The organism is Pseudovibrio ascidiaceicola (genome assembly GCF_900114245.1).
Classification (GTDB): Bacteria; Pseudomonadota; Alphaproteobacteria; order Rhizobiales; family Stappiaceae; genus Pseudovibrio; species Pseudovibrio ascidiaceicola.
This window is the reverse complement of record NZ_FOSK01000001.1, coordinates 337,366-395,036: the sequence shown is the minus strand read 5'-3', so window position 1 is coordinate 395,036 and position 57,671 is coordinate 337,366. Positions and strand designations below refer to the sequence as shown.

Here is a 57,671-nt window from a genome sequence, read left to right as displayed (position 1 = left end):
CTCTGCTGCCACCCGTAAAGCGGTAATTTTGCGATTTGCGCAGGCTGCAGCGAACAGACTGCACGATCTGACTGACCCGAACCAGAGAAACCTACGCATTCCACGAAGAGGTGCTTTAAACCTCACATACTGACAACTGACCTTGAGGCCTTATTGCGCTGCTATCAAGCCTCAAGGTTGGCAGAGAGCAAAGACTATTTACTCATCTGCTTGGACAGTTCACAGGCCTACCTACCTACCAACACTCAAATTGTGAGTTGAAGGCATCGGGTCTACGGAAGAAGCTAACCCATTGTAAAAGCTTATTTTTTAGAGCATAAAACAGTTCTTGCTCAAACGTTGAACGATGTTTTGACACAGCGCGGCGCTAGTAAGCCAAGTAAACTTTGATGAAGTTCAGGTAAATTTTACTGCCAGATAAGCATGATGTGGTTTTTTATTTTCTTTTATTCTCAATAAATCTCAATTTCATAAAATACCTTTACTCCAATTAAAGCTAAGAATAGTATTATGTTGCCATACTTCTACCTTTGCAACTTTCGACAGAGCAACACCCGAGAGGTTGCTTAATTGCATGATTACATTCAACTTACTGTCGCCCAGTCAGCATTGGGTGTTAACAACCAGTCCAATCCTATAATGTAAGCCAAGTCTTACAGGAAGCCTGATGAAAAAGTAAACCAGCAACTTAAGAGTGCGTAGTCTGAGCCAATTGGAGCATATTGAACTTCAAAATGCCGATAGCCTCAGATAACTTCCCGACTGCAGAAAACTCAATAAACGAAGGCCGTCGTACTGGTGCTGCCCTAACTACACCCCGTCCGAAACCGATTAAGAACTTAACCAGATTAGAGTTTATAATTCGTGCTAAACTGCTTCATTTTGCGTGACCATTCAGAGCAGAGTAAAGTCATCAAGCAGGAACTGCATTATTGTATCGTTCCCGCGGACCCTCAAACCCGTCAATGCACGCCATGAGAAGAACCGCATAGCCTTGCGCCTAAAGCCTAGTTTCGCAGAAACAAGAAAGATCAAATAGCCAACATGCTTCAAGGTCAAGCACCTGTACGGCGCAATTGTGGGCCATTTTTTCGTTCCTTAAAAGGCGAAAGCCCAGCAGGATAGGTGAAGCCAAACCACAAATCTTACTAAGACATATTTAGCAATTTTCTTAATTAGCTTGAATTAGAAAAACAGTATAGCAAGTCGCTAGAAAATATAGTAATTAGGCGCTTCAGTTAACCAAGCATTTTAATTATTTTTTGTGTTAACGTTGTTATCAGTGCGTCTTTAAGCCGAGTTTGAAGTTATTGAAAGATAGAGAAAAAGCCAAACAGTTAAGAAATATTGGATACAACTATTTTGGACCAATATTGGTAGACTTTTGTCGATGGTTACATTCCGAGCGAAAAATAATAGAATATAACAACATTTTATTATTTGTTGCACGCGACGGACATCTACTAAAGAGAATCTACAACACTCTGTATCCGGAGGAGAGTTGTGAATACTTTCTTGCATCTCGGATATCTCGGCATTTCTCTGAATTGACTTCAATAGAGAAAGTTGCTGCGGAATTACGCAGCAGTGCTTCTGATTATTCTTATCGTAATGCATTAAAGATTTGGTACGACTTAAAACTGCCATTATTCTTCAATTTACAGCATCCAAAAGAAAAAGAAGGGCATGCAAGACACCATTTGAGCTTTTATGATTTTGCAATACAACATTCCGATTTAATTTTTGAAAAAGCACTTATTCATCGCAAAAAATATTTAGAATATACCCAGAGGATCATCGGTAGCAAGCACCCGATTATCGTAGACATTGGATACAAGGCAAGTACACAAGCTTTTTTGAGCGATTTACTCGAGCATGATGTTTCTGGATTGTACATGGTTACGCATAAAGAAGCGATGCGCGTCTGCAAAGATTCTGGACTGATCCGTTCGTACGATGGTTTATTTGTAAGTGCGAAGGACCAAAAGAGTGTAGTTAACAATTACCGGTTTGTTTTTGAAGCAATTTTAACAGCACCATCAGGAGCTTTTGTCGCTTTTGACCAGCTAGGGCAACCTTTATTTGAAAGAGACGTTAGGAGCCAAATTACCAGACAGATAATTTCAAATATTCATAGCGGAATTCTCGACTTTGCAAACGATGCAACTTGCTCAAAGAGAAAAATCGAGCAAATCGAAAACAGCAAATGCAAAGTTAAGTGCTTACTATCATCGCCAACTAAAACCCAAGCACAACTTTTCGAAGGTCTCGAATTCTGTGATAGCTTCAAGACAACTGAGCAGCTTTACATTGTTAGCCCACAAAGCAAACGATTTGATTCATTTTCTTTGTGGGCTGAAGGTCAACTACGCGCTGATGATATTAACCTTTGGGATCCTTGGCGAGCATTTGGGTCAGTATGTGTACCAATTGCAAAGCCCTTTTTACCAAAAGGCCAGTATCTCAGGCTAAAAACAAACTGTCGAAAATTTATATTTGATAAATTATAACACCGTTTCCACGCAATGAGTTTTCTTATTTTGAATTGCGAGTAGCGCTTCTGCAATTTCAAGGTCTTGCTGTGTCTTTATAACATGGCCGGATGTTTGACCAACATCAAAGAAACCAACACGGCCAAAATATGTAGCAGTTCTACCTTCCTTGCGTGCATCTAAAAACGTTTTGCGTCGCCAAGCAGATACTGACCAAGTAATTCTCTGCACGGCTATTAGATCTTGACTATTTGATTTTTCTGCAAACGTAAAATTCACAGGTTGATCTTGAAATGCAATTTCGATCTGATCTCTTATGCAGGAGAGTAAGACATCGTATTTTTTAATTTTGTATTCCTGAGTAAAGCCCCTTAACTCTTCAAAAGTGAGCAACGGAGCGATAGAGTGCACCTGAAACAACGCCTCACATGGATGTTTAAGGAGGAACTCCTCAACGAAATCTTCCGAAGTGGCAACGTTATCTGCTAAAGTCGCTGGCCGCCTGTGAAATTTGGCGCCTTCCTTAATGGCAACTTCTGCAATTTCATCACTTTCAGAGTTCACCCAGACTTCATCAAAACACTGTGCAGCGAAGCACTTACGGATCGCATGCGCAATAAGAGGTCGACCATTCAGAAGGGCAAGGTTTTTCCTCTTTAATCTTTGCGACCCGAGTCGGGCAGGGATCATAGCGATCATCTTATCTTGCGACATGTTTTATTCTCCATTGAGTTCCTCTTCTGCCCAGGAGAGTCTCATTGAAATTTGCTGAGAAGCTTTCAAGGTACTCGGGTGCGCACAGATACTCCTGAGACAATTCGTCGAAAGTTTAGAATCGAGGACTAACCTTCGTGTAATGCCTGAGAAGCTTTGATAGGAGGCTCCAGCTTCCGCTGCAATCAGGCTGGCGGCAGCATCATCCCAAAACTTAGCTTCGAATGAAATCGCAGTTGAGAAAACTCCGGATGCGACATAGCAGATGTGCAAGGCTTGACTGCCTAAGTTCCTAAGTTTTCCAATCGAACGAAGAGCTTTGTAGGCTTCTTTAGATTCGATCAAGCAATCCATAGCACCGGTTGAAACAGCTACAAGTGAAGGGGGTTCGTTAGGAACACGCAAACGATGGCCATTGAGGAAAGCGCCTGCTTCTTTTTGGGCTGAAAAAACATGCGCACGATGTATGTCTGCGACAGCACTTGCTCTCAAAACATGCCCCTCAAACAATGCCGCAGAAATTCCGACAATTGGAATGCCTGAAAGTAGATTATGCGTTCCATCAATGGGATCAATGATCCAAAATGTCTCTTCGGCACCCTCAATTACTCGTTCTTCACTTAAGACCTTGATGTTTGGGGTTAGTTTCTGCAACTCCTGTGTAAGAAACTTATCAACTGTAAAGTCAACATTTGTTACATAGTCACGAAAGGATTTTTCTTGAATGCTAGCTATTGATTGCGAATTGGCGAGAGTAATGCTATTTTGCAAAATTCTTGACAATTGAGTAAGAAACGGCGGCACTATATTTTTCCTTTTACTTGAAACTCAAGTTCTAGAATCCCATCCCGCTGGATGGAAATGCGCGCGCCTTCCTCAATAGATACACAGGGAGTAATCCCACCTGTCGAAATCCACTGTCCAGGTCTGGGTTGGAAATCTTTTTCTAAAGCGCTGAGCAGAAAGCGTCTTGCGCATTCTTCAGCAGGCCAAACGAGTTGATCGCTGGTTCCTTCCGCAAGTTTTTGATCATCTTGAAATAGACAGAGAGAGGCTTCATGCCATGGCTGGATTTGGCTTGATCTTAATGAATAAGGCTTACCAAGGACTAAGAAACCAGCCGCACACCTATCTGCAATTAAAGTTTCGACACCAAACTCAGCAATATTCTCAATCGGAGACGAGGGCATTTCAACTGCAACACACCATTGATCAAACAAGTTTTCAATCGGCACTTCTTGAATAGGTGTCGGGTTCACTGTGCTTGAGATGCGAAATGCAATCTCAACTTCGGCTCTAGATTGAAGAAGTTTCCTTGTTGGCGCTAGAGTGGGAACATGCGCTATTTCAGTGAAATCGAGCGCCCCAAAATAAAGTTCGTCAACTTTGAAAATAGATTGTGTTGATCTAGTAGTCCCGCCCAACTTCCAACCACCAATCTCCAAGTGGTCTTGTATCCCTTGATGACGGATGAGACTATAAGCCTCATCCAAGGATTGAGGGACATTCAGTCCTGACATCTGTACAAATTTTTGGGGCATATTAGCCCTGCGCACATATCTCATTTCAGATGGCCTCAATTATTTGTATGCTTTCAAAGTCAAATTGGCGTTTATGCATCAACGAGTGCGCGGGTTGTATATTCTGCTTTGCCAATTACGGCATCAATTGTAGCAGTCAACCAAATACTGTGAATATTTTCGACGATATTATATGCCATAGATGGGACAAAAAATTTAATGTCACTCAACTGCCTTAGAGGGTTATCGATGGTTTGTGCCGAAAAGGAAATTACTGGCAAGCCTCGGGCCTTAGCATACTTAGCAGCGTTGACAACTGACGGCGACTTTCCACTGACGCTGATCAAGACAACAGCATCTCCGTCATCAGCATAATGTTCAAGCGCTTTTGCTATCCAGTGGTCATAACCAAAATCATTTGCAAAGCAAGTCATTAGATTTGCATCATGAAATGTCACTCCACGGACTTTGCCTTGCTTTGTAAAATCAACTGCACCATGTGCAGCAATCGATGCACTAGCACCATTGCCTGCAAACATTAGCTTATTGTTTGTGGCTTTAACTCGTGACGCTAAACTCGCAAATTTATCTATATTTTCGTAAGCATCTTGTGTAAAAGTAAGTTTCTTATATTCTTCGAAGTATTCATCAAGAAAGCTTTTTGTATTTATTTGCATCAGTTAGTTCCGTTCAGTTTGTTAAAGAGATTTTTTCCTTCATGGCGCTCGAGATCATAAATACGATCAATCAAACACATAACTCGCAACGCTTCGTGAGAGTCACGCCGTTCTGTAAAGCTCTCCTCATTGATAGCGGAAATAAAATTTTTCATTTCATGCTCCCATGAATGATCCACGTCATAGAGGTGCGTCTCTTCATCCTCCCAGTTGGCCGCTGGTGCTTTAGTACGATTTTGAGCAATGGTTAATTGTTCTGCGCCATATGTTCCTGAAGGCGTCTTTAAGCCATTGAGAACCATGTATCCTTTCTCTAAAAACACTTCAAAGGAAAAAAGGTGTCGCCACTGTGTCATGGTAGAGTGCAGTGAAGCACATATACCAGTTTCAGAGCTCCTGAATATAGCAAAGACATTGTCTTCGATATCAGGAATGTTCCAGTACAGACTTGAAACGAAAGCATGCATCTCATCAAAATCCCCACCAACTTGTAAAAACAAGTCCAGCATATGGATACCTTGATCGATAAGAATACCGCCACCCGCTAGCTTCGGATCTGCACGCCAATTCGTAAAATAGTCTTCATCAACTGACTTTCCATAGCGTCCGCGCATCCACAACACACGACCAAACTTCCCACTTTGTATTTCTTCGATCATCCGAAGTGAGCCACCATGGTGACGATGGTTAAAGCCATACATTAAGACTTTTCGCGATTTTTCTTCTGTCGTAATAATCTCTCGAACTTCATCGCCTGAGAAAGCGGGTGGCTTTTCACAAAAAACATGCTTCCCGGCACTTAGAGCAGCAATTGTAAGTTGCTTGTTTAAGTAGTTCGGAGTGCAAATAACTACCGCATCTAAATTAGTGTCATTGATGATTTCATCATAGGTATCGACAAGAAGATGCTTATACTCTTGATTTCCATTAATTTCATATATTTTTGCAGCCTCACCGGCCCCAGACGCAATCAGCGCCTTGTGCCGAATCATGCCCATCTTACCGTAACCGATAATACCGTATTTCATAGTGTTAATACTTCTTCTTTAACTTGCTTTCGACTTAACACGCTATCAAGATTGCGGAGAGTATTCTGATGAACGTTTTCAACTGCTGCGAGAGCATTGTTGGCGTTGTGACTTCCAAGGATTACGTTGTCAAAATTTCGCAAAATGCTATCAACCGGCAACGGCTCAGTATCAAACACATCTAAACCAGCACCAGCAATCTGACCACTTGCTATTGCTTTCTCAAGGGCCCTCTCATCCACTAATTGCCCCCTAGCAACATTAATCAGATAAGCGTTTGATTTCATTTCATTAAGAAATTTTGCATTGATAAGATGATGATTTTCGCTCGTGTAATTGCATGCGAGGCAAATAAAATCACACTCGTTTGCGATTTCTTCTAAGCTCTTCGGCAGTGCTACTGTGCTTGTGAGGGCAACTTCGTCATTTTTTTGCGGGTCAAAGAAATATACACTGGCCCCAAAACTACCAGACAAATCACCGATTCGTTGCCCAATTGCTCCAAAGCCAACGATACCAACTTTAGATTGACTAAGCTCTATTCCCAATGGCTTTGGCCAATGCCCGCGTCGGATATCTCGATCCACTTGTACAAGATGTCTAGATAAAGATAGCATGTAATGAAGAGCGACTTCAGCAACTGCATGAGAGAACGCTCCAGGACTATTAAACACTGGTATTTCAAGGTCTTCTGCAGCATTTCGATCTATGCTATCAACGCCCGTTCCCCATTTTGAGATAACTTTCAAGCGAGGCGATGCAGCTTCTAACACAGTCCGTGTGATTTGGTCATCACCAGCAAGCCAACCATCTACATCCCCAACCAATTTTAGGCAGTCATTCTCTGTAAGAAATTGCTTAACTTTTGGCCAAACCGGTTGATATCCTGAATCCCTTAGTTGTTTATCAAACCTCTCCCGCTCCTTGAGCATCATTATATTGCTCACCAGTACTCTCTTCATACATGCTCCTTAATTGGATTTGGGATTCTAAATAACATGCGTCTTTTACCGTCCTTTAGCAGGTGTTTGTTAGTATAGTGAATAATCTGAACTCGATCACACAAGAGTATTTGCTTTAGGTTTTATAGCTTCTAGCTTCACAAAAATGAGATTAGCTGGAGTCTTGGAGATTAAGATGTATCCAACTCTCTGCAACAACTCCCGAATACGAATGCTGTTAGGGATCTCGCCTTCTGGACTAAGCTCGTCACTCGGCTCGATACAGATTATGGCAGGGCTATAAGTTGTAAAGTCTATTTGTCTTAAGATCCTCAAATCGAAGCCTTCCAGGTCGATAGAAATAAAGTCTGGTGGCTGGTGTGGAAAATGCTTCGCTAATACATCACCTATGTGCTCCGTTGGCACGACCACTTCGCGCAAAGGCTGTGGATCCAACCCACGAAGGGAATGGAACTTTGTAGAAAACTCAAAATCTAAACTAGACAATTCATGTTTTTTATGAAGATAAAGCTTCTGTTCCGTTGTGTAAGTATCTGATAGTGCACACTGAAGAACAACATCCTCTGATCGTACTCTACTAAGTTCGTCACACAGCTCAAGGTTTGGCTCCACAAGTACACCACGATGCCCATCTTTATAAAGGAGCCAAGTATTACTCATATTGATTGGGTGGTTCGCACCTGCATCTAGATAAGTGATTTCTCCGTTTTCGTACCTGTCTGGGAACGCTGCTTGTAAGATGCTTTTTACAATTATGTCTTCCCCAAATTGCGCGAATACACGCACATCAGGCGCGAAGATTGTTGGCAGCTCTGAACGATGTCCTAATATATCATGTAGACTTGCAATGTTAGGCATTGCATTACCGTGAACACTAAGCAGGCTTCCTAACCCAAGACGAGCCCGATGGAGAATTGCATACAAGTCAGAGATAATTTTAGAATCGAGCATCTTTGTCTCTTTCACTCCTTCCAAGAATGGATTGGGATTTGTGGTCCAATCGCATTAAGAATGTTTCTTATGGTAACATTCGCTGGATGTTGAGCACGAGCAAAGAATTTGACAGTATCGTAGCGCATTCGCGTAACATCAGCCTCTTTCATGTGACGTTTAGCAAAGACCCCATACACTCTAACTAGAGATTTCTGACCAAAATTCAGATGGATCTCTTTTTTTACTCCTAGAGGTTGAGTTTTGTTTTTTTGCTGGTCTTTAACTACGATAGCTGGCTTGCTCTTTTGTAGAGCCCGTTCAACACTCGAATACCCTTCTCTCCAGTAACTTGCCTGCGCACTAGAGCCGATAAGGCACATATGATCTTCACCTGTTGCATGACTTCCGAAAGCAACATCTTTAAAGATTAAAGCATCTTCATTTGAAGGACGCATCGTAAATTCAGAAAATACATGGCAAGCACTGGCTGAAGACACTTCTAAATACTTCGTATCCTGCCCAAACATAGCACATACTTCACGGCAAAAATCTAAGGCGCCGGTATGTATGACCTCAATAGTCCTGGCGTCTTTCGGACTAAATTCACTAGGCAAAACAACAGGCTTAATTTCGCTCTTTTCTTCAAATCCAGCGGTAGTGCCAGAGTTTATCTCGGATAATAGCATTTCAATCATTGCAGTTGAAAAGCCAATTGACGAGATCCAACGGTTTCGTGCGGCGGCAAAGAAATTTCGATACTGTAGACCTAAGCTCTCCAACCCTAAAATTTCATGGAAAGAGGCAAAGTACATTCCAAAAACCTTCTTGCCCGTTGCTTTTGCGAGGACTTTTTGAGCACGGCCGCTATATCCAACATCAAATATCCCAACTTTTTCAGTTGGTTTAAACAAGCCACTGTAATACTGAGTACCCAGTTCACGTTGCTTATTAAAGCCAGCAAGAATAGAGTCCCCCAAGTCAATTATTGCTTTTATAAACTTGTCTCGATCATTAACTGGCTTGGTAACATCGATATCGTGTTGCTCAAAATGTGCTTTGAGCGCATCATCAACTTCTAAAAAGTATCGTCGACGAAGAATTTCAATTACTGTTTGTTCTTTATTGAAGTGTAATTTAGAGATGGCAGCGAACGCATCCGCACGAGTTTGAAACTGAAATGGGATACAAGCAGCCCGTGAGATCCGTATATAGTTTGTACGAGGGACTCCATCTTCGAATTTCTCTAATATTTTTAACGCTTTTAGGGGTAAATAACCATCACGAGCTACAAAGCCAATTACATCGAGTTGCTGACTCTTAGCTTCCCTTAAAATCCACTTTACTAGTGTAAAGATGAGTGGTCCACCTGCATAAAATCCTAAGATATATGGATTACCATTGGAAATGGAATTGTTGTTCCAGCCCGCCCTAGGCTCAGTAGCAAAATGCTTGTTCAGAATAAATCCGAGCATAATTCGCATTGATGGCTCTAAACGTTCAATCTTTCCAACCCAAATTCGATGATTGACCCGTTTACCAGAGAAGAATAAATCTACAGTCTTAGGTATATGATACGATCTAACTCCAAGCTGTGCAGGCTTTTTCACATCAGCATGGAGGTTGTCACCAATATGAAGCATCTGATTGGGTTTGATGTTTAGATCAGCGAGTACGTGACTAAATAGCGAACCACTACCTTTCGATAACCGTATCTCTGATGACACGTAATATCGCTCAATCCCCTCATAGCCATTCCTACGTAAAGCATTTATCAGCAATTCAGATGGTAAATAAACATCAGAAATAATAATTACACGCTTACCATACGCAACAGCCAAATCAAAAAGAGGCTTGATATTTTGTCTTGCCCTTAAGTATTTCAACTCTATGTCTAATTCAATTTTCTTTATTGCGATTATTTCTTCGACACCGACTCCTGCAACCTCTCTAAATACTGAGTAAATTTCGTCAATATTTACGTCTTCATAGTGTACAAAGTCCGTCTTCAGCCGATCTCTCGCTTGTTGCTCCGCCCAGGTCCGCATTTCACAGAATGGAAAGTTGATATCCCCTAAGTGTTCTTGCACTCTTTTTTCTACCAAATAGAAAAGATCAGTCGGCTTGAGTACTGGACGATCTAAAAGGGTATCAAAAACATCGAAGCTGACAGTATCAATGCTCGGATCTTTAATAAGTTTAATTACATTGTCCATGGAACAAAGCTGAGCCTCTATTTTGTTTTGAACTCTTCAAAAGTATTTTCTTGGATGGTGTTCACTATTATCGACGCTAGTTGTTGGAGTGAGCGAGCAGGCACCTCATCCGGCGAATAGACATCGTGCTGATAGAGGTAATATTTCAACAACCGAGCAACATGATCTGACCACATTTTCCTTTTGATTGTTAACTCGAAACCCGCAAAAGCACTTTGGAACTGCATTTCGACGTCTTCAATCACCGTAGCTTGGTATATTGCTCCTGAATGTCGAAGATGATTAAATCCTAGCATCACGACAGGTTTCTCTCTTATCAAGGCGACATAAGAGGTTTGCGATAATACTGTAGCAACCACATCTGCGACATCGATACATTCATTTATGTTGTAATCTGAAACGACCAAGCAATTTTCGCCTGTAGAAAGCTCAACTGCTCTATCGTAAAGTGGGTGCGGTTTATAAAGAACAAACCAGTTATTGTTTCTTGCAAGACTTAGAATATATCGCCCAGCCTCGTCAGCATTCTTGAAGATTGGTGAATGATGTACGCGAGTGTCCTGCGTATAAGGAAAAGTTCCCGAGGCAGCGTCATTGTGCCCCGCATAAAGAATCACTTTACGCCCTCTTGACTTCTCCGCAACTAACTTCGAGAGGTTTCTATAAGGCGGCAACTCTTTTCTGTTAATTCCGGTTGTCTTGAAATAGTTTAACGTGTCCTCTGCAAGAGTTAGATCAGCTTTGCAAATGGGCAGTTTGTTGAATGCATCTGATTTTTGAACTACAGCGCTTTCACCCATTTGCCCACAAAAGTCAAAACTTAACGTTCCGGGAAGAGCCCCGTACTCTAGATACCCAATTGGAATGCCATATTGCTTGCATACTGCGGCCACTATTTGAGAAAGTGGGTGGAAGCTGTTCCAGACCAATACCAAACTCGGTTTAGCGACCCTGATTGCCATCGCAGAAAAATAATATGCGGTGTCTAGAGCACATCGAATAATATTAGTGTCAGCTAAGCCGGTGCCATTAGAAACGGCCGTTTTTAGATTCTCAATTAAAACATCTATATTTGGTATATTTTTATTACTCTCACCATCTCGAGCAGCTGGTAGTTGAGTTCTTGGATTATACCAAATTTCTGGTGGTGATTTAATTAGATTGCCATACAGAAGGTCGAGGTGCGACCACTCTTTGCGATTAATTAATGTTGAAACAAAATGCAATTCATACGGCACCAAATGTTGGGCTAACTTGTCGATTGAGGAGTAAATATCTCTTACTCCGCAATAATCAAATACTAATACTGAGTTATTCTGTCCGCTAGGCTTGTCTAAAATTTTTTTTAAGTTTGAATCGTAAAAAAAATCTGAGAATTTGCTGATATTGTGCATGTTTTACGTTCGCATGAGTGGACCCTGTTAACGATGATGTATGAGCAATTTATATGCGACTGTTCAATAAAAATGTGAGATATCCCCCATTTTCTTTATTCATTACTTGCTTGATTTGTTCAGAGTTGTGTAACCGGGATGGCAGCTAAAGCCTTAAAAAGTTTCTATTTAACAATCCAAGGGGGAGCAGTTGCAAATTGCGATTTTTAGTAGCGGTCTCTGGCAAAACAAACATGAGATTGCGCAATTAACTGGCCTCAATCCTGTTTTCTGCAGAGCCCAGGGTCCCATCCCAGCAAACCTGACTGCTATCTGTGGCTGGGGCTACAAGGAATCAGCAATTACTGCAAGAAAAATTGCTGCTGATTTACAGCTACCATACTGGGCAATTGAAGATGGCTTCATACGAGCCATAATGCCTGGGATCGCAGAGCCTTCAATATCAATGCTCGTAGATCGGAGTAGAATTTTCTACGACTCGACACTTCCAAGCGATTTACACAAAAAAATTGCTTTATGTAGTGGCGAGTCAACCGACAAAAAAAATCAAGCTCAACACGTGATCGACTTGCTAACGACAAGCCATATTACAAAATATAACAATTTTGATCCTGATGTTATCCCTGAATGCCTCAATAAAAAAAGGTATAATAAGAAGATTTTAGTCATCGACCAGACGTTTGGTGATGCTGCTATTTCTGGAGCTGGTGCGTCTCTCAATACTTTCGTATCAATGGTAAATTATGCCCTCGAAAACGAAGCAAATGCAGAGATAATAATTAAGACGCATCCCGATGTCGCAGCAGGTTTGAAACGAGGGCTAATTGACATTTCACTTCAAGATGATCGTGTTACTTTATTGACACAAAAGATATCTCCATGGCGACTTTTTGAATACGTTTCAGAAGTTCATACTGTTTCGAGTCAGCTTGGACTAGAGGCTGTTTTATTTGGTCATAAAGTTCATTGCTGGGGCCAAGCCTTTTATTCTGGATGGGGATTAACAACTGATCATTTTAATGGCAACTCTACTCCGAGAGTAAAGCAAGATAGACATCAATTGGCAAAGGTAATTTACCTCGATTACTTAAAGTACTTCGATCATTGGAATCGTGAACTTATCGATTTTGATACTGCGATTGATCAAATCGTATATCTAAGAGAAAAATATCTGCTGCATCCTTACAAGGTTTATGGCTTCTTGCCGCGCCTTGCTCAAAAAGCACTTTATACCAATCTATTTCGCCCAAAAAAACGAATATAAATCAGATGTTTATAAAATATTTCTCTTAAGATCCTAGATATAACAAACGCGCACAGCCCTGTGTAGTATTCATAACAAGGATTTAATGAGTTAAGTGCTACCCCTATGTTGAATATTTTAGATTTACTAAAATTTATTGTAAATTTTCAATTAGATTAAGCAAGTATAGCAACCAAATCATCAATCAAAACAAATAAAATTAATTGATTGATTGAACGAAAGCCTAACATCATGGGCCCTATTAACTTAAACATGAAAGTCACAAAGACTGACTTTTTTAATATGGTTGACAAATACACTGCTCGGGATGTTGCGGCGCTTTATAATTATAGCAAACCTCCCAACTATCAAGAATGATAGTAGTATAGACCAAAGTACCGATATGATTAGTCAGTACCGTGTGCCGTCTACCTTTTCGAGTACACGGATCTTTCAGGCTCCATAGTCATGATGAGAAACGGTATACCATCAGCAAAGCAAAGGCGCTAACACAATCAATACTAGCAAAAGCTCTTCAAATTATAAACTGACTTCATGGACATACAGTCCATCAAGCACATAGATGTGCGTCGTTTTCTTTTATGGCCCCTGCCTTCCTTTTCAGGCAAAGTTTTATCGCATCCGCCCAAAAAAATAGCATGAATATCGCGATTATTGCGATCGATTGTTTTTCGCCACCAGCCCGGATGTTCCGCAAGAAATCTTTCCGGAAGAAACCGGCTTTATTCTAGCTGATGACTACATGGCAGAAATCATTCGCGAAGCACCGGAACACAAGCTCTCTGCAGTCACCCGTAAAGCCGTAATTTTGCGATTTGCGCAGGCTGCTGCGAACAGACTGCACGATCTGACTGACCCGAACCAGAGAAACCTGCGCAGGGGATAAACTGGGGAAGAACCTCAGCAAGCCTCTGCGTTTCAATGTTATTTTCTGAGAATGTCTTTGGGGGAGTTAAGCGTCCAACATACTCACCAGAATGTTCAGGTTTCCGTTTTGGGAAAGGCTGACTAACATCGAAACATAATTCAGCTCATCTGCATTAGGGTGAGTGGAAAATGCGTTAGACATTTTTGCTGTGTCATTTCCGGGAGAGTTGAGGGCTTTCGGGCGTGTGATGTGTTTCTGGGGAGGGGCGCAATGAAATTTGATTATGTGATTGTTGGAGGCGGCTCAGCAGGGTGTGTGCTTGCAGCCCGACTTACAGAAGACCCTTCAGTAACCGTTTGCCTGCTTGAGGCTGGTGGTGAAGGAAAGTCCGTTTTGGTGCGAGCACCCCTTGGTATTGCAGCGATGGTTTCGGCAAAGCCCTTTGCCATCAACAATTGGGCTTTTAACTCAGTTCCACAAACAGAGCTGAACGACAGAACCACATTCCATCCACGTGGCAAGGCTTTGGGTGGTTCCAGCGCAATCAATGCGCAACTTTATATCCGCGGCCAAAAACAGGATTATGATGGCTGGGTGGAGCAGGGTGCAGAAGGGTGGTCCTTTGATGATGTGCTGCCCTACTTCAAAAAAGCCGAATGCAATCAGCGCGGTGAAAGCGGGATGCATGGAGCTGATGGGCCTTTACACGTTTCAGAGCAGCGTTCGCCTCTTCCAATCTCGCACGCCTTTTTAGCAGCAGCTGAAGGCAGACAGATTAAGCGCAACAATGATTTTAACAGCGGTGATCAGGAGGGTGTTGGGCTTTATCAGGTCACGCAGTTCCATGAGGATAATAAAAAAGGCGAGCGCTGTTCTGCTGCTGCTGCCTACCTTCACCCTGTTATGGATCGCTCCAATCTGACTGTGATTACTCATGCACGCAGTACTCGGGTGTTGTTTGAAGGTAAGAAAGCCGTTGGTGTTGAATACAGCCGGAAGGGCAAACTTGCGACGGTGAAAGCAGGTCGTGAGGTTATTGTCTCAGCAGGCGCTTTCCAGTCTCCGCAACTGCTCATGCTTTCTGGCGTTGGACCTGCCGATGAGCTGGCGAAACACAACATTGCGGTGCTGCATGATCTGCCTGGTGTGGGCAAGAACCTGCAGGATCATCTGGATTACACCATCAGCTATCGCTCCAATAAGACGGATATGTTGGGGTTAGGGCTTAAGCCGGGCATTCAGCTGATCAAGGAAATTATGCGTTGGCGAAAGGACGGGTCTGGCATAATTGCTTCTCCCGCGGCTGAGGGCGGAGCTTTTTTGAAGACCAGCCCGGAGCTGGACAGGCCTGACGTGCAGCTGCATTTCGTCATCTCTATCATTGATGACCATGGTCGGAAGCTCTATGGCGGATACGGATTTGGCTGCCACGTTTGCGTTTTGCGGCCAAAATCAAGCGGGGAAGTCGGGCTCAACACAGCAGATCCGATGGATGCACCCCGAATTGACCCGAAATATCTGACAGATCCAGAAGACATGGATGTGTTGGTCAAGGGTATCCGCATGACACGGGATATTCTGGAAGGGCCAGAGCTCTCTGACTACCGGGAGGACATGCTCTACGAGTTTGGCCGTGATGAGCGCAGCATCAAGCAAGCAGTGCGGGAGAGGGCGGAGACGATCTATCACCCTGTCGGGACTTGCAAGATGGGCACAGATGAGATGTCGGTGGTCGGGCCAGACCTGAAAGTGCACGGGCTGGAAGGATTGCGTGTGATTGATGCTTCTGTGATGCCTTCGCTGATCTCAGGCAATACGAATGCGCCGACAATCATGATCGCCGAGAAAGCTTCAGACATGATCCTCGGAAAGCCGCTTTTGAGCGCTGAACACGAGAGCGAGCAGGTTTCGGCCTAAACAGCAAAAGGCCGGTACGATCATACCGGCCTTCTAACGAGACAGTTTGGCGAACGGGTTAAGCCAGCTCTGCGATCTTTTTAACGAGCTGGCGAGCGACTTCGTCCTTACCCATTTTCGGCCAATCTTCCACGCCGGTATGGGTCACAAGACGGACGGTGTTGTTGTCGCCGCCCATAACGTTATTCTCGGGGCTGACATCGTTTGCTACAATCAGATCTGCACCTTTACGCTCCAGCTTTCCGCGAGCGTTGTTGATCAAATCATTTGTTTCGGCAGCAAAACCAACCACCAGCTTTGGTCGTTTGCCCTGTAAATGTCCTACTGTTTTCAGAATATCCGGGTTTTCGACAAGGCTCAGCGCGGGTGGCAAACCTGTTCCGTCTTTCTTGATTTTCTGATTGCTGTCGTGAGCAACCCGCCAGTCTGCAACGGCTGCAGCCATGATCGCGATATCGGCTGGTAGCGCGCACTCAACGGCAGCCAACATAGCGCTTGCAGATTCAACGCGAATTGTCTCAACGCCTTTCGGGTCTGACAGCACTGTTGGGCCTGAGACAAGTGTCACTTGCGCGCCGGCATTCGCGGCGGCTTCTGCAATGGCGTAGCCTTGTTTGCCGGAGGAGCGGTTGGCGATGTAACGCACTGGATCAATTGGCTCATGGGTTGGACCAGCTGTGATAACAATGCGCTTGCCCTTCAGGGGCTGTTCTTTTGGAGAGAGGAGATCTTCAATCGCGCCAACAACTTCCAGCGGCTCGGACATGCGGCCATAGCCTGCTTCGCCTTTTTCCGCCATTTCACCAGCATTAGGGCCAACAAAATTAAGACCATCTGCTTTCAACTGAGCAACATTGCGCTGGGTTGCCGGGTGGCTCCACATTTTGGAATTCATAGCAGGGGCAACGAGCACTGGCTTGTCGTTGGCCAGTAACACACAGGAGGCCAGGTCGTCGGCCAATCCATGCGCCATCTTTGCCATGATGTTTGCTGTGGCTGGGGCGACGACAACAAGGTCCGCCTCACGCGACAAGCGAATGTGGCCGACATCGTGCTCGGCTTCTCTATCAAACAGCTCGGTGAAGACTGTGTCGCCCGTCAATGCACCAACAGCAAGCGGTGTGATGAACTGAGAACCACCGTTGGTCAGAACTGCCCGAACTTTCGCACCTCGCTCTTGCAGACGGCGGATCAGATCCAGCGATTTGTAGGCTGCAATACCGCCTGTGATGATAAGGAGAATGCGCTTATCTGAAAGCATTTTGAAACCACCTTTTGCGCAGGCTTGATCACCATCAGGCCCGCCAACTCATTTCCTGAGGTATTTCTATACGTTTTCACTCCGGATTTCATTAGTTTCCTAAAGGCCTTTCGTCCCATTGGGTAAATCGCGGTAACACTACAGCCCCATCAGATCCTGAACTTTCCGGGGTGGGGCCATATTTCCTCTTCAGGTTTGTCAAATTGCATCAGCTCGATGAGGTTTCGACCTTCCAGAATGAAGGCAACCCAGACGCCTTTGGCCGGACTTTCAGGAGATAAAATAACGTTCTTGCCTTCAAGAGCTTTGGCAAGATCATCAACCACATAGGCAACATGAGGAGTTGTCTTGATTATCTCGGGGAGAGGATTGTCATCATCAAAGTTCATCCACTCAATTGCATAGGGGCCTTCAAAATAGCCTGTTGCAGTGAGTTTGAGGGTTTTGTTGTGGTGCGTTGCCGGCAGCTTTTCGCTGGTGGGAATGCCGACATGATGAAAGCGTAGTTCCTGCATGGCTCTTTGCCTCTAATGGCGATTTTGCCAATGCAGATTAAGCTTTTCCGATCACCACGGTCCCAAGATAACAGGTGCAATTGAAGAGATCCTTCAGAGCCACACAAAAAAGCCCCGCTCTTGCGAGCGAGGCTTTCAACATCAGAAGTTCCAGAGCCTAGAATTGGCCGGAGAAGCTGCGAGGTGCTGGAGCAATTGGTTCGGCAGTCCTCTTGCCAGAAACAGCATAAACCGCAAGTCCACGGTCATTCAGGCCATCTTGCTGGAAGCGGAAGATACCATCAATGCCGAGGAAACCATCACGGTTGGTCAACACACGGTCAGAGAAACGATCAGGCCCAGCGGAGCGGACCAGCCCAGCGGCCAGAATGGTTGCATCATAAGCCAAGGAAGCATTGCGCGGCGGCTGGGAGCCGTAGGTTTCGCGGTAACGGGTCGCAAGACGCTCGAAGCTCTGGTTATCCGGACCCGGGAACCAGCTGCCAACCATGACAGGAGACTGAAGGATATCCGGCGTGTTCCACTGACCACTGCCGATCATCTTCACTTCACCAAGGCTTGCACCCATTTCGGTCATCACCTGCATCACAAACGGAGGAACACCACCACCTTCAGGAACAAACAGAGTGTCCACCTGCGAAATAGAGCGGCTCAGGCTAGCAACGCGGGCGCGGATGTCTTCAGCATTGCCCGGGATATAGCGCTCAATGGTGATGATACGGCCATTTGTCTGCCCAACAGCCTGACGGAATGCAGCTTCAGCAACCGCACCATAGGCATTGTTTGGCAACAACGCAGAATAGGAGCGGCGCTCTTGTTCTGCTGCATAAGACACGATGCGGTTTACGTCAGATACTGGCAAGTAGCTGAGCAGATATGTGCCCGGCTTTGCTGCATTGGTGTCAGAGGAGAATGCAACGATTGGAACACCAGACCGGCGTGCGACGGCAGAAGCACCCTGAACAGCCGGGGCAAAAACCGGACCAATGAGGAGTTCGGCGCCTTCACTGATCGCCTGCTGGGCAGCAATGCTTGCGCCCTCGGAGGTTCCACCAGTGTCTTTTACGAGTAGCTGGATGTCCGCACCCTGAAAATCCTCAAGCGCGAGCTTGGCGGAATTTTCGAAAAGAGTAGCAACAGAAGCGGCGGATTGACCTTCGCCAGAATATGGTAGCAGCAGGCCAACACGAACGGAGCCATTGCCGATGGCACGGCCCGAGACCAGTTGCGGCTGGCCATTTGGGTTTAAATCAGGCTGAAAAGGAGTGTTCACCGATGAGAAGTTAGGTGAATTAACACAGCCAGCCAACAGGACGGAGAGGCCAAGTGCAGCCCCTGTCACAAGTTTGCGGAAGCTCATTCCACGCAGTGTGGCTGATCCTAAGCTCATGGATGCCCCATCTATTCCGAAGGCCGTTCAATCAATCCCTCGTTTTGCAAGGGATGAAATCCGGCAATTTACATTTAGAACTCGTCGCGATTGCTCACGCGCCATGCTCTAATCGATTATTATGCGCACACTCTTATCCGAAAACCGGACCCCACTTCTCGGAGATATGCCTTAGTTTGGTTTATTTCTACAGATCCAACGCAGTTAATACAGCCTCAACCCAAGGAAATCCGCGATTTTTTTAAGGATTCTGTCAAAAACTCCCCGTTGTAATTAGTCATTTTGCGGTTTGTTGGTTAGATGTGCACTCACTACTGTGCAAAACTTGCTCCATTCTGGAGCTCTCACGAGGCGACCATGGATCATTCCGAAGCTGCATCCGAGCGGAAATACTATATTGGCGAGCATTCGCTAACGGCTAAACGGATTGAACCGGGATTGCACATCGTTTCGACCCCAATCGGCAATTTGCAAGACATCACAATCCGTGCGCTGGAAACTTTGGCTGCTTGCGATCTTATTGCCTGCGAGGATACTCGTGTGACGGGTGTCTTGTTGCAGCGTTATGGCATCCGCACGCAGATGATGACCTATCATGAGCACAATGCCCACAGGCAACTGCCTAAGATTTTGGAGGCATTGGGTGCTGGACGAGCCGTTGCATTGGTCTCCGATGCAGGAACGCCGCTCATTTCTGATCCCGGCTTTCGGCTTGTCGGTGATGTGGTGGAGCACGGGCACAAGGTTGTGCCAATTCCAGGTGCCTCAGCCATGTTGAGCGGTCTGGTTGGCGCCGGTTTACCCTCTGACACTATTTTATTTGCTGGTTTTCTGCCCAATAAGACCCACGGCAGAAAGAAACGTCTTGAAGAACTGAGAGATATTCCGGCGACACTGGTGTTTTATGAGAGCCCTCACAGAGTTGGGGCTTCTCTTGTCGATATGACTGAAATTCTTGGGAAGCGTAAAGCAGCTGTTGCACGCGAACTGACCAAGCGGTTTGAGACCTTCCAGCGTGGTACCCTTGCAGAACTGAGTGATTTCTATTCGGGGGATCGCCCTAAGGGAGAAATTGTTATTCTTGTCTCACCACCTGAAGAGCAGGAGCTGACCGAGGTTGATGCAGACGAACTGTTGCTAGAGGCATTGAAAGAAATGCCAGTGAGCGCAGCAGCGAAGAAAGTCTCCAAAGCAACCGGGGTGGATCGAAAGACGATTTATACCCGTGCTATGGAGCTGAAAAATGCAGGAACCGCAGAAGAGCCCGAGAGCGACTAAAAGTAACCTTCTTAAGAAGCAGGCTGCTTATCGAAAAGGACTACAGGCGGAGCTGAAAGCAGAGATGCTGCTTCGCCAAGCGGGCTGGCAGATTCTTGAAAGACGCTACAAAACCAAGCAGGGCGAGATCGATTTGATCGCCGAACAAGACCAGACGATCGTGTTTGTAGAAGTGAAAGCCAGGCGGGGTGTGGATGATGGCTTATATGCAATCACGCAACGCTCTCAACGAAGGATTGCAAATGCCGCCCGAGAATGGGTTTCCCATCACAACGATGTGGTTGGAAAAACCTTGCGATTTGATGCTGTTATTCTTCCCAAACATGGAGAAGCCCAGCACTTCCCTAATCTTTTTGAAGCTGAAATTTTTTAGGAAACAAATATTTTATCGCAAAAATGTAGACAAATTGCTTTCTGACCCACATATCTGCAGCTAACATCCATTTTTATTTACATGGATTTCTATCCCAGCGTTATTTCAGGAGTGCCTCATGTCCCAAGCAGCTTCTTCTGGTGCCAAGCGGCCGCTTAAAGTCGCCGTTCAGATGGACCATATCTCAACCATCAACATTGCGGGCGACAGTGCTTTTGCTCTGATGCTAGAAGCGCAGGATCGTGGTTATGAGCTGTATCATTACACACCAGAGCGTCTGGCCCTGTGGGGTGAAAAGGTTATGTGCCGCGTTGAGCCGGTAACCGTGCGCGACGAAGCTGGCAATCACTTCAGTTTTGGTGAGCCTCAGCGCGTTGACATGTCTGATATGGATGTCGTTCTGATGCGTCAGGATCCTCCGTTTGATCTGGCTTACATCGCAGCAACCCACATTCTCGAAAAGCTTTCTGAGACAACGCTGGTCCTGAACAATCCAGTCTCTGTGCGTAATGCGCCAGAGAAACTGTTTGTGACCCAGTTTGCCGACCTGATGCCGCCAACGCTGATTACTCATGATCGCGAAGAGATCGACGAGTTCCGCAATATCCATAGCGATATCGTAATGAAGCCGCTGTTTGGACATGGCGGAGCTGCTGTTTTCCGCGTGACCAAGGATGACCTGAACTACGGTTCTCTTTATGACTTCTTCTCCGTCACGTTCCGCGAGCCTTGGGTTATTCAGAAGTTCCTGCCAAATGTGAAACACGGCGATAAGCGCATTCTGTTGGTCGATGGCGAGTTTGCTGGTGCAGTAAACCGTGTCCCTGCAGAAGGTGACCTGCGCTCCAACATGGTACGCGGTGGGTCTCCAAAAGACAGTGACCTGACTGAACGCGAAAGAGAGATTTGCGCGCGCCTTGGGCCGACACTGAAGGAGCAAGGACTCATTCTCGTTGGTATCGATGTGATTGACGGAAACCTCACTGAAATCAACGTGACAGCTCCGACTGGCATTCGCGCAATCCAGAAGCTGGGCGGGCCAGATGTGGCCGGCATGGTCTGGGATGTGCTTGAGAAAAAACTGGAAGGCTAAAAAATATCAAAGGCCCTGTTGTTTGACAGGGCTTTTCTTTTTCCCAGTGACTTTCAATTATGAACTCAGAGATTTCAGATAGAGCTTCTTATGGGGGCTTTCGTATTTCTGAGTATTCAAGGCTTGTGTGTTTCCTGTTCGTTCCTGCTTAATTACTACAATGATGATTAATTGTGGTCGCAGGAGTGTCTGGTGTTCGCTCGCATCTCTACCGTTTCCTTTCAGGGTGTCGACGCTGCAAATGTTGACGTGCAGGTCCAGATTAGCCCCGGATCCGTCTATTTCACTCTTGTTGGCCTGCCCGATAAGGCAATTGCAGAGAGCAAGGAGCGGGTTCGGTCAGCACTCATTGCTTCCGGCCTCGCGCTACCAGCCAAACGTGTGACGGTTAATCTGGCGCCGGCTGACCTACCTAAGGAAGGATCACATTATGACCTTCCGATTGCGCTTGGCCTCTTAGTGGCGATGGGGGCACTGCCTGCGGAAGCTGTCGAAGGCTTCCTCGTTCTGGGTGAGCTCTCACTAGATGGCAGCATTTCTCACGTAAACGGAGCCCTTCCAGCTGCAATCGCTGCTGTTGCAAACGGGAAAGGTTTGATTTGTCCAGCAAGTTGCGGCTCTGAAGCGGCATGGGCGGATGAGAACCTTAAAATTATGGCTGCGGGATCACTGGTTCAGCTCTACCGCGCATTGAAAGGTGACATTACTCTTTCTGCCCCAAAACCGCGTAGCTCTCCACAAGCTGCTAGTTCACTGGACCTTGCCGATATTCGAGGGCAAGAAACAGCGAAGCGAGCACTGGAGATTGCAGCTGCTGGCTCTCATAACCTGATGATGATTGGCCCTCCAGGCTCTGGGAAGACCTTACTCGCGAGCAGGTTACCTGCTCTTTTGCCGCCACTATCAGCTCGCGAACTGCTGGAAGTTTCCATGATCGCTTCCATATCAGGTGAGCTGGAAGATGGCGCCTTGAGCAATCAACGTCCCTTCCGGGCACCGCATCACTCTGCCTCCATGGCCTCACTGGTTGGCGGTGGCATAAAAGCCAGACCCGGCGAAGTGTCCATGGCTCACAATGGCGTGCTTTTTTTGGATGAACTGCCAGAGTTCGATAGTTCTGTTCTGGACAGCTTGAGACAGCCTATTGAGAACGGTGTGGCGACGATTGTTCGTGCCAATTATCGTGTGAGCTACCCATCTATGGTGCAAGTGGTTGCCGCGATGAACCCTTGCCGTTGCGGTTATGCAGGAGAGCCAGGACACACTTGCAGGCGAGGCGATAAATGCGCGAGTTCTTATCAGTCGCGAGTTTCCGGGCCGTTTCTTGATCGGATGGATCTGCAACTTCATGTTCCCGCAGTTTCTGCAAGAGACCTGATCAGCCCGCACACTTCAGAGAGCTCGGAAGTGGTTGCTCAACGTGTGGCACGTGCTCGTACCATTCAGCAAGCCCGCTATGCCTCTCTTGGACTAGACATCACCGTCAATGCACACGCCAGTGCGCGGACCATTGAGCAGATTGTTGCGTTGGATCAGGGCAGTAAGGAATTGATTGAACAGGCATCCATACAGTTTGGTCTTTCTGCACGTGGCTACCATCGGGTTCTGAAACTATCGCGGACAATTGCAGATATGGATGGGTCAGAGTCCGTTCAGCGTATTCACCTGGCCGAGGCCCTGAGCTTCAAGCGCTCTTCCGCCTATTTGGCCGCCGCATAATCTGTTATATCCTACCAATTGAATTTTACTGATTTACCGAAATAGTTCGGGTGGAGCAAAAGCAGTGTTGAAACGGAGACTAAAAACTGAGGAGAGCACCCATGTTGTTACTCAGGCCCGCGTGTCTCTGATTAAGCAAAGCGAAATCACCGAGAAATCCTCCTTTGTTCTAAAGAGCCTCTCCATTTTCGTGGGCGTTATATGCTTGCTGATTGCGTTGCTGCTGACTGATTGGCGGTCTGCACAAAGCCTCTATGTTGTGTTGCTTGCCTTTGGGGCTGGCGCCGTGTTGTTTCGGCGATTTCCGGCAAGTGATGTTATTGCACAAAGCTGGAAAACAGCTCAGATCCGCAGTGAAGTTGAACAACTTGAAGATCCATCCGAATTAGCCAGTGATGCTGACTGGCAACTGCGCGAAGCAGATGATCGGCACCGTTCTATTCTGGATGCGCTGGGCGCCATCGTGATCCGTTGTGACAGCGAAGGCCTGGTGCTTTCCGTGAATGATGCAGGCAAACGCAATTTTCCGACTGGATTTGGCGTTGAAATCGGGCGGGCTATTCATCTGCCCTATGCTGAAGACTTCACACCCGACCTTGATGAAGGGGTGGCTGGAGCAACCGAAGACGTTGCTTTGCGCACAAAACACGGCACCCGCTGGTATTCACTCCTACGCCTGAGCATTCGCGATGGCAGCGGCGGTGCTCCGATCATTCAGTGGATCCTGACGGATGTCACTGACAGGCGACAAGCTGAGCAAAAGTTGCGCGAAGACCGCGACCATGCAGCAAATGCCAGTGAGGCAAAATCTCGTTTTCTTGCGATGGTCAGTCACGAAATTCGAACGCCCCTAAACGGTGTCTTGGGCATGGCAGATTTGTTGGATGACACGACAACCACTGCAGAGCAGCAAAACTACATTAATGCGATCAGGACTTCAGGCTCCACGCTTTTGATGCTTATTGATGAGGTTCTTGATTACTCCAAGATCGAAGCGGGTAAGCTGGAATTGGAAACTGGCAGTGTTGAGCTTGCTCCGCTAGTGGAGCGCATTGTGGAGTTGCTCTCTCCCAAAGCTCATGCAAAGGGATTGCAGATTGGTTCATTTATCAGTCCAGCCGTACCAGATACTATTCAGAGCGATCCGGCACGGTTGCAGCAAGTCCTATACAATCTGGTTGGGAACGCGATCAAATTTACAGAAGAGGGCGGTGTATCTTTAGTCCTGCAAGCCGTTACAGATACCACAGGCCATCATTTGCTGGAGTTCGCTGTCAAAGATACTGGCCCTGGCATGGATGAAATCACCGCAGCTCGCATCTTCCGGGAATTTGAACAGGGCGAGTATCGCCGCAATCGCAAGTTCGATGGAGCAGGCCTGGGTCTGGCAATTTCCAAACGACTGGCTGAGTTAATGGGAAGTTCACTCACCGTTCAGAGTCAGTTGGGTTGCGGCTCCACCTTCCTTCTTGAGATGCCTGTTGATGAGATTTCTGCTGACCCTGCCGAAAGTCATGAAGATCGTATCGCGATCGTAACCAGCAATCAGATTGAAGCCAGCCTTGTCCATAAAACGCTGAGCACCAGCGGGTTCATTCACACCAAGGTTCTGGAAGTAGACGAACTCGAAGAATTGCCTCTAACGCCACATTTTGACCGTTTGCTTGTTGGTGAAGAATATGTGGAACGCATTCGCAATTTCTATGGGCAGCAATCAGAGAGTGCGCCAGAGATCTTTGTCCTCATTAAACCTCAGGAGCGGGCGCGGATTGCAGATATCAAGACCGGGGAGTTTTCTGGTTACTTGACCCGTCCTGTTCGTCGCAGCTCACTGCTTCGGGTGCTTTCACCAGGCTCGCTGCTGACAGACGAGGTTGATAGAGATGTAACAGAAGAAGAGGTGGCGCCTACACAGCAAGGCCAAAACACAAATCTCAATGTGTTAGTGGCCGAAGATAACCCAATTAACTGGATGCTGGTTCAAGCACTACTGGACAAACTGGGCCACAGATCAGAGCTTGCGGAGGATGGGCATAAGGCTGTTTCGCTCTGTGCCAGCGGCTCGTTTGATATTGTGCTTATGGATCTGCACATGCCCGGTCTGGATGGGCTTGAAGCCATCTCCAAAATTAGAGGCAGGGAAGACAAATCTGCGTCGCAAGTGCCAATTTATGTTGTTTCAGCAGATGTTATGCCGGAGGCAAAAGAAGAGGCTCTTAAGGCCGGAGCAGACGGTTTTTTAAGCAAACCCCTAAAAAAGCAGGATCTCGAGGCTGTTTTAAAACGCTATGCTAAGAGATAGCTCGGTATATTTAGCCTGTTCAATATCACGAGGCGGTTGTTATACTCAGATTAACCGCGACCGCAGCATTGTTTAGCAAATGTGAGCGTCGTTACGCGGGTAAATGTTGGTGTTGTGTCACTCAACTGTCCTAAAATGGGCTTATATCACAGATTGACTACCCAAAATTGACATGGGTGACTCAATTGGTGCAAATTCAGAAAGGCGTTCTCATTATTGCAATGTTTCTTAAACACCTAAGCAATATGAGATAATAATAGTATGGCTGGATCTGGACATATTTCCCCGATGAAAGTCCTAAAAAAGTTCACACCGAGTAAGCTGTCAGGGCGACCTGCGCCGCGGTGGATCCCTCAGGCAATGCTTGGAAAAATGCCGGAGGCAGGACAAAGCCTTGGCAAAGTCGGCCCACTCGAGGTTCGTCTTTCCAACGGAGCCAAAGAACTCAAGCAATCTCAACGTTTACGCTACGAAGTGTTTTACGAAGAAATGTCTGCAATTGCGGATGCACAAACACAGTTGTCGCGTCTTGACCGTGACAGTTATGATGAGATTTGTGATCATCTGCTGGTCGTTGATCACAACAGCCAGGTTCGCAACAAACCGTTTTCCAAGCTCAAGCCACAGATTGTAGGCACATATCGTTTGCTTCGTCAGGAACTTGCACAGCTCAATGGCGGTTTCTACACGGCAGGTGAGTTTGATATTCAGGGAATTCTAGATCGTCATAGTGATCTAAATTTCATGGAGCTTGGCCGCTCTTGTGTTCTGAAACCTTATCGCACCAAGAAAACCGTTGAGCTTTTATGGCACGGCATCTGGTCTTATGTGCTGATGCACAATGTAGATGTGATGATTGGTTGTGCCTCTATCGAAGGTACTGATCCCGATCTTCTTTCTGAGCAACTTTCCTTCTTGCATCACTTTGCTAGTGCGCCGGAGGAATGGCACGTTTCAGCGCTGCCGGACCAGTACGTGGAGATGAACCGCATTGCGAAAGACCAGGTGGATCAACGCGCTGCGCTGCGCTCTCTGCCTCCATTGATCAAAGGATATCTCCGCCTTGGAGCCTTTATTGGTAACGGAGCGGTTGTTGATCACCAGTTCGGAACCACTGATGTATTGATCATCATGCCAGTGTCCAAGCTGAACTCACGCTATGTGAACTACTATGGTCAGGATGCCAGCCGGTATTCCAGCTGATCAAAGGGCTATCAGATCCTCAAAATGAAGAGGGCGGGTTACCGCCCTTTTTTATTTGCACAAGAGCACTAGTATCTCTGCATATTTGTTGCATTTCCCAGCCAAGTGCGCGCAATTCACCTCAATAGCTTAACGCAGAATTAAGCGTGTTTCCCTAAAATCGTTCGTGTTTTGTATCCAGGTTGCGACCTCCCTCCCAAGCGGTCAGCAGCCTGAGTTTGTTCAGGCATGCTCAATCTTTACTGGCAATATTTGCCCAAGATTTGAGTGATTGGTACTGGGGTGTTTTTGAGCTATGGCGACAGGCCAAAATGGAAATGGCAGAAAACGGAGGCCAGTGCGCCCCGGGCAACGCCCTTCCGGCAGGCCGCCGCAACATCCTGAGGGACACCGCCCAAAACGCCCAGTGCAACCTCAACGACCACGCTTACAGGGCGTCGCATTGCGCCCTGATGAAGTCGAAGATTATATTCGCCGTCCAAACAGAGCCAGCGCTCCAAGCAAGCAATCACCATCGGGGCAGCGCTCCTCACCTCAAAACCCAACAGCACAGGCCAGAAAGCCTGCTCCTCAGCGTCCCAGACCCGCGCAAGGAGCGCCAGTCAAGAAGCCTGCCAAAAAGCCTAGCCGCAAGGCACGTCAGCAAACGCTGGCAGCTCTTGATGCAGCGACCTCTTCTGGCAAGCCAAAGAGCCAAAGCAAGTTTCGTCGTTTTTTGTGGAAGTCCTTCCGCTTTTCCATGTACTGGAGTGTCGTTCTTGGCATTTGGGGTATCGTCCTTGTTGGTGGTATTCTCACCTATTACGCCGCGCATTTGCCACCGGCTTCAGAGTGGGCTGTCCCGCAGCGCCCACCTAACGTACGCATCGTTTCTGCAAACGGCACTTTGATTGCCAATCGTGGTGATACCGGCGGGGAGGCAGTCCGTTTGGAGCAGCTGCCCAGTTATTTGCCTGAAGCTGTGATGGCCATTGAGGACAGGCGTTTCAGATATCATTTCGGTATCGACCCAATTGGCCTCGCCCGTGCTGCTTTTGTCAACTACACCAGCGGGCGAACTGTGCAGGGTGGGTCGACCCTAACACAGCAGTTGGCGAAGAACCTGTTCCTGAAGCCTGAGCGCACCATGCAACGTAAGATGCAGGAAGTGGTAATGGCGCTGTGGCTGGAGTGGAATTACAGCAAGGACGAAATTCTGGAGATGTACCTCAACCGGGTATATCTCGGCGCAGGGGCGTATGGTGTTGATGCCGCATCGCGGGTTTATTTTGGCAAGTCTGCTCATCTCATCAACCTTGCTGAAGCGGCGACCATTGCCGGTCTGCTGAAGGCGCCTAGCAAATATGCACCTACACGCAATGCTGCACTTGCAGAAGGTCGTGCCCAGGTAGTGATTGCATCAATGCACAAGGCTGGCTTCATCACTGCTGATGACGCTAAGAATGCTCTGTTTAATCCAGCGCATGTGGTCACAAGCCACAACAGCAGCAGTGGCAATTATGTTGCTGATTATGTAATGGAGTTGCTACCCGGCTTCGTGGGTTCCATTGGTGAGGACATTATTGTCGATACCACCATCGATTGGGACATGCAGCAAGCAGCAGAAACGGCACTGACCACTCGGATTGCAGAGTCCTGCCAAGAATTTAATGTCACACAAGGCGCGGTTGTTACGCTCAATCGCAGTGGTGCCATTCGCGCACTTGTCGGCGGTGTTGATTATCGGAAAAGCCAGTTCAACCGCGCTGTTTATGCGCGTAGACAACCGGGATCAGCCTTCAAACCATTTGTTTATCTCGCGGCGTTGGAGCGGGGGATGACCCCAAATACTGTCCGCAGGGATGCGCGTGTCACCTACAGAGGCTGGACACCGAAGAACTATACCAAGCGCTATTATGGCGATGTGACACTGACGCAAGCGCTTGCATTCTCAATCAACACCGTTGCAGCAAAGCTGGCGCATGAGGTTGGCCCGGCCAATGTGGCGCGTACTGCACGTCGCCTAGGCATTACATCTGCACTCAAATCCAATCCGTCCATTGCTCTTGGAACCTCTGAGGTTACCCCACTTGAGATTGCCTCCGCGTATGTGCCTTTCTCGAATGGTGGATATGGTGTTGTTCCTCATGTGGTCCGGCAAATTCGAAATGAACATGGCAAAGTCCTTTATCGCCGCTCCGGTGACGGTACAGGACGCGTTGTTCGTGGAGATAAGCTTAGTGAAATCAACACTATGATGGCGCAAACAGTCTATGGTGGCACAGGCAAGCGTGCTTTGTTGGCGGGACGTCCGGCAGGTGGCAAAACCGGTACCACACAGGGCTATAAAGATGCGTGGTTCATTGGTTATACAAACTCACTCACCACTGCGGTCTGGCTTGGGAATGATAACAACAAGCCGATGAAGAAGGTGAGTGGGGGTACACTGCCAGCAGAAATCTGGGCTTGGGTGATGGAGACAGAGCATCAGGGCATCCCGATTGCCAGACTGCCAGGTGTGCCGATCAATCTTGCCGAAACATCACCATTGTGGAAGCCTGGAACGGCGCCTACGCGTCGTCAACCAACATTTGTGGCTGCCCCTCAGCAACCACAGCCACCAAGGCCTGCTGTGCAAGCAACAACAGCTCCGCGCCCACAAAACAACACCAGCACAAGTCCGTTGGATCTGCTTGGACGGTTGTTTGGCGGCGGTTAGCTATTCCTGTCCGTAAAGGTGAAGTTGAGAGCCGTGCTCTTTGAGCCAGCGTTGGGCTTGCTTTGTGTGGGGTGCCAACTGCTCGCAGACGCGCCAGAACTCAGGTGAGTGATCTAGTTTCACCAAGTGAGCAACTTCGTGGGCTGCTACGTACTCCAGAATGTCTGGTGGTGCCATCACAAGGCGCCAGGAGAACGATAGTTTCCCATCATGCGAACAGGAGCCCCAACGGCTCTTGGTGTCTCGCAGTGTGATGCTGTGATAGTTGCGTCCAAGCTTGTTCGTGAAGTGCTGTACGTGTGCTTCAAGATCTTCTTTAGCTAACTTGCGCAGGAAGTCTTTGGTTTTACGGTGAAAGCTTTGTGTTTCCCCGGGTAGTAACAGCAGCGGTTCATCCGTCTGGTCTTCAAGATCAAGCTTCGCGAGCCCACGTAACTTGCCGGAAGAGCGCAGGGTGTGCGGCACACCTTTGATTGGGATGCGCGCACCCTCTTCAAATTTGATAGTATCCGGGCGAGAACCCAGTCTTTGCTTCAACCAGTCGATTTGCCGGTTGGCGAAATCTTGAGCTGTCTTCAGATTGCCCCGGGCAGGAACAGTGATGACAGGTGTTGGGTCACCGGGTGGAATTCTAAGGATATAGCGCTTTGCTCTCGAATTGCGTTTCAGGCGGATTTGCAGTGGCCTATGTCCCAGATCCACCTCAATAAACTCCGGCAAAACCTTTGTCGCAAAGAACCCCATATCACCTCGAAAATTGCACTGGCCGCTCTCGTTATTGCAGAGAAAGGGGCGATTTGAAAGTCAACCAGTGCGAATTACTTTAGCGCGTGTGTCATCTTGCGAGTAAGGCTCAACGTACAAAAGGGTGCCCTGCGAAAGCAGAGCACCAGATGCTTGTTATGAACCTTTGAGAACCACTAGATTGCTTCTCCAGCAGATGGCTCGCCTGGACGGTTATGGCGGTTTCTCATGAAGCGGTCGAACTCTTCCTGATCTTTAGCCCGACGCAGGTCGTCCATGTAGCTATCAAATTCCTGACGCATGCTATCAAGCTTTCTGCGCTCTTCTTCCAAGCGGCTCAGCTCTTTTTCACGGTAATCGTCAAATGCAGCATTACCGCTGCGGGTCGCATTTTGCATGTTATCCATCGTATTTTTCAAGTTGCTACGATTCCACTGGCATTTAGCTTCACGCTTCCAGCCATTAAAGTTGTCGCCCCATAAGATGTAGGCAAGCATAGCAAGGCCAAGAGGCCAGAAAACTACGAATCCAAGAACCATAAGTGCAATACTTAGAGGATTCCAGGAGGGTTTTATTGCATTTACATTCATTAAAATCACCCCTTTCTCAAATCAACAAGCTTGAGATGGGATGATTTTATTTTAGTTTCAAGAGATAGAATGAAATTTTATTAGACGGTGGGTTATCTTCACTTACATTCAATTAGAATGCACTGTTTCATTGAGACGGCGTGCCTGCTCAACCCAATTATCCCTAACCATGCGTCCGCGAATATCCAAACGATCGTCCAGCGCAGCGGCCTGATCTTCTGTCAGATTTGCAATTTGCCAGTAGTGGAAGATGCCTGCGCCGTTCAAAGCCCGCTCTAGTTTAGGTCCAACACCGCTGATCAGCTGCAGGTCATCTGCAGCGCCTTTTGGCTCAGCAAGCAGGATTTCACGTAGTGGGTCGCCTGCAATTTTCTCAGAGGTATTTTCACGCAGGGTCTTTTTCGCTGCCCGCTTAGAAACCTGTTCCGCACGCACGTTTCTTGGATTGTCCTGAATGAACTTGACGATACGTGGGGCGATTTCAGAACGATACTTTGAGCCGTTGAACACGCCGTAATGGCCTACACCGGGTTGGATGTAGTGCAATCGACGACTGGAAGGGATGTTTTCAGCCAGTTTTTGAGCCGCTTGGGTTTGGCCAACACCAGAAATGTCGTCGTTTTCGCCTTCAACAGTAAACAGCGCCGTGCCAGTGATCTTTTTCGGATCAACCATCTTGCCACGATGCATCATTTCACCTTTTGGCAGCGAATGCTCGATGAACACGGTCTCCACGGTCTGGAGATAGAACTCAGAGGTCAAATCCATGACAGCGAGATATTCATCATAGAAGTCACGATGCTTTTCAGCGCTGTCCCCGTCACCCTCAATCAGATGTTGGAAGAAATCACGGTGCGCCACCATATGCCGGTCCAGATTCATGCTCATGAAGCCAGAGAGCTGGAGGAAACCCGGATAAACCTGTCGTGTGAAACCTTTGTGAGGGAAGGGAACTTCCATGACAACATTGCGCTTGAACCAGTCGATACCTTTTTCGACGGCCAGATCATTCACGGCAGTTGGCGCTTCGCGGGTGTCAATTGGTCCACCCATCAGCGTCATGGTCGCCGGAGCGCATTTGTCTCCGTTCTCCTCCATCAATGAAACAGCTGCGTAAACTGGGACGGATGGCTGACATACCGCCAGAACGTGCGTGTTTGGCCCCAGATAATGCAGCATCTGCATGATGTATTCGATATAGTCGTCCAGGTCGAAACGACCGTCAGCGACAGGCACCTGACGCGCATCTTCCCAGTCCGTAATGTAAACGTCCAGATTTGGCAGTAAGGCTTCAACAGTGCCGCGCAGAAGAGTTGCGTAGTGGCCAGACATAGGGGAGACGATCAGAATTTTGGGATCGTTTTTTCTACTCTGAGGTAAATCACGCTTGAAGTGCAGCAGGCCACAAAATGGCTTGGCCCAGATGATTTCTTCCGTGATGTCTACTTCTTTGCCATCCACGACAGTGGTATCAAGCTCAAACTCCGGCTTACCATAGCGGCGGGTGACACGCTCTAACATTTCACAGGATGCAGCAACCGTGCGACCAACCTGCGTGTGCGCCATGGGGTTGAGCGGGTTTTGAAAGCACAATCGTGTCATGTCCGCTGCAGCCCGGACAGGGGACATCGCTGCATGGTTCATTTCATACAAATGGTAGAACAGCACAGAATGTTTCCTCCCCAGACGTTCGCTTCAGCCAACTCTTGTTCATGTAATTTTTGATTTCCGCAACACGAATACACTTTAGCCCGAAGTGCTGCACCGCAAAAGTATAGACAGCCCTATACCTTTTCAGCAACATAGACTCATGGAGAAATACAAACCAACCTTAACTTGCATTGAAGATCAATAGGTTCTTCACCATCGCTGAGGTACATGTCAGTGTAATCAATTATGCTGCATCGCACAATATGTAAATTAATACCCCAATCGAATCGAGTAATTCGACTGCAATTATTTCACTAAGTTGAAATCGCTAATGAATTTTATTTGGGAATGCTAATCAGAAGCCAGCTCAGCAATTACGGCATCCAGTAGGGGAAAGCCAGCTTGCGTTGCACGCAGGCGGGTGTTGCTTACCCATTCTACCATGCCGTTTTCCTGCAGATTTAACAATCTCTGCGGGTTGAACTGACGGCCAGAGAGCTGTTCATAACGTGGTACGTCAATGCCTTCATGCAGTCGCATGCCCATCAACAGCAACTCGTCACCTTGCTCACCATGACCAAGTATGTCTTCAGAAATAGAGCCGTGGCCCTGACTTTCAACCAAACCCAGCCATGTTTCTGGATGTTTCTCAGTCGAGGTTGCCAGTTTGGTGCCATTTTCCAGCGTCAATCGTCCATGCGCACCGGGGCCGACGCCAACATAATCGCCATAGCGCCAGTAAATGAGGTTGTGCTGGCACTGAGCGTCAGGTGCAGCGTGATTTGAGACCTCATAGGCAGGCAAACCGCGTGTTGCGGTGACCTCCTGCGTCAGATCAAACATATCTGCAGCTAGATCAGGGTCCAGCATCTCGAGCTTTCCAGCCGCATAAAGGCGCTGGAACATGGTGCCGCTTTCGATGGTGAGCTGGTACATCGAGAGGTGATCAGCGGCCAGATCAATAGCGCGATTGAGCTCTTGCTCCCATGCCTTCAAGGTCTGGGTTGGTCGGGCGTAGATGAGGTCGAACGAGATCCGCGGGAAAGTTTTGCGCGCAATTTCAACAGCTTGAATCGCTTCCGAAACAGAATGCTGGCGGCCAAGGATCTTCAGTTCCTTGTCATCCAGTGCCTGAATGCCGACAGACAGGCGATTTACACCAGCAGATCTATAGCCTGCAAAGCGGGTCGCTTCCACGCTGGTTGGGTTGGCTTCCATGGAGATTTCGGCGGTGGACGGCAGATGCCAGAGACGGGCGATCTCATTGAGAATGGTCTCAACGGTTTTAGGCTCCATCAGGGATGGGGTGCCACCGCCAAAGAAGATGGAATCGACCGTGCGGCCCGGCACCATCTGCGCATAGCGTGTCAGCTCTGTTGCCAAAGCTTTGGCGTAATGTTCCTGCGAAACCGGCTGGTGGCGCACGTGGGAGTTAAAGTCACAATATGGGCATTTTGCCAGACAAAAAGGCCAATGCACGTAAATCCCAAAGCCGCCAACCGGTGACACAGTCATTCTTTTTCCTTTGCGTTTGCCAGCTCATTTGCACGAGTTTTTATCCGAAAACTGGAAGCCACTTTTCGGGAACGCGTATTACGCCGGCAAGCACTCTTTTTGAAACTTAACAAAGGCACGAGCGCGATGAGACAGCGCTTCGCCTTCTTTTGTTTTGTGTTTTTCTTGTTTGTCCATCTCACCGAAGGTTCTATCGAAACCTTCCGGAACGAACATTGGATCGTAGCCGAAGCCTTCCAGACCGCGCGGAGGCCATGCCAGTTCTCCATGGATCTCACCACGATAGAACTGAGTGTGCCCATCCGGCCATGCCATACACAGCACAGCAACGAAGTAAGCGGTCCGGTCTGTTGCGTCCGTTTCGGTCAGCTTGTCCTGCACGGTCTGCATGGCAACGCCAAAGTCTTTGCCTGGGCCAGCCCAGCGTGCGGAGTAGATACCCGGATCGCCGTTCAGGCCGTTTACACAAAAACCGCTGTCATCTGCAAGGGCTGGCAGGCCAGTGGCCGTTGCCGCAGCAAGTGCTTTGATCGCAGCATTTGCTTCAAACGTGTCGCCATCTTCCACCGGTTCTGGCAAATCCAGATCACCAGCAGAGAGAACTTCGAAGCCATGCGGTGCAAGCATGTCCTGAATTTCGCGCAGCTTGCCCTTGTTGTGACTGGCAAGCACAAGCTTGCCAGGTTCCAGACGACGATTTTCCGTTGTGTCTGCCTGCATCACAGCACCGTCAGCTTCTGCAGCTCAACCAGTTTGGAAATGGACTGTTTTGCAAGGCCCATGAGCTGGCCGAGCTCTTCTTCAGAGAATGGCTCACCTTCAGCAGTACCCTGAATTTCAACGATGCCACCTTTGCCAGTCATGACAAAGTTTGCGTCAGTGTCAGCGGAAGAGTCTTCGATGTAGTCCAGATCAGCAACCGGAGTGCCTTCATAGATACCGCAGGAGATCGCTGCGATGTGGTCTTTAAGAACCTTATCGGTTTTGACCATGTCACGCGCTTCCATCCATTTAAGACAGTCGTGCAGAGCAACCCATGCGCCGGTGATGGATGCTGTACGGGTGCCGCCATCTGCCTGAATAACATCACAGTCAACGGAGATCTGACGCTCGCCCAGTGCACCCAGATCAACAACAGCACGCAGAGAGCGGCCAATGAGGCGCTGGATTTCCTGAGTACGGCCAGACTGTTTGCCAGCAGAGGATTCACGGCGCATACGGTCATGGGTTGCGCGTGGCAGCATGCCGTATTCTGCAGTTACCCAACCACGGTTCTGGCCACGAAGCCACGGCGGAACACGCTCTTCCAAGCTAGCCGTACACAGAACATGAGTATCGCCGAATTTGATCAGGCAGGAACCTTCGGCATGTTTGGCAACACCGCGCTCCAGGCTGACTGGACGCATTTCTTCAGGTGTACGTTTGGATGGACGGTTCAATGTAAGCTCCCTCGGGTTGCTTAATAGCTACAAATTCACAAATGGTATTGCCGATCTTTTAACTGCGGATTGGCGTTAGCGCAAAGGCTGGTTTTGGTTTGAGAGGCGATTTTCTGCTAAAAATGAGTTTTGGCTGTTCAATTGTCCTGTGCTAGGGATTGAACACAGGCTTTGGCCCAAACCTGCTGTTGATGTGGAGTACCGATACCGTGACGAGCGTTCCTCCTTCTGTCCCTCTTGAGGATCTTGATGAGCGTTCCCGTGAGGTCTTCCGGCGCATTGTTGAGAATTACCTTGATACCGGCGAGCCGCTCGGGTCGCGCAATCTGGCACGCGGGCTCTCGCAGCCTCTGTCTCCGGCCTCTATTCGCAACGTGATGGCGGATTTGGAGCACCATGGGCTGCTCTACTCTCCGCACACCAGTGCTGGGCGATTGCCGACACAGTCCGGCCTTCGTCTGTTCGTGGACGGGTTTTTGGAAGTTGGCGACCTGACCAAAGAAGAGCGTGAGCAGATTGCTGTTCAGGTGAAGGCTAAAGGTAGCGAGAAAACACCGGAGCAGGTGCTGACAGAAGCCAGTCAGATGCTATCTGGCTTGAGCCGCGGGGCGGGGGTAGTTCTTTCCAATAAGACAGACACCACTCTTCGCCATATTGAGTTTGTGCAGATTGAGCCGCTTAAAGCGCTTGTTGTACTGGTGAGTGAGGACGGTTCGGTTGAAAATCGCGTTGTCGATCTACCTGCTGGTTTGCCACCATCTGCGCTGACAGAGGCCTCAAACTACCTCAACTCCATCATCAGAAACCGCACACTAGCTGATGCGCAATCTGAACTTGTTCGGCAGCGAAACGAATTTCAGGCCGAGCTAGATACGTTGACATCCAAAGTGGTGGATGCGGGTGTTGCTGTTTGGGGTGGAGACAAGAATGATCCCGGAACACTGATCGTGCGGGGACGTTCCAATCTGCTTGAAAATGTGGGCGCGAAGGAAGATCTGGAGCGTATTCGCCTGCTGTTTGATGACTTGGAGAACAAGAGCGAGTTGATCCGTCTGCTTGATCTTGCCAAAGGCGGTGAGGGCGTACGTATTTTTATCGGCTCAGAAAACAAGCTGTTCTCGCTTTCCGGTTCTTCCTTGATCGTGTCTCCATACCGCGATAGTGAACAGCGCGTTGTGGGCGTTCTTGGTGTTATCGGGCCGACTCGCCTCAATTATGCGCGTGTCATTCCCATGGTGGATTACACAGCCCGACTGGTGAGCCGCATGCTCGGCTAAACTACTGGAGTCCGTCTTGCTTTCCCTTACAGCTTCTGAATTGGAACGTTATGCCCGCCACATCGTCCTGCGAGATGTCGGTGGCCCTGGGCAGCAGAAACTCAAAGCCGCACGCGTTCTTGTGATCGGCGCAGGGGGACTTGGCGCACCAGTTCTGCAATACCTGGCGGCAGCTGGCGTTGGCACCATCGGTATTGTTGATGATGACGTTGTTTCGCTGTCTAACCTTCAGCGCCAGATCATCCATGACACGGAAAAGCTTGGTGAGCCTAAGGTTGCCAGTGCGGCAGAGGCGATTGCTCGGCTGAACCCGAATGTGCGCGTTGTTCCGCATCCGACACGCATTAGCGGACAGAATGCGATGGCGCTGATCAACGATTACCATATCGTGGTTGATGGCTCTGATAACTTTGCCACCCGTTACCTCGTTTCGGATGCATGTTTTTATGCAGGACGTCCGCTGGTTACCGCCGCTGTGGGGCAGTTTGACGGCTCCGTTACGCTGCTGAAACCATTTGAGCGCGATGATGAGGGCAACTACATTAACCCAACTTATCGCTGCCTGTTCCCTACGCGCCCGGAGGCTGGCTCCATCCCAACCTGCACAGAAGCAGGCGTTCTGGGTGCATTGACGGGCTTGGTTGGCACATTGCAGGCGCTTGAGGTGATCAAGGAAATCGTTGGCTTTGGTGAAGGCCTCGTTGGGCGCTTGTTGCTGGCAGATACGCTGAGCATGCACTTTGAGACCATCAAGTACAAACGCTCCAAGAAGAACCCACTTAACGGCGACAATCCAAGGACATGGGCTGAAATGCTGGAAACCGAACACGGCTGATCCTGCATTATTGCGCCACACAAAAGAAAACGGCGGAGAATTGCTTCCCCGCCGATCCCGGCCTTTCCGCCACAGAAGGCCTAGCCTCATTCAGGCAAACCTGTCTCACCAGCATTGCCTGATGCACTGCATTTACAGCGCACCGAAGAGAGGCTTAGAACGTTTTCGCCAAGCTAAGTTTAAATGACCGGCCTTTGCCGTCGGTTTCACTTAGATGCGCTGTGTATTTTTGATCGAAGATATTATTCACGCTTGCGCGCACTTCTGAGCCTGCAAGGAAGCCATCTTCAGGTTTCCATGCCAAACGCGCACTGTGCAGCGCGTAACCTGGCGAAGCATCACCGGCATCATTCACACGGTCTTGCTCTGCATACAGATCAGAGCGCCAGGAAACATCCAAATTATAATCGGTGAGCTTATACCCTACTGATAGGAAAAGATTATCGGCTGCAACGCTTGCCAGATATTCATCATCTGAAAGATTGTCACCTCGTGTGACTGAAGCGCCCAGATTACCGTACCAACTCTCAGAGGAGTAGCCTGCTTCTAATTCGATACCCTTGATCTGCGCCTCATCAATAGCAGTTGTGATCGTCTTGCCTGTTACATGGTCACGAGAGGAGTAGAGGTAATTGTCGATGCTGTTGTAAAAGCCCGTTACTTTGAAACGAAGGCTATCATTTTCCAACAACATATCATTGAATTTAAAGCCCAGACCAGCTTCAAAATTATTTGATTTTTCTTTTCCGAGATCGGTAAAGCCATCACCCGAGAAAACTTCATCCAAAACTGGCATGCGCTCTGTGTGTGCAACAGAACCAAATACATTCATCCAGTTTGTCAGCTCATAAATCGCTGCAAGTTTTGGAGAATAGGCCGTCTCATCCAGATCCTTGCGCAGAGCCACACCAGTCCCCGGCTTCAGGCGAGAATGATCGACACGCATTCCCGGAATGAGTGTCAGACGGTCATAGAAAACGATTTCTGCTTGTCCGAATGCGCCAAGGGTGTGTGTTTCGCCTTCTGGATGAGATGACGAGCCGGGCGTTGAGCTACCATCCGGGTTCAGACGCGGATTGAGGCGCTCCTGATATTTCCCTTCTACCCCGTAGGTGAAATAGGCCTCTACACTTTTAGAAAGCTGAAACTCCGATGTGTTTTCCAACTTTGCCTGCCAGTTGTTGTAGACGTACTCAGCTTCTGTTCCCAAAGGAGCGCCGGGACCAGCGCGGAACGTAATATCATCCAGATTACGCTTGGTCTGACTCCAGGACACCTGGGCTTTTACATCCAACAAATCATTACCAGAAAAAGCGTTTTCATAAGCAAGCGAGGCCTGTTGTTCGCTTGTAGTCTGGTCTGCATAGCCAAATCCGGAGCTAAAGGTGGTCTGGTCATATAGGCCATACCCGGACTTGTTGACATTGAAATAGCTTGCCGTGAGAGATTGATCATTATCAGCACCGAAGCTGTATTTCAGCTTGGCGAGGCCCGAAAGGTCTGTCATCCGGGAGTTGCCAAGATCTACACCATCGGCGCCGTGATAATCTCCATCACGACCGTAATTCAGATTGACCAACAGCTCTAGATCCTCTAGCGGCCGGGCGGCTACCGTGACCGTGCTTCGAGCGCCATTTCCGTTCGAATCCCACATAGCTTTGGTGCGGACGGCCAGTTTGTCATCTCCCTCCAGTAAGTCGCTGGCATCTTTCGTGCGCGCGCTAACCACACCGCCAAGTGCGCCAGCGCTGAACAAGGTGGAGGCTGCTGGGCCGCGTAGAACCTCAACCTCCTTGAGCAGCTCTGAATCAAAGAAGAAAGAACCTGCACGGTACATTTCAAAGTAGGATGTGACGCCATCCACCTGAATGATATTACGATTTTCACCGGAGCCAAGTGCAGAGCCGATGCCGCGAATGTTGATAGACTGTCCCAATGCGTTGTCGGCATTGATGGTAGTGATCCCCGGTACCGCATCAAGGATCTCACCCAATGTGCTGGCTTGAGTTGCTTCAATCTGTTCCTGAGAGACTGAAGTCACAGCTTGCGGTGTATCAATCGCCACCTTCTCTTTACCTGCTGAAACAATAATTTCGTCCAGCATAGTCGCAGGGGCTTCATCGGTGCGATTTTGAGCGGCCTCTTGTGCTGAGACACTCGCAGAAATCAGGGCGAGCGAGAGGGTTGTGCTGGCCAGGAGGGCCGCACGGGAATAGCGCGAAATGGACATGATCGCCTCAGTCTGAATTTTTATGGGAGTGGCTGGCTGAGACGCTGCTTTAGCTAGCTTGTGTTTGCGTTTTGCAAACGTTGTTTCTAGCAGTGTTTTATAAATATGAGTATAATAGTCAAGTTTTAAATTGAGGGATTTTCCCTAGTTGGGGATTGAGCGAGTTCATAAGAAAAGCCTCCTTCACTGATCTCTGGACAGGAAGGAGGCTCAATAACGCTGGTATTTCTGTCAGTTAATCCGTTTCTTCGCGACCGCAGGTGCCAATTATCCAGCAAACTGCCGCCCCGATGAGCGCTCCAACTATTGGCGCCAACCAGAACAACCAAAGCTGATCTAATGCCCAACCACCGTTGACGACAGCTGTTGCCGTGGAGCGGGCCGGGTTTAAAGACGCGCCGGAGATAGGGATTGCGATGATGTGCATGCATGACAGCATGAGGCCGATGGCGAGCGGGGCAAGCGCTGCAGGAGCCTTTTTAGAGGTTGCCCCGATTATCACGATCAAGAAGAGGGCTGTTACAGTGATTTCGGTGATCGCGACTGCGATTTCAGAAAAGCCTCCGTTGGAATGCTCTCCGTAACCGTTGGAGGCAAAGCCTGGAGGGTCACCCGGGCCATGGGCAAGAATGGTCCAAAAAACCAAGGCAGCGGCTGTACCGCCAATCACCTGTACGATGATGTAGGGAATTACATCTGAGGTTGGAAACCGCTTTGCAGCCCAAAGGCCGATGGTCACCGATGGATTGAAATGAGCACCTGACACATTGCCGAACGCATAAGCCATACAAACAACTGACAGACCAACGGCGAAAGCCACACCCAGCAGGCCAGATCCGCCATACCACTCAACCGGTGCGTAGGATACCAATGCCCCGCCGCACACAGCGGAGACCAGAGCAAAGGTTCCTACAAATTCTGCGCCTAGTTTCCTCAACATGACACTACTCCTCCAATTGATTGAGGAGGTATCACAGTGAGATTTCTAACTTACGTTTAGGGCAACCTGAACTCTAACGATTCCCTTAAGCAAGCATTGCTAGATCTTTAGGAGAACGCCAGCACGACTTAAGGCAATAAATCCGTTTGACTTCATGTGGTTAAAAGTGTGCTTCAGCTTCTTTCAGATCCGCATTAGCGTGCAAGTTAGTGATTTTACGTGCACTGAATATGCCGAGAACAGCAAAGACTGCGAAGCTGGAGAAGAGCCAGAACGCTGAATTGGCAATGCCCGCTGTGCCATCTGTGCTGTTGAAGCCTGTTGAATTGGCGATAAGTCCCGCCAGCGCAGTTCCGAACGCCACAGCGAATGTCTGGACCGTTGCCAGAGCAGAGGCTGCGTTTTCTTTGTCGTCATCCGGCGTCAAATGAAGGGCGAATACACCCAGATGCGGCCAACCAATACCAATGCCTGCGCCAATACAAATGAGCGCCAGTGTCACCACCGTGAGCACCATTATGTTGCCCTCCGTCCCAGTTGGAAGGACAATGGCCAGCGTGATGAGGCCAAGGGCCATGAGGAACGGGCCGATGTTCACCGCTCTGCGCATGGCTTGATCTGTGAAGCGAGCGCTATAGACCTCCATTGAAGCCCACCCAATTGAAACCGTTGCTGCAATGTACCCAGCCCACAACGGAGAAACAGCGAACAGTTTCTGGAGATAGAACGGCATGAAGAATTCCGTATTCACGCAGAGGATCAGCAGGGCCATGCTGGCAAATACAAAGAAAAGCGGCGAGCCCCAATCCAAGGCTCCTTTGGGAAAAAGGCGTGTAGAGGCCTTTTGCTCGCGCTTCATCAAAAGCAGGATCATTGCAACAGAAAGAATGAACCCCAAAATGCTCCAGCTCGCCTCTTCAAAAACACTGGTGACAGAGAGTACGAGCACAGACCCTGCAAGCAGGCCCAGTTGACCAACCGGGGTGGGGTGCACAGAGCCGCTCTGTTCCTGATGTTTTGGCAAAAGGGAAAGCGTGACGATGATGTAGAGGATTGTGATGGGAACCAGAACTCCGAACCCGGCACGCCACACACCCAGCTCAGCGAAAATACCGCCTATGGCTGGGCCAAACAATGTGGTGATGCCCCATGTGCCTGAAAGCAGCGCAAATGCGCGAGACCAGAGCCGTTCCGGATACATGAATGCAATCATGGAATAGCAGAAGGTGAAGATCAGCCCGCCGCCAGCACCTTGGACGGAGCGCCCCAGCAGCATGATTGCCATGTTGGGTGCGATCGCTGCCAAGCCACTGCCTGTCATAAACACGAGACCTGCAAAGAAGAACGACTTCCGCGCTCCGATGCGTTGCAAGACTTTGCCTGCAACCGCTGCGCTTAAAATTGCTGCGCTTAAAATTGCTGCGAGGATGAAGAGACTGGTGTTCCATGCGTAATAGTCCAGCCCACCGATGTCTGCGGTGATGGAGGGGAGCATGGTTGCTGAGATGTAGGTGTTCACTGCATGTAATGCGATCCCGCCTGACAGGATCAGTGAAGCAATGGCCTGTTTGCCCGTGAATAGTTCACCCCAACTGCTGTTGGAGCTTGCGCCCGGTTCTTGCATTTAAATTCCTTTCAAGAACTTTCCGACCAGCCTTTTTCTTATGCTTCTTTGCTGGTGTTTTGGGGCGTTCTAACTCCTCAAGTTAGGTTGAGGTCAAGGGCGTTTTCTAAGAAACTTTACGGGATATTGAACTGCAATCGCGGAGTTTGCAATATTTGTCGAGGCTCTTGTCGCTGAGGACGCTCCGCAATTGCTGGGCATTCTTTAAGCGCCTTAGGCGCTGAGCTTTTTCGCAATTTCGGCCACATGTTTTCCTTGGAAGCGGGCCATTTTCAGTTCTTTTTCTTTAGGCTTGAAAGATCCGTCACCTCCCGCAACAGTGCCGGCTCCATAGGGTGACCCACCTAACACTTCAGATATGTCTGAAACTTCCGGACAAGTGTATGGAAGTCCAACAATGACCATTCCCTGATGGGCGAGCGTGCTCCAGAAGGATGTGATTGTGGTCTCATTACCAGACCCTGATCCTGTGGATGTGAAGACGCTTCCCACTTTGCCTGCCAGCTTGCCCTGAACCCACAATCCGCCGGTCTGATCCATAAAACTGCGCATTTGCGAGGCCATATTTCCAAATCGGGTAGGGGTGCCAAAGATGATGGCATCATAGTCTGCCAATTCATTAGGTTCAGCAATTGGGGCGGGTTGGTCCATCTTGAAGTGGTGCGCGCGCGCAACCTCATCCGGCGTCAGCTCTGGTACGCGTTTGATTGTGGGAGTGACGCCAGCTTCCTCAACACCTTCCGCGATTGCGTTGGCGAGAGTTTCTATGTGCCCGTAGGTTGAGTAGTAGAGGATGAGGATTTTGGTCATGTTTGCTCCTGCAGGGATAAACGATGACCAGCTGATCCCGTCATCGGCATTGCAACCCTACAGAAACTACACCTCTATCATATCCAGAAATTCCGGGGCTGTGAGAACACCAAGTTCAAACACCACCGCGCGTCTAAATCTATATAACTTCCGCAATTTCGTGCGCAGCGCTGATGCCGGATTTGTGGGCGCCTGCGATTGTTGACCAGTCATCCGGGCTCATGGCTTCACCTGCAAACCAGATACGATCTGCTATGCTCTCGCGCATTTCATCTCTGGCCCAGAAACCGCCCGGCCTTGCTGCTGCGTAGGAGCCATAAGTGTATGGGTTATGGAGCCAGTCGTAGCTGTTTAACTCTATGATGTATTTTTCAACCTGATTGCCAAACATACGTTTCAGCTCAGAAACAACAAAGTCATAGGCAGCGTTGTTGCCTGCTTCGAGCAGGTGTTTGGCGAAGTCTCCGCCCATGTCGAAATAACAAAGGCCTGTTCCACCTGCATTGGTCAACGCTCCAAAGGCTTTCGGTGAGCCGTTGAACTCTTCCTCCACCTTGTAGTTGAAGTAGGCATCAGGACCGGTGCCGAAGATGTTTTCACTCAATTGCAGGCCAACATGGAAGTAGTGACCCATTGGAAGCTCTTCAATTGCCTCTTGCTTTCGCACCGGCAACGGTGGATCAAATTGGATATCGCCAGACGCCAGCACGCCTGTTGAGACTGTTACAACAACAGCTTTTGCGGTGATGGTACCTTCGCTGGTTTCTACCTGTACGCCCTGACCTCCCCAGCGGATTTTCTCTGCAGTGACATCGGTTTGTACCGTTACATCCTGCGCAGAGTGCTGAAACAGCGCGCCAATGCCCTGCCGACAATAAAAATCACTGCCCCCTTCTGCTGAGAACCAGTCGACACACGAGAAGCTGTCGAGATCCTTTGCGATTTCGTAGGCACCGATCAGAAAATCAACGGTCAGGTCCCAATTGCCCAGATCTGGAATGACGCTGGCGGGGGAGACATCCAGCCCATTGCGACCAGCACGCCACATTGCTTGCAGAGCCTTCCGCTGTGCCAACAGCAATTCTGCCTGCTCATTCTGGTTTATAGGGCGATCGCCCACATACATGAGGGTTTCATCAGGTGCGCGATAGATATCAAACCCGTTGGCGATACCATAATCGGCAAACGGGTTGTTTGCTCTGTTGTGAAGGCGAGACGCCCCCATGTCGAACGGAACACCAAAGCTCTCGGTGTCTGTGAGAATTCTACCACCGATGCGGCCTGACGCCTCGATTGTGATGACAGAGTAGCCGCGGCTTTTCAGTGAGCGTGCAGCAGAGATGCCCGCAGCTCCAGCGCCAACAACCACAACATCCGCATCTGCTGCCTGTGCTCGGCCAACAAAGAGAGGGGCAACCGAGAACGCGGCACCGGAGAGCAGCAATTGTCTTCTGGATATGTCTGTCATGTTCAACTCAGATGATGAGGGGTGATGGTCCGGGGCATTAATTGTGGGACATACCACCAGATGAGTGAACGCGGCGTGATCACTGGGTGGACCTGGCCCACAAGGTATTTGCTGCGACTCGCGCAGGGAGCTGCCGCTCATCCAAAACGTGGTTTCAAGCGCAATCATTATAGGTTTTCAGGCATTGCGGCTTTGTGCGTGAAACGGGTTCAGTGTTGAAGATTCTTCTAAATTGCTAATGCAATAATTTTGCTAGTTGGAACCCAAAATAGGAGAAATATCGCGGTAAAACGGGCTAGACTTACAGGATAAAACCCTTACCGTAACGGCATAACAGAGATATTATGCATTAGAAATGCATCTGAAATCTCTAGAATATGCCATGGTTGGGGAGGCTGCCTTGAAGCGGTTGTTATCTGTATTACCCGCACTTTCATTTGCGCTCATTCCGCTGAGTTCAGCGCTGGCTGATGCCGAGAAGAAAGTTAGCGTTGAGGATGCGAGAGCGTTTATTGAAACCTCCGAAAAAGCCATTCAGGAGATCGGTGAGGAAGCTGGCCGCGTTGCCTGGGTGAATGCCAATTTCATCACCTATGACACCAACTGGCTGAATGCGCTGATGTCAGAGCGCACCACGAAGCTCTATGTTTCTCTCGCCAACCAGACCAAACAATATGATGGCCTTGACCTTCCGCCAGACCTTGCCCGCAAGATGAAGCTTTTGAAGCTGAACCTGACGTTGCCTGCGCCTGAGAATGATCCTGCCAAGATCAAGAAGCTTGCGCAGATCAACACCCAGATGGAAACCATTTACGGTACGGGCAAGTATGAGATTGATGGTGAGGCGCTGTCTCTTTCCAAGCTTAGCCGCATCATGGCAACAAGTCGTGATTACGACAAGTTGCTTGAAGTCTGGAAGGGCTGGCGCACTGTCTCTCCGCCTATGAAGGACATGTATACGGAGATGGTCGCCATCGCGAACCAGGGTTCCAGCGAGCTAGGCTTTAAAGACACTGGCTCCATGTGGCGTTCCAAATACGACATGGACCCGGATGATTTTCGTCAGGATGTTGATCGCCTCTGGGGTGAAGTGAAGCCGCTTTATGACAGTTTGCATTGTTATGTGCGAGATAAGCTGGTGGATCATTACGGAGCCGATAAAGTGCCTGCAGATGGGCCAATTCCCGCGCATTTGCTGGGTAATATGTGGGCTCAGTCCTGGGGCAACATCTATCCGCTTGTTGCTGCGGACGGGAACGAGCAAGGCTACGACCTGACCAAACTGCTGGAAGAGCAGAACTATACACCGCTCAAGATGGTGAAGACGGCGGAAGGGTTCTTCACCTCGCTTGGCTTTGACCCGCTGCCTGAGACGTTTTACGAGCGCTCGTTGATTACCGAGCCGCGCGACCGGGATGTGCAGTGCCATGCATCTGCCTGGAATGTGGATGGTAAGGATGATCTGCGCATTAAGATGTGCACCGAGGTGACGGGGTCGGACTTCAACACCGTTCACCACGAGCTGGGTCACAACTTCTACCAGCGCGCCTATAACCACCAGTCCCCCATGTATCAGGATGACCCAAACGATGGGTTCCACGAAGCGATTGGGGACATGGTGAGCCTGTCCATTACGCCTAAGTACCTGAAGCAGATTGGCCTTTTGCCGTTGGATGCTTCCGAAGACGTAAACACGAACATCTTGTTGGCGCAGGCGCTGGATAAGATTGCGTTTTTGCCATTTGGCCTGCTGGTGGATCAGTGGCGCTGGAAAGTGTTTAACGGCGAGCTGACTCCAGAGACCTACAATGATGGTTGGTGGGATCTTCGCGAGAAGTATCAAGGTGTTGCAGCACCAGTTGACCGTGCAGCGGACGCGTTTGATCCGGGTGCCAAGTACCACATTCCAAACAACGTGCCGTACACGCGCTATTTCCTGGCGCACATCTTCCAGTTCCAGTTTTACCGCGAGGCTTGTCGCCTTGCCGGTTGGGAAGGCCCGTTGGCGGCGTGCTCCATCTATGGCAACAAGGAAGTCGGCGAGAAGTTCAACGCGATGTTGGAAACAGGCGCTGCGCTTCCATGGCAAGACAGCTTGGAAGCCTTCACCGGAAGCCGTGAGGCCGACGCGACAGCTATTTTGGAATATTTTGCTCCGCTCCAAGCTTATCTAGACGAGCAAAACAAAGGAAAATCCTGCGGCTGGTAGACCAGCAAGGTAATCCTGCCGGCCTTAATGGCCTGCAAGTCCGCCGGATATTATCAAACCCCGTCTTTCATGGCGGGGTTTGTTTTGCTTGGAGGCCTGTTGGAGCAAAGTGCTGGCCTGCGGAGGGTGGGCCGCAGACCAGCAGGGCGCCCGTAAGAGGTGATCGTGCGGGGTGTAATGGCAGACACCTCAGGCACCGATCACAGTGACTTATTCAAGAAGCGATAGTTTGGATTTTGTTGGCTGCGGATGGGCGACCCGCTCCAGTATTCCGCAGGTTTTTCTTAATGCTTCCAGTCGGTCGCGTAAGGCTTGTTGCAGAGTGAACAAAGCATCGCGTTCCCGGCATTCCTTCATCCGCTCATTCAGCACTAATTGCTGCATATAAGCCAGATTTTCCAAATCCGAGACGGCTATGATGACTTCGTCGATTTCGTTTTGAAGCGTGTTTGTGGCGCTACATGCGCATGCGGTGTCGTCCATTCTCAATCCCTCTGTTTGTAGGGTGTTGAAAGACCGCGACGACAGCAAGCTTGTGACGGCCCGCTGGCGAGCGGGAGGTTCACAACCTGCAAACAGACAGGCGAGTTTATTCCCCCCCGAAGGAGGTATTGTATTCACCGCCCTCCCGCTCATAGCAAAGGGTTTGCGCGCTACCTATAAAGCAGGCACAAAAAATCCGCTAGTCGATCGGGAGCGGTAACCGCTGTTTGGAGAGGTTGTGAAGCCTCGAAAAACAGGATGGCCGCAGATGCATGCGGTGTCAATGGGGAGTTGTTGCAGGTGGGGGAGGTGTGGAGGCATTGATGCAAGAAACGATAAACTTAGCTAAGCAATCCCACATTGAAATTAGATGCTCTGGAGAGGCAACAAAATAGCTCGAATGAACGTATCGATGTAAGGTGTCCGCTGACATTAACGCCTCACCATTCTGGAATTTTTTAATCTCAAGGCTATCCTTTTTGGTGAGAATATCCTGCACTTGGAAGTAATCTGTCACTTTCTTGATTTTGTTAGCCAATTTATCATTCGGGTACGTTTCAATTTTTAATACAGAAATAGCGTGATCAATACTGATTTCGAGTAGAACTCGAAACACAACTGAAATGGCATTTGAATGCTTGCTCAGCAGCAGCGAAAACTGCAACTCATCCCATATACTCTTGTGTTTTTGTGTCGCAGCTTGCCATAAAATGCCATAGTCAACTTGAGGAATAAGCGTCGTTCTACTTTGCTTCTTCACAATTGCCGTTTTGACTTCCTTCGGCTTTGATTCTGTCTTCTTTTTCTCAATAGGCACCTTAAGTTTTTTCGCGATTATTGGCTCCTGAAGAACATCATGGGCATTTGGCAGCAGCCCCTCGACAGCCAATTGATTTAAATAAGCTTTCTTTTTGGGAGCGTCCCATAGATCGCCTAGCACAACATTCCGACTTGTTAAGTCTTGAGATATTTTTTCTAATGCTTTCGTTGTCACTTCTTGATCATGCGTAAAATACAATTTCCCATCAACTATACTTATACCAGCTCGGTTTCTGTATTGCTCAGATGAGAAAAGTCTGTTCATTGTTGAACGAGGAATTTGTCTATCGTTAGGAAGAAGATTGTATTTACTTAGATAATCTTCGACTTGTTCAGCAACATCGTACTTGGCTTGCTTTCCCGTACGCACGATAAAGTTTCGCTGCATACGATCATCCCAAGTTGACTGCCCAACTCCATTTTGAGAACCTGTATGTCGTCGAAACAAAATATCATCAATCCGATCTCGCTCTTCTTCGACCTGACAAGTTACTATATTCAGCGGCGCACCACGCCACTCTTGATACAAGTTGCTAAAAAACTTTTGTAGCTTAAGAGTTGGTGCTAAATTCGGGAATGCAATCAATTTTAAACAGGTTACGCGTCGGTTTCCGTCATAAACAATAAACCTATCACCTTCTGGACAAACTAGCGGGAGCTCAAAAACTTGTCTCTGGTCGGTAATATCCTTAGCGAGGTTCTTCATATGGCTTTCCTTTTGGTCAAAAAGCCAAGTTATTGCCGTGACCTCATCTGCTAGCTCACCATGTCGGTCGTTTGCGCTATTGATGATCAAATCAGTAATTGGAATATCTACGACAGGCATATTCTATTTCCGACATACGTTGTGTGGAATACATTTCGCAGATACTAACGACAAACCCATCCCAATCAATTGTATTTTTATTTTTAGCAATTTTTAGTAGAAAGCTCAGCGACTTTCTGCACGATCTTCTCAATGTAAGATAATTTAGATCATCTATCCCATGCATTAGTATTTTGCCCCTGCTCCCCCCGCAAACCGAATTTCTTATCTTACAGATCTCTTTCCAAGAGCATGATGACAGCGGTGTTTTGTGAGCCGCTGTTCTCTGATGTCATCCCGGACGAGCGTAGCGATGATCCGGGACCCAGAGCTGTACGTGAGGGCAATGGTGGAAGTACTGATGAGATGGAGTCTGGACAAGAAGAGCGGTTGAGTGTGACGTGGCGCCTCATGGGTCCCGGCTCGGGGGCCGGGATGACACTGAGGGATGGCACGCTGGGTCGTTGAGAGGCTTTTGTTCGCAGGTGGGTTTTCTGGAGGACGTTGAGGGCGCTGGTAGTTTGCTGGGTTCCACATCAAGTGCAGGATGGCGGTGGTGGTTTGTGGCGTTGCTTTGCCCTCTGACGTCATCCCGGACGAGCGGAGCGGTGATCCGGGATCCAGGGCTGCTGATGAGGGCTTTGATGGGCGTGCTGGTGAACTGGCTGCTGGGGAGTGTAGGCGAGAAGAACAGCTGAGTTTGAGGTGATGCACCATGGGTCCCGGCTCGGGGGCCGGGATGACACCGAGGGGTGAGGCGCTGGGTGGTTTGGGTGTTTGCGGCTTGGTGGGCGTGGCAGCAGGCCCTTCATAGAGGCGCGGTTTTGTGTGGCCCGGGTTGGCGAATTGCCTCGCCCGGGATCTACACTGTTTGCTGGGGCTAACTGCCTCGCCCTGAGGGGTAAAAAGGCGCTAGTGCGCCTCTTCCCAGTTCGTGGCGGCTTCGGCTTCTACTTTGAGAGGGACCGAGAGCTGGAGGGCTGGTTCTGTTGCTTTTTCCATGGTGGTGATGACGAGTTTTTTGGTCTCGTCCACCTGATCCTCAGGCAGTTCAAAGATCAATTCGTCATGCACCTGCAGCAGCATTTGCGCGTCCAGATTTGCCGTTTCCAGAACCTCGTCCATGCGCACCATGGCACGGCGGATGATATCTGCGGCTGAGCCCTGAATTGGGGCGTTGATGGCTGCGCGCTCATAGAACTGGCGCATGTTCGGGTTTTTGGTGTTTACATCCGGGTAGTGGGCGCGGCGGCCAAAGATGGTTTCGACGTAACCGTTTGCATGGACGAACTTTTTGGTTTCTTCCATGTACTCTTTGATGCCGGGGAAGCGCTCAAAATAGGTTTTGATGTAATCGCCTGCTTCACCGCGTGAAATGCCCAGCTGGTTGGCGAGGCCGAACGCGGAAATGCCGTAGATGATGCCGAAGTTGATCGCTTTTGCACGGCGACGGACCATTGGGTCCATGCCTTCGATCGGCTCACCAAACATCTCGCTTGCTGTCATGGCGTGAATGTCGAGCCCATCAGCAAACGCCTGTTTAAGCTGCGGAATATCGGCCATGTGGGCGAGCACGCGCAGTTCAATCTGGCTGTAATCGGCAGAGATGAGCTTTTTGCCCTTCTCCGCGATAAACGCCTGACGGATTTTGCGGCCTTCAGCAGTTCTGATCGGGATGTTCTGGATGTTTGGCTCGGAAGAGGACAAACGGCCCGTGGAGGTGGACGCCAGCGAGAACGAGGTGTGGACGCGCCCAGTCTCCTGATTGATGAAGCTTGGCAGGGCGTCAGTGTAGGTGGATTTCAGCTTGCTGAGCTGGCGCCACTCTACGATTTTGCTTGGCAGCTCATGGCCTTGCGCGGCGAGATCATCCAGCACGGAGGCGGAAGTGGACCAAGCGCCTGTCTTGGTTTTTTTGCCGCCGGGTAGACCCATTTTGCCAAACAGGATTTCACCCAGCTGCTTTGGCGAGCCGACGTTGAAGATTTCGCCCGCTTTATCATGGATCTCAGCTTCCAGCGCGGCTGCGCCTTGAGCAAACTCACCAGAGAGCAGGGAGAGCATCTGACGGTCGATGGAGATGCCGCGGCGCTCCATTTTGGCCAGCGTGGCGACCATCGGGCGTTCCAGACGCTCATAAACCACGGTCATTTCCTCAGCTGCGAGGCGTGGTTTGAGGATTTTCCAGAGGCGCAGGGTGACGTCTGCATCTTCCGCTGCATAGGAGGTGGCTTTGTCCAGCGGCACCTTGTCGAAGGAGATTTGCGATTTGCCGGAGCCGCACACTTCCTTGAACGGGATTGGCGTGTGGTTGAGCCAGCGCTGCGAGAGCTCGTCCATACCGTTGCCGCCCATGCCCGCATCGAGTGCGTAGGAGAGCAGCATGGTGTCGTCAAACGGTGCCATTTCCACGCCGTAACGTTTGAGCACGAGCCAGTCATACTTCATGTTCTGCGCGATTTTGAGGACGGCCGGATCTTCCAGCATTGGCTTGAGCAGGGCGATGGCTTCCTGAAGCGGGATCTGGCCTTCGACCAGTGCACCGCCGCTAAAGAGATCACCTTCGCCATCCACGTGGGCCAGCGGGATGTAACAGGCTTTGCCCGGGGTGCAGGAGAGGGAGACGCCGACAAGGCCAGCTTCCATGGCGTTGAGGGCATCTGTCTCAGTGTCCACAGCCACGTAGCCCACTTCATAGGCCTGCGCTATCCACTCTTTGAGATGCTCAATGGTAGAAACTGTTTCGTATGCGGAATTATCTACAGGGAGCGCAGATATTTCAGCTGCAACTTTCTCTGCCAGAGGGGCGGCGGTCCATGCTTTCCCCTCAAGTTCTCCCGCTGAATCCTCAGCTTGTTCTGCCGGTTTTGCAGTGCTTTCCCAGCCTTCAATCACAGGCTCAATCGGCTCGATATTTTCCAGCACGGCGCCGGTTTTATCTGCCACTTTCTTGGTGAGGCTGGTGAAGCCCATGGCCTTGAGGAAGCCGACGGCCTGCGCGCCATCCACATCACACACGGTGAAATCTTCAACCGGAGTTTCAACTGGCACAGCCTCTTCCAGCTGCACGAGGCGCTTGGAAATGCGGGCTTGCTCGGCGAACTCGATGAGGTTTTCGCGGCGCTTCTTCTGCTTGATGGTGTCAGCTTGTTCGAGCAGACTATCCAGATCGCCAAACTCGTTGATGAGCAGAGCGGCGGTTTTGAGGCCGATGCCCGGGACGCCCGGCACGTTATCGACGCTATCGCCTGCGAGCGACTGCACTTCGACGACCTTTTCCGGACCAACGCCAAACTTCTCAAAGACCTCGGGCTTGCCGATCACCTTGTTTTTCATGGTGTCGACCATGCCGATCTTGTCCGTGACAAGCTGCATCAGGTCTTTATCGCCAGAGACGATGGTAACGCGAGCGCCTTGGGCCTCTGCCTGACGGGCATAGGTGGCGATCAGGTCATCAGCCTCATAGCCCTGCTGCTCAATAGCAGGCACGCCGAATGCGCGTGTTGCTTGACGGATCAAGCCAAACTGCGGGCGCAGATCTTCTGGCGGCGGCGGGCGGTGGGCCTTGTATTCCGGGTAGAAGTCATTGCGGAAGGTTTTGCCGGATTTATCGAAGATCACGGCGAAGTGGGTTGGCTCATCACCAGTTTCTTTGGTGGGGCCTTCCTGCATCATCTTCCAGAGCATGTTGCAGAAGCCGGAAACCGCGCCAACGGGCAGTCCGTCGGGCTTGCGAGTAAGCGGCGGCAGCGCGTGATATGCGCGGAAAATGAAGGTAGAGCCATCGATCAGGATGAGGTGATCGTTCTCTGTGAGAGCTGGGGCAATGGATTGTGTCGACATGAGCGGGATCATGCCCGTCAATTGCGCACAAAGAAAGAGCTATTAACCCTTTTTCAATGATGTTTTAGCGGAGGGTGGGGTTGGAACAGCTTCTGGCTACCTAGTCTCAACTTCCACCTCACAAAAATGAAGTTGCTATGACTAATCCTGTGGTTCTAACAAATCTAATGCTTCCAGAATTGCTGATCGTGTATCCTTCGTGGATGTGCTTGGTAATCCACCTTCAATCGAGAGCATTGCCAGGCCGTGCACAGCTCCCCACGCAAGCAGGGACTTAGCTGGGATTTCAGCGTGTTTTTCATCTTCACCAGCATCATTAAGCAATAAGCGCGTCATGCGTGCCTCTGCTTCGACTAAATCTACATCAGTCTCATCCAATAATGCCGTACGAAACATTGTTTTGAACTTGGCAGGCTCAGAAAGAGCAAAGTCCAGATAGGCCCGCCCCTTAGCGGAAAATACCGAGAGCCCCGCACTGCGTGCTTCAGTGGCTGCCGTTTCCATATGCTCTGCCATTCCGCGATGTGCGCGGACAGCAACTGCCGTCATCACAGCCCGCTTGTCTTTAAAGTGCCTGAAAGCCGCAGCAGAGGAGACACCAGCATGCTTGGCTGCAGCCCGCAAGCTCACCCCCTCAGGCCCCTTTTCAGGCAACTGAGCTTCAACAGCATCCAGAAGCGCCTCACGCAATCGTCCGTGATGATACTCGGATGCACTCGGAACTTGTTTTTCTTGCTTCGATGTTACCATTGATAACTTTCCACTTGACCAGATAGCCTCAACCAATGTTACCATTGATAACATATTTGAAATCTGGAGAATTGCTCATGAATTCTGTTTTAATTTCCGGTGCCTCCAAAGGGCTGGGTGCTGCAATGTTAAAAGCTTTTACAGTAAACGGATGGCAAGCGATTGGTACATCTCGCCAAGGAGGCACTTTAGAAGAACTTGATGTGTGCGACGAAGATTCTGTGATTGCACTTCGTAACCGCATTAACCTTGTCCCCGACTGTTTGATATTGAATGCGGGTTCTGGCATCGCTGGCCCCATTGAAATGACAGCTGCTTCCGAAGCCGCTCGACAGATCGATACCAACCTACTCGGCATTGATAGAATGGTACGCGCCTTTCTTCCTGATATGCGAAAAAGGCGAGCAGGAACGATTGTGATTATTGGCTCTATTGCATCACGGCTCCCAATCCCTTTTCAAGCACTTTACAGCGCATCAAAAGCCGCGATTGCGAACTATGCGGCGGCCTTATCAATGGAGGTCGCTCCTTTCGGGCTCCACGTTATGCTGGTGGAACCGGGAGATCATCAAACTGACTTTGGTGCAGCGAGAAGGCGAAGTCCATCCGACAACGACCCTTACGAACCTTCCACAACACGTGCAATTAACAGTATGGCGAAAAGCGAAGAAAGCGGAAATGACCCTGAGCGGTTTGCAAGTTTAGTTGTTCGTGCTTGCATGTCAGACAAGCCTCCACACCGCCTTACAATTACGACTTTTACAGAGCGCATGCTTTTGGTTTTATCAGCAATTTTGCCCCAACGAATGATGCTAAGGGCTACACGAAGAGCATTCTGTCAGGCGTAAAAGTCCAATGTAATTTAGTGCTCCCAAAATGAACATCCAGCACCGACTTTATTTCGAAGCCCAAACCAGAGAAATGCGCAGCCCCGCAGTTGGGTCATGAGTCAGATTGACAATCACAGAGTACACCATGTGTTTACTTATGACCTTCCTACGGCTTTTCACCGGGGCGGATGGGCTCTGTGGGTTCGGTGAAGGGCATGAAGCCGGTGCGGTTGTTGCGGATGGTTGGTTTGTATTTACCTTCCGGGCAGATGAAGATCAGCTCATCCTGAAGGCGGACCTGCTGGCATTCTTCGTTGAGCTCATAAACGAAGCCGTTGTTGTCTCCGCTGAAGTAGTAGTCGTTGGTGGCTGGCTCTTTTCCGGGCTCTACCTCTGGAGCTTCAAGGACGGACTTGTTGCAAAGATCGCGGATTTTGTCGCGGTATTGAGAGCTGCCAAGATCAGCGATACCCTCACGCTTCATGTGCTCTTCCTCACATTCAGCAACTTCGGCGGATGTGGCTTGTTTGGGGGGAGGCGGTGTTTCCTGCGCCTGAGCTGTGAGAATGCCGGTGCCTGTGATGAAGGTCAGGATGGCCAGTGATCTGAGTGAATTGCTGAGAAGCTGTGCTGTGGTGGAGTAACTCATCTTGAGCTCCCTCCGTTTTCTACTGCTGAAAGGGCGGGCAGGCTGAAGCGCTCAGCCCCCTCAGGAGGATTGAAGCGAAAGTCTTCTGTTTTGAACTGCGGATTGAGCTTCCATCCTCGATAGGACAGGTGTGTTTGAGGCAAACCAACAAGGTCCTTATAGGTAATAATAAGATAACCGGGCAGGCCGCTGTCTTCGTAGACCCACAATTGCCAGTCTACCTGATCGTTAAAAAAGGCAAGATGATGGGCAACTCCTTCTGGCAGAACCTCACGCCCGACGTAAACGGACTTCGTGATCAGGTCATCAAGCATCTGGCCCAGTTCTGGGTTAGCCAGATCAATGCCGGGCAATGTGAGCTGAAAGTCATTGCGTAGCACCTCAATAAATTCGGAGGACGTCCCTCTGAAATCACCCTGCGTGTAGATATTCCGCGTTTTGTCAAAGTAGGTGATGATGCCATCATCTAGATAGATCTCACTCATCCCATCAGGCCGTGGGAGATTGATCTTCAGATCGCCTTGTCCCAGAATATTGACTGAGTACTCAAAGACAAAATTCAGCGGTACCCTGTCTTTAAAGATGCGCTCCTCACTCGCATAGACTGTAAAGCTCATGGCTTTGGCTTCGCTAAACTTCTCGATGGTCGCATTGAGGATTTGTCGTGCTTTGTCTTCTTTTTGCGCGATAGCAGGAAAGGGGCGTAGCTCCAGCCAGCCGATAGCTGCGAGAATAAGAAGAAGCGGCAGAACCCTGAGAGCCCCGAGTTTCATGGAGGTACGTTCCTTCGATCTTGTCACAGGTTTTACTGCCACAAAGCCTAAGCAAAGACCGGAAAGACCCTCTGAACCCAACCACTAAAATTGGTACTTGCTGAATATGCATGCAAAAAGCCCCCGAAAGCAGCAGCTTCGAGGGCTTAGGCCAATCAGCACTTCAGCACTGAAATCAGGTCGGGGACGGTTCCGGAGTTTTGGCGCGCGGCATCTCTGCAACGTAGGCCCAAGCTGGCCGCTTAAACAGGAACTGGCCGTAACCTATTTTGGTGATCAGCCAGAACAGGATCATTGGCGCGATGGTTGCTGTACAGGTGACGATCAGTGAGATCACGCCTGCGTCCTGAATGATGCCCAGCTTGAGCAAGATGGTACGCGAGATAGCCATGGGGAAGAAGAAGGACAGGTAGATCACGATGGAGTTTTTGCCCATATAGCGCAGCAGATCCAGCGCTTTGATCTTGGAGAGCAGCGCGGAAACGGTGATCACCGCCAATGCACCCAAACCGCCCAGAGCGAGCGAGGCAAATGGCAGGTCCGCATAGCCGTAGCCAACGAACAGGCCGTTGACGACGGCCCAGACAAACACAAAGGCCAAGCCTTTCAGCACATTCTCACGCACCCAGTCAGCAATGACGAAGATCTTTTGCGCAAAAATGTAACCGGCGAAAAAGAACACGAAGCGAGCGGCTGTCTCGTCAATCAGCACAGAGCCGGTGTGCAACGCGCTGATTTGCAGGCCAGCAGCGACCAGCAGGGTGGCCTGCCACGGCACTTTTAGTGAGTGCAGCAGTTTGGTGATGACAAAGAAAACGGGCAGGGCATAGATGAACCAGAGGGTCCCGAATGGCTGCACGAAAGCGAGCGCGTAGTGCATCAGCACACCATCCCAGCCAAACTCTGCGGCAAAGGAGGGCGCTTTCATGCCAAACTGGATGGTGAGCCAGAGAATGTAGAAATAGAAGAAATGGACGACTTTACGGTCAAGATACAGGCGCCAGTCCCGATCCAGCGTCAAGGCGAGAAACAAGCCGGAGATCATAAAAAAGTCCGGCATACGGAAGGGCTTAGCAAAGGCAACAATGTCACCCATGAACCCCATTTCGCCGATGGCACTGCCAACCCCAAGGGTTGAATGCATCATCACCACGAGAAAGATACAAAAGCCTTTCGCGTAGTCGACCCAATCCACACGACTGGAGGTTTGGTGCGCCGCCATCTAATACCATCCATAAATTTACTAATTAATTCGTGCAATTATAAGTTTTAGTGGACGCGAATACTAGCGTCATCTCTTCAACTTTAATTGTTGGTTACCACGACTGAATATCAAGAGACTGCTGAGGACTTAGCAAAGGGACATGGTGTTATCGCCTGCATATTTCTAACCTAAGGTAATGTTAGTTTTTATGCGCCTAGGATACATATAGTTCCACCAGATAGTCTGGAGATGCAATTGCTTAGGTATTTTAAGGCGTTATGCGCTATTGCAGTTTTGGTCCTCGCTCCTCATTCCTTAGGTGCTCAGGAGGCAGCAAGTCCGCCGGAGTTGCTCAAGAAAATCTGGAACG

The 57,671-nt window shown here is 49.2% G+C and carries 49 protein-coding genes and 1 pseudogene (2 of these 50 only partly in view); 19 read left to right on the top strand and 31 right to left on the bottom strand.

Annotation, left to right across the window (positions count from 1 at the left end; all coding sequences use genetic code 11):
* Positions 1-133, top strand: the 3' portion of a protein-coding gene (locus tag BM231_RS01940) for an MmcB family DNA repair protein (protein ID WP_093516330.1). It extends 395 nt beyond the left edge of the window; 133 of the gene's 528 nt are visible here — the last part of the coding sequence; its start codon lies off the left edge, out of view; its stop codon occupies positions 131-133.
* 1,168 nt (positions 134-1,301) lie between these two features.
* On the top strand, positions 1,302-2,510 hold the full coding sequence (locus BM231_RS01935; RefSeq protein ID WP_139226330.1) for a hypothetical protein: 1,209 nt from the start codon (positions 1,302-1,304) through the stop codon (positions 2,508-2,510).
* Here BM231_RS01935 and BM231_RS01930 read toward each other — a convergent pair.
* From BM231_RS01930 to BM231_RS01890, 9 genes are all read right to left on the bottom strand, one after another.
* Positions 2,505-3,206 (bottom strand): acylneuraminate cytidylyltransferase family protein, encoded by a 702-nt coding sequence (locus BM231_RS01930; protein WP_093516326.1) that lies wholly within the window; start codon positions 3,204-3,206, stop codon positions 2,505-2,507. The two genes, BM231_RS01935 and BM231_RS01930, sit on opposite strands and share 6 nt — an antisense overlap.
* Before the next feature lie 3 nt (positions 3,207-3,209).
* On the bottom strand, positions 3,210-4,010 hold the full coding sequence (locus BM231_RS01925) for an inositol monophosphatase family protein (RefSeq protein WP_159437945.1): 801 nt from the start codon (positions 4,008-4,010) through the stop codon (positions 3,210-3,212).
* Positions 4,010-4,747 carry a hypothetical protein gene (locus BM231_RS01920; RefSeq protein ID WP_139226329.1) on the bottom strand — a complete coding sequence of 246 codons (738 nt, stop codon included), beginning with the start codon at positions 4,745-4,747 and terminating at the stop codon, positions 4,010-4,012. Before BM231_RS01920 ends, BM231_RS01925 begins: the two co-directional genes overlap by 1 nt.
* A gap of 71 nt (positions 4,748-4,818) precedes the next feature.
* The gene (locus tag BM231_RS01915; RefSeq protein WP_093516320.1) at positions 4,819-5,403 is read right to left on the bottom strand and encodes an SIS domain-containing protein; all 585 of its coding nucleotides are present in this window, start codon (positions 5,401-5,403) and stop codon (positions 4,819-4,821) included.
* The gene (locus tag BM231_RS01910; RefSeq protein WP_063309041.1) at positions 5,403-6,431 is read right to left on the bottom strand and encodes a Gfo/Idh/MocA family protein; all 1,029 of its coding nucleotides are present in this window, start codon (positions 6,429-6,431) and stop codon (positions 5,403-5,405) included. Before BM231_RS01910 ends, BM231_RS01915 begins: the two co-directional genes overlap by 1 nt.
* On the bottom strand, positions 6,428-7,393 hold the full coding sequence (locus BM231_RS01905) for a phosphoglycerate dehydrogenase (RefSeq protein ID WP_093516318.1): 966 nt from the start codon (positions 7,391-7,393) through the stop codon (positions 6,428-6,430). The genes BM231_RS01910 and BM231_RS01905 overlap by 4 nt, the downstream gene beginning before the upstream one ends.
* 96 nt (positions 7,394-7,489) lie before the next feature.
* Entirely contained in the window at positions 7,490-8,344 is an 855-nt protein-coding gene (locus BM231_RS01900; protein WP_093516316.1) for an FkbM family methyltransferase, read from the bottom strand.
* A gap of 11 nt (positions 8,345-8,355) precedes the next feature.
* Positions 8,356-10,539, bottom strand: coding sequence for an HAD family hydrolase (locus BM231_RS01895; protein ID WP_093516314.1), 2,184 nt, complete (start codon positions 10,537-10,539; stop codon positions 8,356-8,358).
* A 17-nt stretch (positions 10,540-10,556) separates the two neighbouring features.
* Positions 10,557-11,933 (bottom strand): hypothetical protein, encoded by a 1,377-nt coding sequence (locus tag BM231_RS01890; RefSeq protein WP_093516312.1) that lies wholly within the window; start codon positions 11,931-11,933, stop codon positions 10,557-10,559.
* A 190-nt stretch (positions 11,934-12,123) separates the two neighbouring features.
* Between BM231_RS01890 and BM231_RS01885 the strand changes: the two genes are divergently transcribed.
* The 3 genes and pseudogenes from BM231_RS01885 (at position 12,124) to BM231_RS01875 (ending at position 15,982) form a co-directional block, all read left to right on the top strand.
* A complete protein-coding gene (locus tag BM231_RS01885) occupies positions 12,124-13,197 on the top strand; it encodes a capsular polysaccharide export protein, LipB/KpsS family (protein WP_093516310.1) in 1,074 nt (357 codons plus the stop codon).
* Between the two features lie 640 nt (positions 13,198-13,837).
* Positions 13,838-14,083 (top strand): annotated as a pseudogene (locus BM231_RS01880) (MmcB family DNA repair protein); the annotation flags it as partial.
* A gap of 252 nt (positions 14,084-14,335) precedes the next feature.
* Positions 14,336-15,982: a GMC family oxidoreductase gene (locus tag BM231_RS01875; protein ID WP_093516308.1), complete on the top strand. Its 1,647-nt coding sequence runs from the start codon at positions 14,336-14,338 to the stop codon at positions 15,980-15,982.
* 58 nt (positions 15,983-16,040) lie between these two features.
* Here the strand turns inward: BM231_RS01875 and coaBC are convergent, their stop codons facing one another.
* The 3 genes from coaBC to BM231_RS01860 form a co-directional block, all read right to left on the bottom strand.
* A complete protein-coding gene (gene coaBC / locus BM231_RS01870) occupies positions 16,041-17,243 on the bottom strand; it encodes a bifunctional phosphopantothenoylcysteine decarboxylase/phosphopantothenate--cysteine ligase CoaBC (RefSeq protein WP_093516306.1) in 1,203 nt (400 codons plus the stop codon).
* A 149-nt stretch (positions 17,244-17,392) separates the two neighbouring features.
* Positions 17,393-17,758, bottom strand: coding sequence for a VOC family protein (locus BM231_RS01865; protein WP_063309033.1), 366 nt, complete (start codon positions 17,756-17,758; stop codon positions 17,393-17,395).
* A 157-nt stretch (positions 17,759-17,915) separates the two neighbouring features.
* On the bottom strand, positions 17,916-19,148 hold the full coding sequence (locus BM231_RS01860; protein WP_093516304.1) for a penicillin-binding protein activator: 1,233 nt from the start codon (positions 19,146-19,148) through the stop codon (positions 17,916-17,918).
* A 357-nt stretch (positions 19,149-19,505) separates the two neighbouring features.
* Between BM231_RS01860 and rsmI the strand changes: the two genes are divergently transcribed.
* The 6 genes from rsmI to olsB all read left to right on the top strand — a co-directional run bounded on the left by rsmI (position 19,506) and on the right by olsB (position 27,116).
* Positions 19,506-20,426 (top strand): 16S rRNA (cytidine(1402)-2'-O)-methyltransferase, encoded by a 921-nt coding sequence (gene rsmI, locus BM231_RS01855; RefSeq protein ID WP_093516302.1) that lies wholly within the window; start codon positions 19,506-19,508, stop codon positions 20,424-20,426.
* Complete coding sequence (locus tag BM231_RS01850) at positions 20,392-20,799, top strand: YraN family protein (protein ID WP_108818555.1); 408 nt, start codon at positions 20,392-20,394, stop codon at positions 20,797-20,799. The genes rsmI and BM231_RS01850 overlap by 35 nt, the downstream gene beginning before the upstream one ends.
* A gap of 118 nt (positions 20,800-20,917) precedes the next feature.
* Positions 20,918-21,892: a glutathione synthase gene (gene gshB, locus BM231_RS01845; RefSeq protein WP_082830466.1), complete on the top strand. Its 975-nt coding sequence runs from the start codon at positions 20,918-20,920 to the stop codon at positions 21,890-21,892.
* Between the two features lie 192 nt (positions 21,893-22,084).
* Positions 22,085-23,611 carry a YifB family Mg chelatase-like AAA ATPase gene (locus BM231_RS01840; RefSeq protein ID WP_093516300.1) on the top strand — a complete coding sequence of 509 codons (1,527 nt, stop codon included), beginning with the start codon at positions 22,085-22,087 and terminating at the stop codon, positions 23,609-23,611.
* A gap of 64 nt (positions 23,612-23,675) precedes the next feature.
* Positions 23,676-25,913 (top strand): response regulator, encoded by a 2,238-nt coding sequence (locus tag BM231_RS01835; protein WP_208859993.1) that lies wholly within the window; start codon positions 23,676-23,678, stop codon positions 25,911-25,913.
* A gap of 288 nt (positions 25,914-26,201) precedes the next feature.
* Positions 26,202-27,116 carry a l-ornithine N(alpha)-acyltransferase gene (olsB, locus tag BM231_RS01830; RefSeq protein WP_425287806.1) on the top strand — a complete coding sequence of 305 codons (915 nt, stop codon included), beginning with the start codon at positions 26,202-26,204 and terminating at the stop codon, positions 27,114-27,116.
* A 293-nt stretch (positions 27,117-27,409) separates the two neighbouring features.
* On the opposite strand, the gene BM231_RS26930 is transcribed toward olsB, so the two are convergent.
* Complete coding sequence (locus BM231_RS26930; RefSeq protein WP_159437944.1) at positions 27,410-27,559, bottom strand: hypothetical protein; 150 nt, start codon at positions 27,557-27,559, stop codon at positions 27,410-27,412.
* 296 nt (positions 27,560-27,855) lie between these two features.
* On the opposite strand from BM231_RS26930, the gene BM231_RS01825 reads away from it, so the two are divergent.
* Entirely contained in the window at positions 27,856-29,814 is a 1,959-nt protein-coding gene (locus BM231_RS01825) for a transglycosylase domain-containing protein (RefSeq protein ID WP_208860064.1), read from the top strand.
* Here BM231_RS01825 and BM231_RS01820 read toward each other — a convergent pair whose 3' ends face one another.
* The 6 genes from BM231_RS01820 to rph all read right to left on the bottom strand — a co-directional run bounded on the left by BM231_RS01820 (position 29,815) and on the right by rph (position 35,752).
* Complete coding sequence (locus BM231_RS01820) at positions 29,815-30,558, bottom strand: M48 family metallopeptidase (RefSeq protein WP_093516296.1); 744 nt, start codon at positions 30,556-30,558, stop codon at positions 29,815-29,817. It lies immediately after the preceding gene.
* Positions 30,559-30,734: 176 nt separating this feature from the next.
* The gene (locus BM231_RS01815) at positions 30,735-31,148 is read right to left on the bottom strand and encodes a DUF2852 domain-containing protein (RefSeq protein WP_093516294.1); all 414 of its coding nucleotides are present in this window, start codon (positions 31,146-31,148) and stop codon (positions 30,735-30,737) included.
* Positions 31,149-31,256: 108 nt separating this feature from the next.
* A complete protein-coding gene (gene phaZ, locus BM231_RS01810; protein ID WP_244310582.1) occupies positions 31,257-32,777 on the bottom strand; it encodes a polyhydroxyalkanoate depolymerase in 1,521 nt (506 codons plus the stop codon).
* Positions 32,778-33,149: 372 nt separating this feature from the next.
* Positions 33,150-34,313: a radical SAM family heme chaperone HemW gene (hemW, locus tag BM231_RS01805; RefSeq protein ID WP_093516290.1), complete on the bottom strand. Its 1,164-nt coding sequence runs from the start codon at positions 34,311-34,313 to the stop codon at positions 33,150-33,152.
* Positions 34,314-34,391: 78 nt separating this feature from the next.
* Positions 34,392-35,033 carry an RdgB/HAM1 family non-canonical purine NTP pyrophosphatase gene (gene rdgB, locus BM231_RS01800; protein WP_093516288.1) on the bottom strand — a complete coding sequence of 214 codons (642 nt, stop codon included), beginning with the start codon at positions 35,031-35,033 and terminating at the stop codon, positions 34,392-34,394.
* A complete protein-coding gene (gene rph, locus BM231_RS01795) occupies positions 35,033-35,752 on the bottom strand; it encodes a ribonuclease PH (RefSeq protein WP_082596820.1) in 720 nt (239 codons plus the stop codon). Before rph ends, rdgB begins: the two co-directional genes overlap by 1 nt.
* A gap of 191 nt (positions 35,753-35,943) precedes the next feature.
* On the opposite strand from rph, the gene hrcA reads away from it, so the two are divergent.
* The gene (hrcA, locus tag BM231_RS01790; protein WP_093517018.1) at positions 35,944-37,029 is read left to right on the top strand and encodes a heat-inducible transcriptional repressor HrcA; all 1,086 of its coding nucleotides are present in this window, start codon (positions 35,944-35,946) and stop codon (positions 37,027-37,029) included.
* Positions 37,030-37,045: 16 nt separating this feature from the next.
* Positions 37,046-37,864: a HesA/MoeB/ThiF family protein gene (locus BM231_RS01785; protein WP_093516286.1), complete on the top strand. Its 819-nt coding sequence runs from the start codon at positions 37,046-37,048 to the stop codon at positions 37,862-37,864.
* 154 nt (positions 37,865-38,018) lie between these two features.
* Here BM231_RS01785 and BM231_RS01780 read toward each other — a convergent pair whose 3' ends face one another.
* From BM231_RS01780 to BM231_RS01760, 5 genes are all read right to left on the bottom strand, one after another.
* Complete coding sequence (locus BM231_RS01780; protein ID WP_093516284.1) at positions 38,019-40,094, bottom strand: TonB-dependent receptor domain-containing protein; 2,076 nt, start codon at positions 40,092-40,094, stop codon at positions 38,019-38,021.
* A 235-nt stretch (positions 40,095-40,329) separates the two neighbouring features.
* Positions 40,330-41,055: an aquaporin Z gene (aqpZ, locus tag BM231_RS01775; RefSeq protein ID WP_280142322.1), complete on the bottom strand. Its 726-nt coding sequence runs from the start codon at positions 41,053-41,055 to the stop codon at positions 40,330-40,332.
* Between the two features lie 139 nt (positions 41,056-41,194).
* Positions 41,195-42,658, bottom strand: a complete 1,464-nt coding sequence (locus BM231_RS01770) for an MFS transporter (RefSeq protein ID WP_093516280.1) — start codon at positions 42,656-42,658, stop codon at positions 41,195-41,197.
* A gap of 213 nt (positions 42,659-42,871) precedes the next feature.
* A complete protein-coding gene (gene wrbA / locus BM231_RS01765; RefSeq protein ID WP_093516278.1) occupies positions 42,872-43,468 on the bottom strand; it encodes an NAD(P)H:quinone oxidoreductase in 597 nt (198 codons plus the stop codon).
* A gap of 139 nt (positions 43,469-43,607) precedes the next feature.
* A complete protein-coding gene (locus tag BM231_RS01760; RefSeq protein WP_093517016.1) occupies positions 43,608-44,936 on the bottom strand; it encodes a flavin monoamine oxidase family protein in 1,329 nt (442 codons plus the stop codon).
* 400 nt (positions 44,937-45,336) lie between these two features.
* On the opposite strand from BM231_RS01760, the gene BM231_RS01755 reads away from it, so the two are divergent.
* Complete coding sequence (locus tag BM231_RS01755; RefSeq protein ID WP_208859991.1) at positions 45,337-47,145, top strand: M2 family metallopeptidase; 1,809 nt, start codon at positions 45,337-45,339, stop codon at positions 47,143-47,145.
* 210 nt (positions 47,146-47,355) lie between these two features.
* Here the strand turns inward: BM231_RS01755 and BM231_RS01750 are convergent, their stop codons facing one another.
* Together BM231_RS01750 and BM231_RS01745 are read right to left on the bottom strand one after the other, a co-directional pair.
* Positions 47,356-47,628: a hypothetical protein gene (locus BM231_RS01750; protein WP_093516274.1), complete on the bottom strand. Its 273-nt coding sequence runs from the start codon at positions 47,626-47,628 to the stop codon at positions 47,356-47,358.
* A 280-nt stretch (positions 47,629-47,908) separates the two neighbouring features.
* Positions 47,909-49,273: a hypothetical protein gene (locus BM231_RS01745; RefSeq protein ID WP_093516272.1), complete on the bottom strand. Its 1,365-nt coding sequence runs from the start codon at positions 49,271-49,273 to the stop codon at positions 47,909-47,911.
* Between the two features lie 234 nt (positions 49,274-49,507).
* Here BM231_RS01745 and BM231_RS01740 point away from each other — a divergent pair, with 234 nt between their 5' ends.
* Both BM231_RS01740 and BM231_RS26925 read left to right on the top strand, forming a co-directional pair.
* The gene (locus BM231_RS01740; RefSeq protein ID WP_093516270.1) at positions 49,508-49,720 is read left to right on the top strand and encodes a hypothetical protein; all 213 of its coding nucleotides are present in this window, start codon (positions 49,508-49,510) and stop codon (positions 49,718-49,720) included.
* Between the two features lie 88 nt (positions 49,721-49,808).
* On the top strand, positions 49,809-49,961 hold the full coding sequence (locus BM231_RS26925) for a hypothetical protein (RefSeq protein ID WP_208859990.1): 153 nt from the start codon (positions 49,809-49,811) through the stop codon (positions 49,959-49,961).
* A gap of 203 nt (positions 49,962-50,164) precedes the next feature.
* Here BM231_RS26925 and polA read toward each other — a convergent pair whose 3' ends face one another.
* Positions 50,165-53,107 carry a DNA polymerase I gene (gene polA, locus BM231_RS01730; RefSeq protein ID WP_093517014.1) on the bottom strand — a complete coding sequence of 981 codons (2,943 nt, stop codon included), beginning with the start codon at positions 53,105-53,107 and terminating at the stop codon, positions 50,165-50,167.
* Between the two features lie 129 nt (positions 53,108-53,236).
* Complete coding sequence (locus BM231_RS01725; RefSeq protein WP_208859988.1) at positions 53,237-53,845, bottom strand: TetR/AcrR family transcriptional regulator; 609 nt, start codon at positions 53,843-53,845, stop codon at positions 53,237-53,239.
* Positions 53,846-53,922: 77 nt separating this feature from the next.
* On the opposite strand from BM231_RS01725, the gene BM231_RS01720 reads away from it, so the two are divergent.
* Positions 53,923-54,693 (top strand): SDR family NAD(P)-dependent oxidoreductase, encoded by a 771-nt coding sequence (locus tag BM231_RS01720; protein ID WP_208859987.1) that lies wholly within the window; start codon positions 53,923-53,925, stop codon positions 54,691-54,693.
* 148 nt (positions 54,694-54,841) lie between these two features.
* On the opposite strand, the gene BM231_RS01715 is transcribed toward BM231_RS01720, so the two are convergent.
* The 3 genes from BM231_RS01715 to BM231_RS01705 all read right to left on the bottom strand — a co-directional run bounded on the left by BM231_RS01715 (position 54,842) and on the right by BM231_RS01705 (position 57,319).
* Positions 54,842-55,324 carry a hypothetical protein gene (locus BM231_RS01715; RefSeq protein WP_093516264.1) on the bottom strand — a complete coding sequence of 161 codons (483 nt, stop codon included), beginning with the start codon at positions 55,322-55,324 and terminating at the stop codon, positions 54,842-54,844.
* Entirely contained in the window at positions 55,321-56,097 is a 777-nt protein-coding gene (locus BM231_RS01710; protein ID WP_093516262.1) for a DUF2092 domain-containing protein, read from the bottom strand. The genes BM231_RS01715 and BM231_RS01710 overlap by 4 nt, the downstream gene beginning before the upstream one ends.
* Positions 56,098-56,272: 175 nt before the next feature.
* Positions 56,273-57,319, bottom strand: coding sequence for an acyltransferase family protein (locus tag BM231_RS01705; RefSeq protein WP_093516260.1), 1,047 nt, complete (start codon positions 57,317-57,319; stop codon positions 56,273-56,275).
* 237 nt (positions 57,320-57,556) lie between these two features.
* Between BM231_RS01705 and BM231_RS01700 the strand changes: the two genes are divergently transcribed.
* A protein-coding gene (locus tag BM231_RS01700; protein ID WP_208859986.1) for a serine hydrolase crosses the window boundary here: on the top strand, positions 57,557-57,671 show its start. Its footprint extends 1,079 nt past the window's final position; 115 of the gene's 1,194 nt are visible here — the first part of the coding sequence; it begins with the start codon at positions 57,557-57,559; its stop codon lies beyond the right edge, outside the window.

Coding starts and splice junctions, on each gene's coding strand:
- BM231_RS01930 (WP_093516326.1), bottom strand. CDS start 3,206: ATGTCGCAAGATAAGATGATCGCTATGATCCCTGCCCGACTCGGGTCG.
- BM231_RS01920 (WP_139226329.1), bottom strand. CDS start 4,747: ATGCCCCAAAAATTTGTACAGATGTCAGGACTGAATGTCCCTCAATCC.
- BM231_RS01915 (WP_093516320.1), bottom strand. CDS start 5,403: ATGCAAATAAATACAAAAAGCTTTCTTGATGAATACTTCGAAGAATAT.
- BM231_RS01910 (WP_063309041.1), bottom strand. CDS start 6,431: ATGAAATACGGTATTATCGGTTACGGTAAGATGGGCATGATTCGGCAC.
- BM231_RS01905 (WP_093516318.1), bottom strand. CDS start 7,393: ATGAAGAGAGTACTGGTGAGCAATATAATGATGCTCAAGGAGCGGGAG.
- BM231_RS01900 (WP_093516316.1), bottom strand. CDS start 8,344: ATGCTCGATTCTAAAATTATCTCTGACTTGTATGCAATTCTCCATCGG.
- BM231_RS01895 (WP_093516314.1), bottom strand. CDS start 10,539: ATGGACAATGTAATTAAACTTATTAAAGATCCGAGCATTGATACTGTC.
- BM231_RS01890 (WP_093516312.1), bottom strand. CDS start 11,933: ATGCACAATATCAGCAAATTCTCAGATTTTTTTTACGATTCAAACTTA.
- BM231_RS01875 (WP_093516308.1), top strand. CDS start 14,336: ATGAAATTTGATTATGTGATTGTTGGAGGCGGCTCAGCAGGGTGTGTG.
- coaBC (WP_093516306.1), bottom strand. CDS start 17,243: ATGCTTTCAGATAAGCGCATTCTCCTTATCATCACAGGCGGTATTGCA.
- BM231_RS01865 (WP_063309033.1), bottom strand. CDS start 17,758: ATGCAGGAACTACGCTTTCATCATGTCGGCATTCCCACCAGCGAAAAG.
- BM231_RS01860 (WP_093516304.1), bottom strand. CDS start 19,148: ATGAGCTTAGGATCAGCCACACTGCGTGGAATGAGCTTCCGCAAACTT.
- rsmI (WP_093516302.1), top strand. CDS start 19,506: ATGGATCATTCCGAAGCTGCATCCGAGCGGAAATACTATATTGGCGAG.
- BM231_RS01850 (WP_108818555.1), top strand. CDS start 20,392: ATGCAGGAACCGCAGAAGAGCCCGAGAGCGACTAAAAGTAACCTTCTT.
- gshB (WP_082830466.1), top strand. CDS start 20,918: ATGTCCCAAGCAGCTTCTTCTGGTGCCAAGCGGCCGCTTAAAGTCGCC.
- olsB (WP_425287806.1), top strand. CDS start 26,202: ATGAAAGTCCTAAAAAAGTTCACACCGAGTAAGCTGTCAGGGCGACCT.
- BM231_RS26930 (WP_159437944.1), bottom strand. CDS start 27,559: ATGCGACGCCCTGTAAGCGTGGTCGTTGAGGTTGCACTGGGCGTTTTG.
- BM231_RS01825 (WP_208860064.1), top strand. CDS start 27,856: ATGTACTGGAGTGTCGTTCTTGGCATTTGGGGTATCGTCCTTGTTGGT.
- BM231_RS01820 (WP_093516296.1), bottom strand. CDS start 30,558: ATGGGGTTCTTTGCGACAAAGGTTTTGCCGGAGTTTATTGAGGTGGAT.
- BM231_RS01815 (WP_093516294.1), bottom strand. CDS start 31,148: ATGAATGTAAATGCAATAAAACCCTCCTGGAATCCTCTAAGTATTGCA.
- phaZ (WP_244310582.1), bottom strand. CDS start 32,777: ATGTCCCCTGTCCGGGCTGCAGCGGACATGACACGATTGTGCTTTCAA.
- hemW (WP_093516290.1), bottom strand. CDS start 34,313: ATGACTGTGTCACCGGTTGGCGGCTTTGGGATTTACGTGCATTGGCCT.
- rdgB (WP_093516288.1), bottom strand. CDS start 35,033: ATGCAGGCAGACACAACGGAAAATCGTCGTCTGGAACCTGGCAAGCTT.
- hrcA (WP_093517018.1), top strand. CDS start 35,944: ATGTGGAGTACCGATACCGTGACGAGCGTTCCTCCTTCTGTCCCTCTT.
- BM231_RS01780 (WP_093516284.1), bottom strand. CDS start 40,094: ATGTCCATTTCGCGCTATTCCCGTGCGGCCCTCCTGGCCAGCACAACC.
- BM231_RS01770 (WP_093516280.1), bottom strand. CDS start 42,658: ATGCAAGAACCGGGCGCAAGCTCCAACAGCAGTTGGGGTGAACTATTC.
- wrbA (WP_093516278.1), bottom strand. CDS start 43,468: ATGACCAAAATCCTCATCCTCTACTACTCAACCTACGGGCACATAGAA.
- BM231_RS01760 (WP_093517016.1), bottom strand. CDS start 44,936: ATGACAGACATATCCAGAAGACAATTGCTGCTCTCCGGTGCCGCGTTC.
- BM231_RS01750 (WP_093516274.1), bottom strand. CDS start 47,628: ATGGACGACACCGCATGCGCATGTAGCGCCACAAACACGCTTCAAAAC.
- BM231_RS01745 (WP_093516272.1), bottom strand. CDS start 49,273: ATGCCTGTCGTAGATATTCCAATTACTGATTTGATCATCAATAGCGCA.
- BM231_RS01740 (WP_093516270.1), top strand. CDS start 49,508: ATGACAGCGGTGTTTTGTGAGCCGCTGTTCTCTGATGTCATCCCGGAC.
- polA (WP_093517014.1), bottom strand. CDS start 53,107: ATGATCCCGCTCATGTCGACACAATCCATTGCCCCAGCTCTCACAGAG.
- BM231_RS01725 (WP_208859988.1), bottom strand. CDS start 53,845: ATGGTAACATCGAAGCAAGAAAAACAAGTTCCGAGTGCATCCGAGTAT.
- BM231_RS01720 (WP_208859987.1), top strand. CDS start 53,923: ATGAATTCTGTTTTAATTTCCGGTGCCTCCAAAGGGCTGGGTGCTGCA.
- BM231_RS01715 (WP_093516264.1), bottom strand. CDS start 55,324: ATGAGTTACTCCACCACAGCACAGCTTCTCAGCAATTCACTCAGATCA.
- BM231_RS01710 (WP_093516262.1), bottom strand. CDS start 56,097: ATGAAACTCGGGGCTCTCAGGGTTCTGCCGCTTCTTCTTATTCTCGCA.
- BM231_RS01705 (WP_093516260.1), bottom strand. CDS start 57,319: ATGGCGGCGCACCAAACCTCCAGTCGTGTGGATTGGGTCGACTACGCG.